The 57202-nt window shown below is 41.0% G+C and carries 58 protein-coding genes, 1 tRNA gene and 1 pseudogene (1 of these 60 running past the window's edge); 51 read left to right on the top strand and 9 right to left on the bottom strand.

The window, feature by feature from the left end:
- The 20 genes and pseudogenes from D2908_RS06655 to D2908_RS06560 form a co-directional block, all read left to right on the top strand.
- Positions 1–155, top strand: partial view of a TatD family hydrolase gene (locus D2908_RS06655; protein WP_117305827.1) — the end only. It extends 619 nt beyond the left edge of the window; the window shows 155 of its 774 coding nt (coding positions 620–774); the start codon falls outside the window, past its left edge; it ends in the stop codon at positions 153–155.
- Positions 155–715 carry a ribonuclease M5 gene (gene rnmV, locus D2908_RS06650; RefSeq protein WP_117305825.1) on the top strand — a complete coding sequence of 187 codons (561 nt, stop codon included), beginning with the start codon at positions 155–157 and terminating at the stop codon, positions 713–715. The genes D2908_RS06655 and rnmV overlap by 1 nt, the downstream gene beginning before the upstream one ends.
- A gap of 71 nt (positions 716–786) precedes the next feature.
- Entirely contained in the window at positions 787–1686 is a 900-nt protein-coding gene (locus D2908_RS06645) for a helix-turn-helix transcriptional regulator (protein ID WP_117305824.1), read from the top strand.
- A gap of 268 nt (positions 1687–1954) precedes the next feature.
- Positions 1955–3985: a bacteriocin-associated integral membrane family protein gene (locus D2908_RS06640; protein ID WP_165847456.1), complete on the top strand. Its 2031-nt coding sequence runs from the start codon at positions 1955–1957 to the stop codon at positions 3983–3985.
- A gap of 1 nt (position 3986) precedes the next feature.
- Positions 3987–4628 carry an ABC transporter ATP-binding protein gene (locus tag D2908_RS06635; protein ID WP_117305820.1) on the top strand — a complete coding sequence of 214 codons (642 nt, stop codon included), beginning with the start codon at positions 3987–3989 and terminating at the stop codon, positions 4626–4628.
- The gene (locus tag D2908_RS06630) at positions 4621–4929 is read left to right on the top strand and encodes a hypothetical protein (protein ID WP_117305818.1); all 309 of its coding nucleotides are present in this window, start codon (positions 4621–4623) and stop codon (positions 4927–4929) included. The genes D2908_RS06635 and D2908_RS06630 overlap by 8 nt, the downstream gene beginning before the upstream one ends.
- 130 nt (positions 4930–5059) lie before the next feature.
- Positions 5060–5932: a 16S rRNA (adenine(1518)-N(6)/adenine(1519)-N(6))-dimethyltransferase RsmA gene (gene rsmA, locus D2908_RS06625; RefSeq protein WP_117305816.1), complete on the top strand. Its 873-nt coding sequence runs from the start codon at positions 5060–5062 to the stop codon at positions 5930–5932.
- A 1-nt stretch (position 5933) separates the two neighbouring features.
- Positions 5934–6812, top strand: coding sequence for a ribosome small subunit-dependent GTPase A (rsgA, locus tag D2908_RS06620; protein WP_117305814.1), 879 nt, complete (start codon positions 5934–5936; stop codon positions 6810–6812).
- A gap of 10 nt (positions 6813–6822) precedes the next feature.
- On the top strand, positions 6823–7479 hold the full coding sequence (gene rpe, locus D2908_RS06615) for a ribulose-phosphate 3-epimerase (RefSeq protein ID WP_117305812.1): 657 nt from the start codon (positions 6823–6825) through the stop codon (positions 7477–7479).
- A complete protein-coding gene (locus D2908_RS06610) occupies positions 7442–8104 on the top strand; it encodes a thiamine diphosphokinase (RefSeq protein WP_117305810.1) in 663 nt (220 codons plus the stop codon). The genes rpe and D2908_RS06610 overlap by 38 nt, the downstream gene beginning before the upstream one ends.
- A 1-nt stretch (position 8105) precedes the next feature.
- Positions 8106–9362 carry a DNA recombination protein RmuC gene (locus tag D2908_RS06605; protein WP_117305808.1) on the top strand — a complete coding sequence of 419 codons (1257 nt, stop codon included), beginning with the start codon at positions 8106–8108 and terminating at the stop codon, positions 9360–9362.
- A complete protein-coding gene (locus D2908_RS06600) occupies positions 9352–10293 on the top strand; it encodes a 3'-5' exoribonuclease YhaM family protein (protein ID WP_117305807.1) in 942 nt (313 codons plus the stop codon). Before D2908_RS06605 ends, D2908_RS06600 begins: the two co-directional genes overlap by 11 nt.
- Before the next feature lie 105 nt (positions 10294–10398).
- The gene (gene purR / locus D2908_RS06595; RefSeq protein ID WP_117305805.1) at positions 10399–11226 is read left to right on the top strand and encodes a pur operon repressor; all 828 of its coding nucleotides are present in this window, start codon (positions 10399–10401) and stop codon (positions 11224–11226) included.
- A gap of 66 nt (positions 11227–11292) precedes the next feature.
- The gene (locus D2908_RS06590) at positions 11293–12543 is read left to right on the top strand and encodes a diaminopimelate decarboxylase (RefSeq protein ID WP_117305803.1); all 1251 of its coding nucleotides are present in this window, start codon (positions 11293–11295) and stop codon (positions 12541–12543) included.
- A 125-nt stretch (positions 12544–12668) separates the two neighbouring features.
- Positions 12669–13463 (top strand): annotated as a pseudogene (gene pflA, locus D2908_RS06585) (pyruvate formate-lyase-activating protein).
- A gap of 272 nt (positions 13464–13735) precedes the next feature.
- Complete coding sequence (locus tag D2908_RS06580; protein ID WP_049551412.1) at positions 13736–14446, top strand: ATP-binding cassette domain-containing protein; 711 nt, start codon at positions 13736–13738, stop codon at positions 14444–14446.
- A gap of 1 nt (position 14447) precedes the next feature.
- A complete protein-coding gene (locus D2908_RS06575) occupies positions 14448–15233 on the top strand; it encodes an ABC transporter permease (protein WP_117305801.1) in 786 nt (261 codons plus the stop codon).
- A 1-nt stretch (position 15234) separates the two neighbouring features.
- A complete protein-coding gene (locus D2908_RS06570) occupies positions 15235–15954 on the top strand; it encodes an ABC transporter permease (RefSeq protein WP_117305800.1) in 720 nt (239 codons plus the stop codon).
- Positions 15955–16015: 61 nt separating this feature from the next.
- Positions 16016–16702 (top strand): response regulator transcription factor, encoded by a 687-nt coding sequence (locus D2908_RS06565; RefSeq protein ID WP_117305797.1) that lies wholly within the window; start codon positions 16016–16018, stop codon positions 16700–16702.
- Positions 16672–17760, top strand: a complete 1089-nt coding sequence (locus tag D2908_RS06560; RefSeq protein ID WP_117305795.1) for a HAMP domain-containing sensor histidine kinase — start codon at positions 16672–16674, stop codon at positions 17758–17760. Before D2908_RS06565 ends, D2908_RS06560 begins: the two co-directional genes overlap by 31 nt.
- A gap of 144 nt (positions 17761–17904) precedes the next feature.
- On the opposite strand, the gene yidC is transcribed toward D2908_RS06560, so the two are convergent.
- Positions 17905–18831, bottom strand: a complete 927-nt coding sequence (gene yidC, locus D2908_RS06555; RefSeq protein WP_117305793.1) for a membrane protein insertase YidC — start codon at positions 18829–18831, stop codon at positions 17905–17907.
- A gap of 77 nt (positions 18832–18908) precedes the next feature.
- On the bottom strand, positions 18909–19187 hold the full coding sequence (locus D2908_RS06550) for an acylphosphatase (RefSeq protein WP_049496243.1): 279 nt from the start codon (positions 19185–19187) through the stop codon (positions 18909–18911).
- A 33-nt stretch (positions 19188–19220) separates the two neighbouring features.
- Here D2908_RS06550 and D2908_RS06545 point away from each other — a divergent pair, with 33 nt between their 5' ends.
- The 11 genes from D2908_RS06545 to D2908_RS06495 all read left to right on the top strand — a co-directional run bounded on the left by D2908_RS06545 (position 19221) and on the right by D2908_RS06495 (position 28142).
- Positions 19221–19961, top strand: a complete 741-nt coding sequence (locus D2908_RS06545) for an RNA methyltransferase (protein WP_117305791.1) — start codon at positions 19221–19223, stop codon at positions 19959–19961.
- Between the two features lie 54 nt (positions 19962–20015).
- The gene (locus tag D2908_RS06540; RefSeq protein ID WP_117305789.1) at positions 20016–20699 is read left to right on the top strand and encodes a Bax inhibitor-1/YccA family protein; all 684 of its coding nucleotides are present in this window, start codon (positions 20016–20018) and stop codon (positions 20697–20699) included.
- A gap of 110 nt (positions 20700–20809) precedes the next feature.
- Complete coding sequence (gene asnA, locus D2908_RS06535; RefSeq protein ID WP_117305787.1) at positions 20810–21802, top strand: aspartate--ammonia ligase; 993 nt, start codon at positions 20810–20812, stop codon at positions 21800–21802.
- Positions 21803–21866: 64 nt separating this feature from the next.
- Positions 21867–22406: a 16S rRNA (guanine(966)-N(2))-methyltransferase RsmD gene (gene rsmD, locus D2908_RS06530; RefSeq protein ID WP_117305785.1), complete on the top strand. Its 540-nt coding sequence runs from the start codon at positions 21867–21869 to the stop codon at positions 22404–22406.
- A complete protein-coding gene (gene coaD, locus D2908_RS06525; protein ID WP_117305783.1) occupies positions 22396–22884 on the top strand; it encodes a pantetheine-phosphate adenylyltransferase in 489 nt (162 codons plus the stop codon). The genes rsmD and coaD overlap by 11 nt, the downstream gene beginning before the upstream one ends.
- Entirely contained in the window at positions 22868–23905 is a 1038-nt protein-coding gene (locus tag D2908_RS06520) for a SepM family pheromone-processing serine protease (RefSeq protein WP_117305781.1), read from the top strand. The genes coaD and D2908_RS06520 overlap by 17 nt, the downstream gene beginning before the upstream one ends.
- A 57-nt stretch (positions 23906–23962) precedes the next feature.
- Positions 23963–24193: a DUF1146 family protein gene (locus D2908_RS06515; protein WP_117305779.1), complete on the top strand. Its 231-nt coding sequence runs from the start codon at positions 23963–23965 to the stop codon at positions 24191–24193.
- A gap of 23 nt (positions 24194–24216) precedes the next feature.
- Complete coding sequence (gene murA, locus D2908_RS06510) at positions 24217–25500, top strand: UDP-N-acetylglucosamine 1-carboxyvinyltransferase (RefSeq protein WP_117305777.1); 1284 nt, start codon at positions 24217–24219, stop codon at positions 25498–25500.
- A complete protein-coding gene (locus D2908_RS06505) occupies positions 25493–25681 on the top strand; it encodes a DNA-directed RNA polymerase subunit beta (RefSeq protein ID WP_004241151.1) in 189 nt (62 codons plus the stop codon). Before murA ends, D2908_RS06505 begins: the two co-directional genes overlap by 8 nt.
- A 38-nt stretch (positions 25682–25719) precedes the next feature.
- Complete coding sequence (gene endA, locus D2908_RS06500; RefSeq protein ID WP_117305775.1) at positions 25720–26544, top strand: DNA-entry nuclease EndA; 825 nt, start codon at positions 25720–25722, stop codon at positions 26542–26544.
- A gap of 266 nt (positions 26545–26810) precedes the next feature.
- Positions 26811–28142 (top strand): hemolysin family protein, encoded by a 1332-nt coding sequence (locus D2908_RS06495; RefSeq protein ID WP_117305773.1) that lies wholly within the window; start codon positions 26811–26813, stop codon positions 28140–28142.
- A gap of 243 nt (positions 28143–28385) precedes the next feature.
- Here the strand turns inward: D2908_RS06495 and D2908_RS06490 are convergent.
- Positions 28386–28456, bottom strand: a tRNA-Cys gene (locus D2908_RS06490).
- Between the two features lie 158 nt (positions 28457–28614).
- Between D2908_RS06490 and D2908_RS06485 the strand changes: the two genes are divergently transcribed.
- The 8 genes from D2908_RS06485 (at position 28615) to D2908_RS06445 (ending at position 38350) form a co-directional block, all read left to right on the top strand.
- Positions 28615–30603, top strand: a complete 1989-nt coding sequence (locus tag D2908_RS06485; protein ID WP_117305771.1) for a peptide ABC transporter substrate-binding protein — start codon at positions 28615–28617, stop codon at positions 30601–30603.
- A 66-nt stretch (positions 30604–30669) separates the two neighbouring features.
- Positions 30670–32166, top strand: coding sequence for an ABC transporter permease (locus D2908_RS06480; protein WP_117305769.1), 1497 nt, complete (start codon positions 30670–30672; stop codon positions 32164–32166).
- A complete protein-coding gene (gene oppC, locus D2908_RS06475; RefSeq protein WP_117305767.1) occupies positions 32166–33092 on the top strand; it encodes an oligopeptide ABC transporter permease OppC in 927 nt (308 codons plus the stop codon). Before D2908_RS06480 ends, oppC begins: the two co-directional genes overlap by 1 nt.
- An 8-nt stretch (positions 33093–33100) precedes the next feature.
- Positions 33101–34168, top strand: coding sequence for an ABC transporter ATP-binding protein (locus D2908_RS06470; RefSeq protein ID WP_117305765.1), 1068 nt, complete (start codon positions 33101–33103; stop codon positions 34166–34168).
- A gap of 10 nt (positions 34169–34178) precedes the next feature.
- Positions 34179–35105: an ATP-binding cassette domain-containing protein gene (locus tag D2908_RS06465; protein ID WP_117305763.1), complete on the top strand. Its 927-nt coding sequence runs from the start codon at positions 34179–34181 to the stop codon at positions 35103–35105.
- A gap of 546 nt (positions 35106–35651) precedes the next feature.
- Positions 35652–36629 (top strand): ABC transporter substrate-binding protein, encoded by a 978-nt coding sequence (locus tag D2908_RS06455; protein WP_117305761.1) that lies wholly within the window; start codon positions 35652–35654, stop codon positions 36627–36629.
- 11 nt (positions 36630–36640) lie between these two features.
- Entirely contained in the window at positions 36641–37534 is an 894-nt protein-coding gene (locus D2908_RS06450) for an ABC transporter permease (RefSeq protein ID WP_117305760.1), read from the top strand.
- Positions 37535–37546: 12 nt separating this feature from the next.
- A complete protein-coding gene (locus D2908_RS06445; protein ID WP_117305758.1) occupies positions 37547–38350 on the top strand; it encodes an ATP-binding cassette domain-containing protein in 804 nt (267 codons plus the stop codon).
- Between the two features lie 439 nt (positions 38351–38789).
- Here the strand turns inward: D2908_RS06445 and D2908_RS06435 are convergent, their stop codons facing one another.
- On the bottom strand, positions 38790–43937 hold the full coding sequence (locus tag D2908_RS06435; protein ID WP_117305756.1) for an SIALI-17 repeat-containing surface protein: 5148 nt from the start codon (positions 43935–43937) through the stop codon (positions 38790–38792).
- 332 nt (positions 43938–44269) lie between these two features.
- Between D2908_RS06435 and D2908_RS06430 the strand changes: the two genes are divergently transcribed.
- From D2908_RS06430 to yidD, 10 genes are all read left to right on the top strand, one after another.
- A complete protein-coding gene (locus tag D2908_RS06430; protein ID WP_117305754.1) occupies positions 44270–44518 on the top strand; it encodes a YneF family protein in 249 nt (82 codons plus the stop codon).
- Positions 44519–44735: 217 nt separating this feature from the next.
- A complete protein-coding gene (racE, locus tag D2908_RS06425) occupies positions 44736–45530 on the top strand; it encodes a glutamate racemase (protein ID WP_117305752.1) in 795 nt (264 codons plus the stop codon).
- The gene (locus tag D2908_RS06420) at positions 45527–46498 is read left to right on the top strand and encodes a nucleoside-triphosphate diphosphatase (protein ID WP_117305750.1); all 972 of its coding nucleotides are present in this window, start codon (positions 45527–45529) and stop codon (positions 46496–46498) included. The genes racE and D2908_RS06420 overlap by 4 nt, the downstream gene beginning before the upstream one ends.
- Positions 46474–46995 carry a metallophosphoesterase gene (locus D2908_RS06415; protein WP_117305748.1) on the top strand — a complete coding sequence of 174 codons (522 nt, stop codon included), beginning with the start codon at positions 46474–46476 and terminating at the stop codon, positions 46993–46995. Before D2908_RS06420 ends, D2908_RS06415 begins: the two co-directional genes overlap by 25 nt.
- Positions 46992–47453, top strand: a complete 462-nt coding sequence (gene cbpB, locus D2908_RS06410; RefSeq protein ID WP_117305746.1) for a cyclic-di-AMP-binding protein CbpB — start codon at positions 46992–46994, stop codon at positions 47451–47453. Before D2908_RS06415 ends, cbpB begins: the two co-directional genes overlap by 4 nt.
- Positions 47450–48184: a site-specific tyrosine recombinase XerD gene (gene xerD, locus D2908_RS06405; protein WP_346426296.1), complete on the top strand. Its 735-nt coding sequence runs from the start codon at positions 47450–47452 to the stop codon at positions 48182–48184. Before cbpB ends, xerD begins: the two co-directional genes overlap by 4 nt.
- The gene (locus D2908_RS06400) at positions 48184–48912 is read left to right on the top strand and encodes a segregation/condensation protein A (protein ID WP_117305742.1); all 729 of its coding nucleotides are present in this window, start codon (positions 48184–48186) and stop codon (positions 48910–48912) included. The genes xerD and D2908_RS06400 overlap by 1 nt, the downstream gene beginning before the upstream one ends.
- Positions 48913–48930: 18 nt before the next feature.
- A complete protein-coding gene (gene scpB, locus D2908_RS06395; protein ID WP_117305740.1) occupies positions 48931–49500 on the top strand; it encodes an SMC-Scp complex subunit ScpB in 570 nt (189 codons plus the stop codon).
- Complete coding sequence (locus D2908_RS06390) at positions 49487–50209, top strand: pseudouridine synthase (RefSeq protein ID WP_117305738.1); 723 nt, start codon at positions 49487–49489, stop codon at positions 50207–50209. The genes scpB and D2908_RS06390 overlap by 14 nt, the downstream gene beginning before the upstream one ends.
- Positions 50209–50451, top strand: coding sequence for a membrane protein insertion efficiency factor YidD (gene yidD / locus D2908_RS06385; RefSeq protein ID WP_000821624.1), 243 nt, complete (start codon positions 50209–50211; stop codon positions 50449–50451). Before D2908_RS06390 ends, yidD begins: the two co-directional genes overlap by 1 nt.
- Positions 50452–50558: 107 nt before the next feature.
- Here yidD and D2908_RS06380 read toward each other — a convergent pair whose 3' ends face one another.
- The 5 genes from D2908_RS06380 to galE all read right to left on the bottom strand — a co-directional run bounded on the left by D2908_RS06380 (position 50559) and on the right by galE (position 55422).
- Positions 50559–51530 (bottom strand): siderophore ABC transporter substrate-binding protein, encoded by a 972-nt coding sequence (locus D2908_RS06380; RefSeq protein WP_117305736.1) that lies wholly within the window; start codon positions 51528–51530, stop codon positions 50559–50561.
- A gap of 95 nt (positions 51531–51625) precedes the next feature.
- Positions 51626–52378: an ATP-binding cassette domain-containing protein gene (locus D2908_RS06375; RefSeq protein WP_117305734.1), complete on the bottom strand. Its 753-nt coding sequence runs from the start codon at positions 52376–52378 to the stop codon at positions 51626–51628.
- The gene (locus D2908_RS06370) at positions 52375–53331 is read right to left on the bottom strand and encodes an iron chelate uptake ABC transporter family permease subunit (RefSeq protein ID WP_117305733.1); all 957 of its coding nucleotides are present in this window, start codon (positions 53329–53331) and stop codon (positions 52375–52377) included. Before D2908_RS06370 ends, D2908_RS06375 begins: the two co-directional genes overlap by 4 nt.
- Positions 53321–54280 (bottom strand): ABC transporter permease, encoded by a 960-nt coding sequence (locus D2908_RS06365; RefSeq protein WP_165847455.1) that lies wholly within the window; start codon positions 54278–54280, stop codon positions 53321–53323. The genes D2908_RS06370 and D2908_RS06365 overlap by 11 nt, the downstream gene beginning before the upstream one ends.
- 143 nt (positions 54281–54423) lie before the next feature.
- Entirely contained in the window at positions 54424–55422 is a 999-nt protein-coding gene (gene galE / locus D2908_RS06360) for a UDP-glucose 4-epimerase GalE (protein ID WP_117305729.1), read from the bottom strand.
- 290 nt (positions 55423–55712) lie between these two features.
- On the opposite strand from galE, the gene pepA reads away from it, so the two are divergent.
- Both pepA and D2908_RS06350 read left to right on the top strand, forming a co-directional pair.
- Positions 55713–56777: a glutamyl aminopeptidase gene (gene pepA, locus D2908_RS06355; RefSeq protein WP_117305727.1), complete on the top strand. Its 1065-nt coding sequence runs from the start codon at positions 55713–55715 to the stop codon at positions 56775–56777.
- Between the two features lie 30 nt (positions 56778–56807).
- Positions 56808–57104, top strand: a complete 297-nt coding sequence (locus D2908_RS06350; protein ID WP_117305725.1) for a bacteriocin immunity protein — start codon at positions 56808–56810, stop codon at positions 57102–57104.
- Positions 57105–57202 lie beyond the last annotated feature (98 nt).

Raw genomic sequence — 57202 nt, 5'->3', positions numbered from 1 at the left:
TGGCTCCTGTTCCTAAACGGGGTCGTGAAAATAAAACAGCCTATACGCGCTATGTAGTGAACTTTATCGCGGATTTGCGTGAGATGACAACCGAGGAGTTAGCGGCAGCAACGACTGCAAATGCAGAAGGTATCTTTGGATTGGACGGCAAGTAATGAAAGAAAAAATTTCTCAAGTAATCGTGGTTGAAGGACGGGATGATACAGCCAATCTTAAACGTTATTTTGATGTGGAGACTTATGAGACACGAGGATCGGCAATCAATGATCAAGATATAGAGCGGATTCAGCGCCTGCATGAACTGCATGGAGTCATTGTCTTTACAGATCCTGACTTTAATGGGGAGCGGATTCGCCGCATGATTATGACAGCCATTCCAACAGTTCAGCATGCTTTCCTCAAACGAGATGAAGCTGTTCCCAAGTCCAAAACCAAGGGGCGTTCTCTGGGAATCGAACATGCTAGCTATGATGATTTGAAAACAGCTTTGACACAAGTTACTGAGCAGTTTGAAGCAGAAAGTGACTTTGATATTAGCCGTAGTGACTTGATTCGTCTGGGTTTTCTGGCAGGAGCGGATAGCCGAAAACGCAGAGAATATCTAGGAGAAAGCCTTCGCATCGGCTATTCCAACGGTAAGCAACTTCTCAAGCGCTTAGAGCTATTTGGGATCAGCTTGGCAGAAGTGGAAGAGGCCATGAAATCGTATGAGTAGGAAAGATGTAGCCGTTACACTTTTTTAAGTTTCACAGTATTTTTCGAAGCAGGTAGAAGAGGAGGCGTTTGATGTTAATTGGTCAAAAAATCAAAGAGATTCGGGTGGGGAAAGGCATTAGCCGTCCAGATTTTTGTGGAGATGAGCAAGAACTGACAGTTCGTCAACTGTCGCGAATTGAAAGTGGAACTTCGCAACCGAGTTTACCGAAGTTAGACTACATTGCACGCCGTTTAGGAGTTCCAGCTTATAGCCTTATGCCAGACTTTACAGCCCTTCCTTCTGGTTACTTAGAGCTGAAATACCAGGTTTTACGTGAACCAATCTATGGTAAAGAAGAGGAGTACGATAAGAAGGAAGCATGCTTGGAAGAGATTTATAAAACATATTTTGATAAGCTTCCTAAAGAAGAACAGCTGGCATGTGAAGTACTACAGGCAAGTTTGGATACCTCTAGAACTAGGAGACCTGAATATGCTGAATTGATACTTGAGGAAAATATGCATGAAATTACAGAAAAAGAGGCTTATTCAGTAAACGATATTTTATTGATTCGTTTGTTTTTCTATCAAATGCTTATTAGAAAAGATCTTGCTAACTTTGTGAATCAAATTGAAAAAATTATGTCACTTCTCGCAAAGCAAAAGGAAGTAACTCGATTGGAAAATTTTTTTATAATAAGAGATACCCTTATCGCAGGGATGTGTTGTCTTGAAAAGGTAGAGTTGACTGATTGTTTTAATGACTACTTGTCCTGCTTACAGGAAATAATGGATAGAACTCAAGATTATCAAAAGAAACCTCTTGTGTTTATGTTTTTGTGGAAACAAGCATTAAGAGAAAAAAGAGATTTTAGTTTAGCTGAGTCATTTTACCAGTCTTCTAAAACTTTTGCTCATTTAATTGCTAAGGATTTTTTGGTAAAAAAATTAACAGAAGAGTGGCAGGAAGATGTTAAAAAATATTTATAAACATGGTGAAACAATGACAAAAATGTCCTTGTCCTCGTATCAAAACAGTTCTAAAGTTCGTCTTTAGGGCTGTTTTTTTATATATAAGCTAAAAATGACACGAAATGGTTCTATTTTAAGGACGTTGATGTCCTTGCTAGTTCTTGAAAAAACGGATATAATATATTTGAAGATGTTGCTAGTAGAAAGAACTTAATAAGCTTCTTAACATCGCAGTGACTGTGGTCATTTTCTCTGTAAGTGACCAAGTAACTTTTTGGAGGAAATGATGAAACGTTTATTTATTTTGATTTCAATGGTATTGGTATCGCTTTATATGGCAATAACTTCCGTTGACCATCGAGAAGAGATTTTATTTGGAAACTATTCCTCTGTTGATGTGACAGGAAGGGTGATAAATCAACCAGTAGCTAGTCGCGAAGAGCTGACAGAGGCTTTGAGTCACTTGGCAGTAGAGCAAAATAGTCTCATCGCACGTCGGATCGTTGAGCCAAATGAAGCAGGAGAAACACGCTTTACCTATGCTACTTATGGTCAGGGAGAGCTTCCTGAAGGTCTGACCATGTCCTCCAAGGAGAGTGCAGAAACGAGTGATTTATTAGGTTCTTACTTGATTGTGTCAGGAAGTTTGGATGGAGTGAGCTTACAGACCACCTTGAAAGAACTTGGCTATCAAGGCTTTGTTTCGAATGGAGAAGATCCATTTTCGATAGTCTTACTATTGGTGGCTACCCCAATGGTGCTACTGAGTTTAGCTATTTTTCTGCTGACCTTTATGAGTCTGACCCTGATTTATCGGATCAAATCCCTTCGTCAGGCAGGGATTCGCTTAATTGCTGGTGAGAGCTTGTTTGGGGTTACTCTCAGACCGGTGTTAGAAGATGTAAGACAGCTTATCTTCTCGGTGCTGGTATCTAGTCTTTTGGGATTTGGGCTTCTCTGGTATCAAGGCGCCTTGTTTATGGCAACGGTGCAGCTTGTTATCATTGGTCTTCTGCTTTATGGATTGGCTTTGGTAGGGATTTCTACTTTACTAAGTGTCGTCTATCTACTTGGTTTACAAGAAAATAGTCTGATGGATCTATTAAAAGGGAAACTCCCTCTCAAACGTATGATGACATTGATGATGGTGGGGCAACTTCTAGCTGTATTGGTGGTCGGCTCGAGTGCGACTGCTCTCCTACCCCACTACCGTGAAATGCAGGAGATGGAGAAGGCAAGCGATAAATGGAGCCAGTCCTCAGACCGTTACCGCCTCTCCTTTGGCTGGTCTAGTGCATTTGCCGATGAAGAAGGAATGCGTAAGGACAATCGCGAGTGGCAGACATTTACTGAAGAACGATTAGCAAATACCGCCTCTTTTTACATTATGAGCAATGTTGACAATTTCTTAGATGGAGAAGAAGTGGACCTAGATGGCAATCGTCTAAATGATTACACACCGTCAGGGAATGTTATCTATGTCTCACCGCGTTATCTGATAGAAGAAAAGATTACTGTTTCTTCAGAGTTTATGGACAAGATGCAAAACTTGTCTGAGGGAGAGTTTGGGCTGATTTTGCCTGAGAGCTTGCGAGAGCAGGCTGCCTACTATCAAGGATTATTTACAGATCACCTGCAAAACTTTTCATCTGAAAGTGTAGAAGCGACGAGTCAGAAACACTACCTTCCACAGGTAACGCTAGCTTTCACAGAAACAGGACAGGAACGCTTCCTCTATAACGATGGGTACAAGACAACACGTCAATACCTAAAAGATCCGATAATTGTGGTTCTAACACCGCAAGCGACTGGAACAAGACCTGTTGCAGGGATGTTATGGGGGACGACAGCTAACAGTGCCTTGAAATTAGATCAATATCAAGACAGCATCACAGCTCTAAAAGAGCAAGGTCTGTATCATAAGGTCTCTTATTTGGTAAAAAGCCAGCTATTTTTTGCCAAGGTACTAAATGACAAACGGACGGAGTTTTACTCTCTCCTTATTGGGACGATTTTGACCCTGTCTACGGCTATTTTGTTATTTGATTCCATGAGCCTTATCTATTTTGAGCAGTTCAGACGGGAAATTATGATTAAACGTCTCTCTGGTATGACAATCTATGAGCTTCATGGTAAGTATTTACTGGGGCAAGGTGGAGTTCTATTGCTTGGGCTAATCCTATCTAGTGTTTTAACGGGAGATAGCTTGATTAGCGCTCTAGTTGTAGCTTTGTTTGCTCTTAATGCCCTCTTGATTTTAGTAAGACAGGATAAAAAAGAAGAGGCTGGAAGTATGGCAGTATTGAAAGGAAAATAAGATGATTGATATTCAAGGATTGGAAAAGAAGTTTAATGACCGAGCGATTTTTTCTGGTTTAAATCTCAAGCTGGAGAAGGGCAAGGTTTATGCCTTAATCGGAAAGAGTGGAAGTGGCAAGACGACTTTACTTAATATCTTAGGAAAGTTAGAAAAGATTGATGGAGGACGAGTTCTCTATCAAGGGAAGGATTTAAAAACCATTCCCACTCGGGAGTATTTTCGAGACCAGATGGGCTATCTCTTTCAAAATTTTGGCCTCTTAGAAAACCAATCCATCAAAGAAAACTTGGATTTGGGCTTTGTTGGTCAAAAAATTTCAAAAGCAGAACGATTGGAAAAACAAGCTGAGGCTTTAGAAAAGGTCAATCTAGGGTATTTGGATCTAGAACAAAAAATTTATACTTTATCTGGAGGAGAGGCCCAACGAGTTGCTCTTGCTAAGACTATTTTGAAAAATCCACCCTTGATTTTGGCAGATGAACCAACAGCAGCTCTTGATCCTGAAAATTCAGAGGAAGTTATGAATCTCTTGGTGGGCTTGAAAGATGAAAATCGAATGATCATCATTGCGACCCATAATCCCCTAGTCTGGAATAAGGCCGATGAAATCATTGATATGAGGGAGCTTACTCATGTGTGAGAAAATTCGTATTCGCAGGGTATCTGATTATCCGAGTGCCAGAGGTGGTTTAGAAGACATCCTCATCATGGAAAACATGACCAATCATCTTCTTTTAGTTCAAATCCGAGTAAATGGGTATTTGCTGGATTTTGCAAGTATTGAAGGGCAAAGGCAAAAGCATTATCCTTTGAAAAATTTACCTCAAACGGTTGAACTGACAGTGGATAATGTGGAGGATGATGTGGATTTGACTCTACCTGAAAATCGAAGTTATAAAGAAGCTGATTTTTTTGAACGTATGTTTCGAGAGAACCGCTAAGTCCCCCTTTAAAGATTTCCAAGACTATCTTTCTTCATGAGGAAAGATAGTTTTTTGGTATGATTTTCACCCCCAAAATACAAGGGGAATGTGTTACAATAGTAGTAACAGATAATAGAAAAGAGAATAGATGAGAATTGCAGATTATAGCGTGACCAAGGCAGTGCTGGAGCGTCACGGTTTTACCTTTAAAAAATCCTTTGGGCAAAATTTCCTGACGGATACCAATATCCTTCAAAAGATTGTAGATACGGCTGAGATTGATGATCAGGTCAATGTTATCGAAATCGGGCCTGGGATAGGTGCTTTGACGGAATTTTTGGCTGAGCGTGCAGCAGAGGTCATGGCTTTTGAGATCGATAACCGTTTGGTACCGATTTTAGCAGATACCCTGCGTGATTTTGACAATGTGACCGTAGTCAACGAGGATATTCTCAAAGTCGATTTGGCGCAACATATCCAGAATTTCAAAAATCCTGACCTGCCAATCAAGGTAGTGGCTAATTTGCCTTATTACATCACGACGCCTATTCTCATGCACTTGATTGAAAGTGGCATTCCTTTTAGTGAGTTTGTGGTCATGATGCAAAAAGAGGTGGCGGATCGCATCTCAGCGCAGCCGAATACTAAGGCTTATGGTAGCTTGTCGATTGCGGTTCAGTACTACATGACTGCCAAGGTTGCCTTTATCGTACCTCGTACGGTCTTTGTGCCAGCGCCAAACGTGGACTCGGCTATCTTGAAAATGGTGCGCCGTCCAGAGCCAGCTGTAGCAGTAGAAGACGAGAGCTTCTTCTTTAAGGTTTCCAAGGCTAGTTTCACCCATCGCCGCAAGACATTGTGGAATAACTTGACAGGTTATTTTGGCAAGACTGAAGAGGTCAAGGACAAGCTGACCAAGGCTTTGGACCAAGCAGGCTTGTCACCAAGTGTACGTGGAGAAGCTCTCAGCTTGGCAGAATTTGCTAGCCTAGCAGATGCGCTCAAAGGACAAGGACTCTAAGATGCAGGGACAAATCATTAAGGCCTTGGCAGGCTTCTACTATGTAGAGAGTGAAGGTCGGGTTTATCAAACACGCGCGCGTGGGAATTTTCGTAAAAAAGGCCATACCCCTTACGTTGGGGACTGGGTAGATTTCTCTGCCGAGGAAAATTCAGAGGGTTACATTCTCAAAATTCATGAACGGAAAAACAGTCTGGTCCGTCCCCCTATTGTCAATATTGACCAAGCTGTAGTAATCATGTCTGTCAAGGAACCGGACTTCAACAGCAATTTGCTGGATCGCTTCTTGATTCTTTTAGAGCACAAGGGTATTCATCCCATCGTCTATATTTCCAAAATGGACTTGCTGGAAGATAGGTCAGAACTGGATTTTTATGAACAGACTTATCGTGATATTGGTTACGACTTTGTGACCCGTAAGGAGGAACTTTTGCCCTTGTTAACAGGCAAGGTTACAGTCTTTATGGGCCAGACAGGTGTCGGGAAATCAACTCTTCTCAATAAAATCGCACCTGATCTCAATCTTGAAACAGGAGAAATCTCAGACAGTCTGGGTCGTGGGCGCCATACCACTCGAGCTGTTAGTTTTTACAACCTCAATGGGGGTAAAATCGCAGACACACCAGGCTTTTCATCACTGGATTATGAAGTAACAACGGCTGAAGACCTCAATCAGGCCTTTCCCGAGATTGCTAGTGTCAGTCGAGACTGCAAATTCCGCACTTGTACCCATACCCATGAGCCGTCTTGTGCTGTCAAGCCAGCTGTAGAAGAAGGAATTATTGCCACCTTCCGTTTTGACAACTACCTGCAATTTCTCAGTGAGATTGAAAATCGCAGAGAAACCTATAAAAAAGTCAGCAAAAAAATACCAAAATAAGGAGAAACCTATGTCTCAATACAAGATTGCTCCGTCAATTCTGGCAGCAGATTATGCCAACTTTGAACGTGAAATCAAACGCCTAGAAGCAACTGGGGCAGAATATGCCCATATCGATATCATGGATGGTCATTTTGTACCGCAAATCAGTTTTGGTGCGGGTGTGGTCGAGAGTCTGCGCCCTCATAGCAAAATGGTCTTTGACTGCCACTTGATGGTGTCAAACCCTGAACACCACTTAGAAGACTTTGCGCGTGCAGGTGCGGATATCATCAGCATCCATGTGGAAGCAACGCCCCATATTCATGGAGCCCTCCAAAAAATTCGTTCACTCGGTGTCAAACCATCGGTTGTTATCAATCCTGGCACACCAGTTGAGGCCATCAAGCACGTCCTTCATCTAGTTGACCAAGTTTTAGTCATGACAGTTAACCCAGGCTTTGGTGGGCAAGCCTTTCTACCAGAGACCATGGATAAGGTCCGTGAGTTGGTCGCCCTTCGTCAGGAAAAAGGTTTGAAATTTGAGATCGAAGTCGATGGTGGGATTGATAACCAAACGATTGCTCAAGCCAAAGAAGCTGGTGCGACAGTTTTTGTAGCAGGTTCCTATGTCTTTAAGGGAGATGTTAATGAGCGAGTACAAACTCTCAGAAAACAACTGGACTAGGGTTGCCGTTTTTGCGGGCGGAGACCGCGGTCATTATCGGACAGATTTTGATTGCTTTGTCGGTGTAGATCGAGGCTCTCTCTGGGTCTTGGAAGAAGATTTGCCTCTTGCTCTAGCAGTTGGCGATTTTGATTCTGTGACGCAAGAAGAGAGAAAGATGATTCAAAAATGTGCCCAGTATTTTGTAAAAGCTCAGCCAGAAAAGGATGATACCGATTTGGAATTGGCCCTCTTAACCATCTTTGAGCAAAATCCTCAGGCTGAGGTTACTATTTTCGGTGCTTTGGGTGGTCGTATTGACCATATGCTGGCTAATGTCTTTCTACCTAGTAATCCCAAGTTGGCGCCCTATATGCGCCAGATAGAGATTGAGGATGGGCAAAATTTGATTGCCTATTGCCCAGAAGGGACCAGCCAGCTAGAACCCCGCTCGGACTACGACTATCTAGCCTTTATGCCGGTTAGGGATAGTCAGTTGACCATTCTTGGTGCCAAGTATGAGTTGACAGAGGAAAATTTTTTCTTTAAAAAAGTCTACGCTTCTAACGAATATATAGATAGGGAAGTGTCGGTGACTTGCCCAGATGGCTATGTAGTCGTGCTGCATAGCAAGGACAGGAGGTAGGATGGAAAGTTTACTTGTTCTATTATTGATTGCCAACCTAGCTGGCCTCTTTCTAATCTGGCAAAGGCAGGACAAGCAGGAGAAATATCTGACCAAGAGTTTAGAAGACCAGGCAGATCATCTGTCAGATCAGCTGGATTACCGCTTCGAACAAGCCAGACAAGCCAGCCAGTTAGACCAAAAAGATTTGGAAGTGGCTGTTAGTGACCGTTTGCAAGAAGTACGAATCGAATTGCACCAAGGCTTGACTCAAGTTCGTCAAGAAATGACAGATAATCTCTTGCAAACTAGGGATAAAACTGACCAACGTCTTCAGGCCTTGCAGGAATCAAACGAGCAACGCTTGGAACAGATGCGACAAACGGTTGAGGAAAAGTTAGAAAAGACCTTACAAACACGCTTGCAGGCCTCTTTTGAGACAGTTTCCAAGCAATTGGAGTCTGTTAATCGTGGTCTTGGAGAAATGCAGACAGTTGCCCGCGATGTCGGAGCCCTCAACAAGGTTCTCTCGGGGACTAAAACGCGAGGAATTCTGGGCGAATTACAACTGGGGCAAATCATCGAAGATATCATGACACCTGCCCAGTACGAACGAGAATACGCAACGGTTGAAAACTCTAGTGAACGAGTGGAGTATGCCATCAAGTTACCTGGACAAGGCGACCAAGAATACGTCTATCTACCAATTGACTCCAAGTTTCCGCTGACTGATTATTATCGCCTAGAAGAAGCCTATGAAGTGGGTGACAAGGACGAAATCGAACGCTGCCGTAAGTCGCTCCTAGCCAGCGTCAAGCGCTTTGCCAAGGATATCAAGAGCAAGTACATAGCGCCGCCTAGGACGACCAATTTTGGAATTTTGTTTGTTCCGACAGAAGGTCTCTATTCAGAAATCGTCCGCAATCCTGTCTTCTTTGATGATTTGAGAAGGGAGGAGCAGATTATTGTTGCAGGTCCAAGTACCCTATCAGCCCTTCTCAATTCTCTATCAGTTGGTTTCAAAACCCTCAATATTCAAAAGAGTGCCGACCATATCAGTAAGACCCTTGCTAGCGTTAAGACAGAGTTTGGCAAGTTTGGTGGTATTCTGGTCAAGGCACAAAAACATCTCCAACATGCCTCTGGCAATATTGATGAATTATTAAACCGTCGTACCACAGCTATCGAGCGGACGCTCCGTCACATTGAGTTATCAGAAGGTGAGCCTGCGCTTGATCTGCTGCAATTCCAAGAAAATGAGGAAGAATATGAAGATTAGTCACATGAAAAAAGATGAGCTATTTGAAGGCTTTTACCTAATCAAATCAGCTGACCTGAGGCAGACACGAGCTGGAAAAAACTACCTAGCCTTTACCTTTCAAGATGATAGTGGCGAGATTGAGGGGAAGCTATGGGATGCCCAACCTCATAACATTGAGGCCTTTACTGCAGGTAAGGTTGTCCACATGAAAGGACGCCGAGAAGTGTATAACAACACCCCTCAAGTCAACCAAATTACTCTCCGTCTGCCTCAACCTAGCGAACCCAATGACCCAGCTGATTTCAAGGTCAAGTCGCCAGTTGATGTCAAGGAAATTCGTGACTACATGTCGCAAATGATTTTTAAAATTGAAAATCCTGTCTGGCAACGGATCGTCCGAAATCTCTACACTAAATACGACAAGGAGTTTTACTCCTATCCAGCTGCCAAGACTAACCACCACGCCTTTGAAACAGGTTTGGCCTATCATACGGCAACCATGGTGCGTTTGGCAGATGCCATTAGTGAAATCTATCCTCAGCTCAATAAGAGTCTGCTCTATGCTGGGATTATGCTACATGACTTAGCTAAGGTTATTGAGTTGACAGGACCAGACCAGACTGAGTACACAGTACGAGGCAATCTACTTGGACATATCGCTCTCATTGATAGTGAAATTACTAAGACAGTGATGGAGCTCGGCATTGATGATAACAAGGAAGAAGTCGTTTTGCTTCGTCATGTCATCCTCAGTCACCACGGTTTACTTGAGTATGGAAGTCCAGTCCGTCCTCGTGTAATGGAAGCAGAGATTATCCATATGATTGACAATCTGGATGCTAGCATGATGATGATGACAACAGCTCTGGCTTTGGTAGATAAAGGAGAGATGACCAATAAAATCTTCGCTATGGACAATCGTTCCTTCTATAAACCAGATTTAGATTAATAATTTAAGAAAAACGAGCATTTTTTAGGATAAGAATGTTCGTTTTTTTATGTAAATATGGTATAATAGATAAAATATCAAAATTAAATGAAATGGGAAATAGAAATGAAATTAAGAAGAAGTGATCGGATGGTTGTCATTTCCAACTATTTGATTAATAATCCTTATAAACTAACTAGTCTCAATACTTTTGCTGAAAAGTATGAATCTGCTAAATCATCCATCTCAGAGGATATCGTTATTATCAAACGTGCCTTTGAGGAAATTGAGATCGGCCATATTCAGACAGTAACTGGTGCTGGTGGTGGTGTCATTTTCACACCATCAATCTCAAGCCATGATGCCAAGGAAATGGTTGAGGACTTGCGTGCCAAGTTGTCAGAAAGTGATCGTATCTTGCCAGGTGGCTACATCTACCTATCTGATTTGCTTAGTACACCAGCCATTTTGAAAAATATTGGTCGCATTATTGCCAAGAGCTTTATGGACCAAAAAATTGATGCGGTTATGACCGTAGCGACCAAAGGTGTTCCACTTGCAAATGCAGTTGCCAATGTTCTCAATGTTCCTTTTGTTATTGTTCGTCGTGATTTGAAAATTACTGAAGGTTCAACTGTTAGCGTCAACTATGTTTCAGGTTCAAGTGGTGATCGTATTGAGAAAATGTTCCTTTCAAAACGTAGTCTCAAGGCTGGTAGCCGCGTCTTGATTGTGGATGATTTCTTGAAGGGTGGCGGAACTGTCAATGGGATGATCAGTCTCTTGCGCGAGTTCGATTCAGAACTGGCAGGTGTGGCGGTCTTTGCGGATAACGCCCAAGAAGAACGTGAAAAGCAGTTTGACTACAAGTCACTCTTGAAGGTAACCAATATTGATGTCAAGAATCAAACTATCGATGTTGAGGTTGGTAATATCTTTGACGAAGAAAAATAAAAGATAGAATTAAAGGTTGGAACGATTGTCCCAGCCTTTCTTTGCAAATAGAATAGAAGGAAGCGTATGAAAATACCATTTATCGAAAGAGAAGACTTAGAAGCGATTGTTTCCGAGTTTCCGACTCCCTTTCACTTATATGACGAGAAGGGGATCCGCGAGAAGGCAAGGGCCGTCAATCAAGCCTTTTCGTGGAACAAGGGCTTTAAAGAATACTTTGCAGTTAAGGCTACTCCAACACCAGCCATTTTAAAAATTCTCCAAGAGGAAGGCTGCGGTGTGGACTGCTCTAGTTATGTAGAGCTCTTGATGAGTCATAAGCTTGAGTTTTCAGGGGCGGATATGATGTTCTCATCTAACAATACTCCAGATAGAGAGTATGCTTATGCGCGTGAATTGGGTGCGACTATTAACTTGGATGCCTTTGAAGATATTGAACATCTAGAACGTGCAGCAGGCATTCCAGAAATCATCTCATGTCGTTACAATCCTGGAGGCGTTTTTGAGCTAGGAACAGATATTATGGACAATCCTGGAGAAGCCAAGTTTGGCATGACCAAGGACCAGCTCTTTGAAGCTTTTGCCATCTTGAAGGAAAAAGGATCCAAGACTTTTGGGATTCACTCCTTCCTAGCATCCAATACCGTGACCCATCTCTATTATCCAGAGTTGGCTCGTCAGCTTTTTGAATTGGCTGTTGAAATCAAGGAAAAGTTGGGCATTTGGCTAGACTTTATCAATCTTTCTGGCGGTATTGGTGTCAATTATCGTCCAGACCAGGAACCAAATGATATTGCCTTGATTGGTGAAGGAGTTCGTAAGGTGTATGAAGAGGTCCTTACGCCAGCAGGTCTTGGTCAGGTTAAGATTTTCACCGAATTGGGTCGTTTTATGTTGGCACCTCACGGTGCTTTGGTCACAAGAGTCACTCATAAGAAGGAAACCTACCGTACCTATCTAGGTGTGGATGCATCAGCAGTCAACCTTATGCGTCCAGCTATGTACGGAGCTTATCATCATATTACTAACGTGACCCATCCAGATGGACCAACTGAAGTGGTAGATGTGGTTGGTTCACTCTGTGAAAACAATGATAAATTTGCAGTGAATCGCGAACTGCCTCATACAGAAATCGGTGATTTGCTGGTAATTCATGATACAGGTGCCCACGGTTTTTCAATGGGCTACCAGTACAACGCCAAACTTCGTTCTGCAGAAATCCTCTATACCAAAGAAGGTAAAGCCCGTCAAATCCGCCGTGCAGAGCGCCCTGAGGACTACTTTGCAACCTTGTATGGCTTTGATTTTGAAGAATAAAATGATAAGTAATTGAAAATGAAATTGAAAAACAGATTGCTTTCTAAAAAATAGGCAAAAATCTTGTTTTTCTTTCAAGTCGTGATATAATAAAACTATAAAACGTTTTCAAGGAAGGTAACGATATGTCTGAAGAAACAATTGATTATGGACAAGTGACAGGAATGGTGCATTCGACAGAAAGCTTTGGGTCAGTAGATGGGCCTGGCATTCGTTTTATTGTCTTTTTGCAGGGCTGTCACATGCGTTGCCAGTATTGCCACAACCCGGACACTTGGGCTATGGAGTCTAATAAATCACGTGAACGGACGGTAGATGATGTCTTGACAGAGGCTCTTCGCTACCGCGGTTTCTGGGGAAATAAGGGTGGGATTACAGTCAGTGGAGGAGAAGCCCTCTTGCAGATTGATTTCCTAATCGCCCTCTTTACCAAGGCCAAGGAAAAAGGAATCCACTGTACCTTGGATACCTGTGCCCTTCCATTCCGTAATAAACCACGTTACCTTGAGAAATTTGACAAACTCATGGCTGTCACTGACTTGGTCCTCTTGGATATCAAGGAAATAAACGAAGAACAGCACAAGATTGTCACTAGCCAAACCAATAAAAATATCTTGGCTTGTGCTAAGTATCTATCAGATATTGGAAAACCTGTCTAGATTCGCCACGTGCTAGTTCCAGGATTGACAGATAGAGATGATGACTTGATTGAACTTGGGAAGTTCGTCAAGACCCTCAAAAATGTGGATAAGTTTGAGATTCTACCTTATCACACCATGGGTGAGTTCAAATGGCGTGAATTGGGAATTCCTTATTCGCTCGAAGGGGTCAAACCACCAACAGCAGACCGCGTGAAAAACGCTAAAAAACTCATGGATACCGAAAGTTATCAAGACTATATGAAACGTGTACATGGATAAAAAGAAGCCTGATGGAAACATCGGGCTTTTAAGTTTATACAAATATATATAATTAAATAAAACAAAATTTTATACTCTTCGAAAATCTCTTCAAACCACGTCAGCGTCGCCTTACCGTACTCAAGTACAGCTTGCGGCTAGCTTCCTAGTTTGCTCTTTGATTTTCATTGAGTATTAAATCTTTTGACTCTTGAAATTCTGAAAAAAATCCGAAAATGAATATGTAAGATATAGTTACTTTTAGAAATATTAAATAGAATAGGAGAACATCTATGGAACAAAGTATTACTATTAAAAATTTATGTAAGTCATATGGGCAAACTCAAATTTTAAAAGATATTTCTTTTGAAGCAAAAGCAGGTAGAGTGACTGCTTTCCTAGGTCCAAATGGAGCTGGAAAAAGTTCAACCTTACGTATTTTATTAGGATTAGACAAAGCAACATCTGGTCTTACCAAAATTGGAGATCAGACTTATAAGGAATTAAAATTTCCTCTAAAGACTGTAGGAGCTTCATTTGACAGTGTAGGAGCTCCTGACGATAGGACTGTTTATCAACATTTGAAAATTGTTGCTGCTAGTAATGGGATATCCAGTCAGCGAATTGAACAAGTCTTGGATATGGTGGATATTAGCCATAAGAAAAAATCTAAAATTGGGAAATTATCATTAGGAGAAGGACAACGATTAGGAATTGCAACAGCTCTATTAGGAAATCCTCAATATCTGATATTGGATGAACCGACTAATGGGTTGGATCCAAGAGGAATTCGGTGGTTTAGAGAGTTTATAAAAAAACAAGCTCAAGAAGGGAAGACTGTCTTGCTATCATCTCATATATTATCGGAAGTGGAGGCAGTAACAGATGATGTAGTTATCATAAATAAAGGAAAAGTTCTTATAAAAGGGACTTTACAAGAAGTGATGAAAAATCTTTCCTCACTAGAAGAAGTCTTCTTTAATTTAACAGAGGGAGGAAAGTGACATGGCACTTATTTACTCTCTTCATTCTGAAATATTGAAATTACTTTATAGGAGAGCTACTCATGTTGTATTATTCTTGATACTGGTATTTCAAACGTTTTTAGCAAATATTGGTGCTTCTCAAATTGTTTCAGTTGGTATTCATGCTACACCAGAGACAAATCCAGAATTAGCAGAAGCTATACCTCCTATTGAATTTTTAGGTTTTGATGTCACTTTATTTGGTGTTTTTATTATGATTATCCTAGGCTCAATTTACGGAGCCGAGGAGTATAAATGCTCTGCTATTCGTACAAGCCTCCTCTCTATTACAAATCGAATTACTTTCCTAGTTTCAAAAACATTAGTTTGGCTTGTATTTTCTTTTTTCATTTCCTTTCTATCAATATTCCTTACGATTAACATGACACATTATGTTTTAGAACAAGATGGCTTATTGCTTTTTTCACTAAATGGAACAGTTTGGTTCTATATATTTTTAGCCAGTATAGCTTGGACTTTGTTGGGACTTCTAGCCTATATTATGGCTTTGACATTTAAAACAGCCATTGTTCCTCTATTATTTTTGCTTCCCCAAGTCTACAATTTAGGAACATTCTTAGCAAACTATATATCAGTTGCAAAATTTCTTCCAGTTGCATTGGGGCAAGGATTGATTGCTACATCTCCTCAAATTTTAGAACATAATAGTTTACAAAATATTTTATTGTTACTTTGTTGGAACTTCTCATTCTTGGCTTTAGCAATTTACCGCTTACTTAAGTCAGATATTGGAGGAGGTGAATAAGTTGAAAGAGCAACTTAAAAGTGAGTATCTCAAGTTTACTATGAATCCTTGGCACTGGTTGATTATAGGTGCTCTATTACTGTGTGTTCCGGCGATGGTTGTTTTTTTAAATAGTAAGCCAGACCAGTTGACTCTACAGTTTGTTTTGGAACAGCTACTGCAAAGTCTCTATTTAGGACAGGCAGGTTTCGTTAGTCTAGCGGTTCTATTTATAGGTCAAGAATTTACAGGTTCTAGCCTTCGTACCAGTTTTCTTACATGTCCAAATCGTTTGAAATTTATAATCTGTAAACTAGCTATTTTATTATGTATGGAAATTGTATTATTGGTCGCTGTAATATCATTATGTATACTAATCGCCCAAGGATACTACAATATTAATCTTTTGAGCAATATTAAACATGTTCTAACAATTCTATTTCCAGCTTGTATTTCTATTCTAACCTTCGCTCTTTTAAGTGGTATTTTTGTATTTATTTCCCAGTCTTTTATCTTAATTTTGGGAATAAGTTTATCCCTTTTGTTGGGGTTAGGACAAATGTTACTACAATTCAGTTCTTTGTTTAGAAATTTACCATTACTAGCTAGTATGAATTGTTTTTATACCTATCCATTGTCTCTTTATTATCCAGTGTGGCAAGGCTTAGGGATACAAATAGTTTGGTTATTAATTGTTTTTCTATTTGCTACATTGATACTTATAGGAAAAAATGTACGCTAAAGACAGGGGTTATCCTGTCTTTTTCTCAGTTAGTGCTATAATATATTCAGGAGGGTGAGTTATGGCTTATAAAATTTTGGTGGTAGATGATGATCTTGCTATTCTTCGCCTAATAAAAAAAGTACTAGAATATGAAAAATATGAAGTAGTCATACGAAATAAGATAGAAGAGATTGATCTTTGTGATTTTACAGGCTTTGACTTGATTTTATTAGATATTATGATGCCTGTTAGTGGTTTAGAAATCTGTCAGATGATTCGCGAGCAGATAACTGTTCCTATCTGTTTTATAACTGCTAAGGATATGGATGAAGATTTAGTAGCTGGAATTAATGCAGGTGCTGATGATTATATTATGAAGCCCTTTAGTATGCAAGAATTGTTAGCACGTGTTAAAATGCACTTACGTCGTGAAGAACGGATTAAAGGATATGTTCATCAAATAAAGATTGGGAAGCTTATACTATATACGGATAGTAAGGAACTATTTGTAAACGATGATAAGATTGCTCTGACAAGGAGGGAATTTGACATAGTGAATCTTTTGGCAAGCAACCCAAGTAAAATGTATTCTATTGAGGAAATTTATAATTATCTATATCCACAAAGTTCAGAAGCGCTTTTACGTTCGGTTTCAGAGTACATTTATCAAATTCGTCAAAAGCTGAAACCTTATCAATTAAATCCAATTAAAACCTTGTACGGTGGAGGATATCAATGGGTAGAATCAAAAGTTTTAGACAATTAATTCGAGAAACCTGTTGGAGAATTATTTGGCAGTTTAGTCTTGGCTTACTAATGGCCTATCTTATTCCCTTAGCTTCAGTATCTATACAAATAAATGAAGATGGGAAACCTCTAAACAATAGTGGTGTTCTATCAATCTTTTTTAATGTGTCATCATGGATATATATTTGCGTTTTATTGATTATTCTAATAAGTTATCACATTGGAAAATTGTTGAAAAAACTGAGTTATGAAATGACTTTGATTTATGAAAATAGTATATGGTTGGAGAGGGAATGTACAGACAGTTTAACGGTTAAAGAATTTCGCGAGACAGGAAATCGGATTATTGTGATGCAAGATAGAATTCGACAATTAATAGTTGATGAGAAACAGCAGAAGGAAGATTTAATATTTCAGGTTTCAGCAGCTTCTCATGATTTAAAGACTCCCTTAACCATTATTAGGGGAAATGTGGAATTTTTACAGGCGATAACTGAAAACGATCAATCTCAAGAATGCTTAGCAGATATAGGAAGAGCTAGTCAACAGTTACTAGATTATTTCAATCAATTGATTCACTACTCTAAAACCTATTATGATGATGAGACAGGTTGGACGGAGTATTCCTCTTCAGATTTTATCAATGAATTAGAGAAAGAAGTCTCTTTTTTGATAAAAGATCAGATGAAGTTTTCTTTTGAACAAAATGTGAAAGGAACTGGGAACTATTATATAAATCCATCTCTTCTGATTCGTGCAATACAAAATATTTTAACAAATGCTCTGGAGTATGCAGATAAACAGAATCCTAAAATTAAAATTAGGGTAGAGCAAGAGGAGAAAGAATTGAAAATAGGTATATGGAATAATGGCTCTGAATTTCCAGATGAAGTTTTAACTAATTTTGGGAAGCTCTTTTATCGTACGGATAAAGCTAGATCGGTTAAAGAGCAACATTATGGTATTGGACTTAGTTTTGTATGTAGAGTTGCAAAACTACACAAAGGCCGAGTTGAGCTTAGAAATAGAGACGAGGGAGCAGAAGTTTTAATAGCTGTGAATTGTATTAAATCATAGTGATTTACTTACTAATTTGTTATCATAGGATTTAAATAAATTTAAGATGTGAAAGTAGATAATAAAAAAGAATGAATGATATCTAGTTGATGAAAACTATTTATCATTCATTCTTTTTTTAATTATTGGATAATTTACATAGCTTTATCTCGAACGTTGTTTTCCAGCGTTGCGATTTTTGTGTTTTTTCTTGCTTGTGATAGCAGTTGGTTGCTCAGGTGTAACGTCTTTTCGTCCGCTTGGTGTAGAGAAAGCACGTGCTTTTGGTGGGTTCTTTGCCAATTCTTCACGGACTTTTTTGCGAAGTTTTGGACGAACGATATAGTTGACGATAAACTGTTGGAGAATCATCATGAAACCACCGACAACCCAGTAAAGTGTGACACTAGCTGGTGAGAAGAGGGAGAAGACGACGATCATGAGTGGGCTCATGTAAATCATTTTCTTGATTTGTTCTCTTTGCATTTCATCTTCTACTCCGTGAAGTGAAAGGAGCGATTGAAGATAGTAAAGAATACCAGCGCAGGCAACCAAAATCATACTTGGAGAACCTAGAGGAATGCCTAGGTAGCTTGCTTGAGCAACACCTTCAGTATGTTGGGCAGCAAAGTAGATGGCTGAGAAGAAAGGCATTTGAATGAGGATAGGGAAACATCCTACACCACCAAACATGCTGATGCCGTGCTCTTTTTGAGCAGCAAAGAGAGCTTGTTGGGCTTCGAGTTTTTCTTCTTGAGTAGTCGCTTCCTTGAGACGTGTTTGGTGTGGTTCAAGGACGTGCTTGAGGGCGTTCATCTTTTCAGAGTGAAGTGTCGCCTTCCATGATTGGTAGATACCAAGTGGCAGAATAATCAAGCGCACGATAATGGTTACGATGATAATAGCGACACCAAAGCCTAGACCTTTATCAGTAGCGAAGTACTTGATAGCTTCAGCCATAGGCGCTCCAATCGTATTCCAAATAAATCCTGTTGGCTGGCCTGTCGCTTTGTCTACTTGGACACAGCCTGTCAATACGAGCAACATAGCCACTCCCATAGCTGAGAGTGCAAAACGTTTAATAGATTTCACTGTTTTTATTCCTTCTTTAAAAATTATACCTTTCTATTCTACTGTTTTTTTGTAAAATATACAATAGTTCTAGAGACCTAATTTGCGATTTTAAAGTCAGGGTAAGGAGGAAAGTTGCTTAGTTCGACATCTAAGTAGCTGACTTTTGAAAAAGGTGTCGGCCCTTTTCGGATTTCTTGGATAAATTTTGCCATGGTAGCAGATGAGTCTGCTTGGGCTAATATTTCCACTGTGCCATCGTCGTTATTCCATACTCGGCCAGTGATGCCACCAATTTCAAGCGCTAAGCTATAGACACCCCAACGAAAGCCGACTCCCTGCACCCTACCTTGGGCAATCATTCTAACCTTTTGCATACCAAACCTCCTTGATTGTGTTATAATGTTTCTATGACTATTATAACCTCAAAAGCCAATTCTGTGGTAAAAAATGCCAAGAAATTACACCAAAAAAAATACCGCAAGTCTGCTTATTTGATTGAAGGATGGCACTTGTTTGAAGAAGCTGTTCAAGCTGGGATGACGATTGAGAAAATCTTTGCCTTAGAAAATTACCGAGATCAGTTAGCCGCTTTTCCGCAAACTGTCTGGGTTTCAGAGGATATTTTGCTAGATTTGGCAGATTCTCAGACTCCACAGGGAATTGTTGCGCTGGTTCAAAAAGAAGAAGTAGGACAAGTTGATTTTAGTCAGGGAAAGTTCTTATTTTTGGAAGATGTGCAAGATCCTGGTAATGTAGGAACCATCATTCGGACTGCGGATGCAGCAGGTTTTACTGGAGTAATTGTTTCAGATAAGTCGGCAGATATCTATAGTCTCAAGACCCTACGTTCCATGCAAGGCAGTCATTTTCATCTGCCTATTTATAGGATGTCTAGTCAAGCGCTTCTTAAGGAAGCCAAAGAGGCAGCTATCCCTGTGCTGGCAACAACTCTATCTAAAGATTCTGTTGATTACAGAGAACTGCCTCCTATAGAAAATTTTGTACTAGTCATGGGAAATGAGGGTCAAGGAATTAGTCCTCTCATGGCTGAAAGTGCAGACCAGTTGGTCCACATTAGTATGAAGGGGCAGGCGGAGAGTTTGAATGTTGCCGTTGCAGCCGGCATTTTAATTTTTCATTTAAGCTAATTTTAACTTTCTTTGTTATAATCAAGGAAAGATATTCATAGAAAAGGAGAAAATATGAATCACACTATTATTCACGACCGCGCAGGTCTCAATCAATTTTATGCTAAGGTTTATGCCTTTGTTGGTCTTGGAATCGGGCTATCCGCTTTAGTATCAGGCCTTATGTTGACGGTCTTTCAGTCTCAGTTAGTTTATTTTTTGATGCAGGGGCGTCTCTGGCTGACCATTGCTACTTTTGCAGAGCTAGCTCTGGTTTTCGTTGCCAGCAGTATGGCTTCAAAGAATAGTCCAGCGGCTCTTCCAGTATTTTTACTTTACTCAGTATTAAACGGCTTTACCCTTAGTTTTGTGGTGGCCTTCTATACTCCAGGGACAGTTTTATCTGCCTTTGTATCGAGTGCCCTTCTCTTTTTTGTCATGGCGGCAGTCGGTATGTTCACTAAGAAAGATTTGAGTGGGATTGGTCGAGCGATGATGGCAGCCCTCATCGGTTTGATTATTGCTATGATAGTCAATATTTTCTTGGCTAGCGGTTTCTTTGATTATATGATTAGTGTAGCCATGGTCTTGGTCTTCTCTGGGTTGATTGCTTGGGATAACCAAAAAATTCGCTATGTCTATGAACAATCACAAGGCCGCGTAGCGACAGGTTGGGTTGTGTCAATGGCTCTCAGTATCTATCTTGATTTTATCAATCTTTTCCTAAGTATTCTACGTATCTTTGGTCGCAATGACTAGAAAGTCCCTAACATCAGTGTTCGAAGGAGCACTGGTTTTTTCGTATTCGCTCTTTCCTTTTCTTGGAAATAGGTGTATAATGCTTTTAACTAATTTTTGAGGAGTAGTTTATGAAGAAAAGTTTTATTCATCAACAAGAAGAGATTTCCTTTGTCAAAAACACTTTTACCCAGTATTTGAAAGATAAGTTAGAAGTTGTCGAAGTTCAAGGTCCCATCTTGAGCAGGGTCGGCGACGGGATGCAGGATAACTTATCAGGTGTGGAGAATGCCGTATCGGTCAAGGTTCTCCAAATCCCTGATGCTACTTATGAAGTTGTGCACTCCCTTGCCAAATGGAAACGCCATACCTTGGCTCGTTTTGGTTTCGGTGAAGGTGAAGGGCTTTTTGTCCACATGAAGGCCCTTCGTCCAGACGAAGATTCGCTGGATGCGACTCACTCTGTTTATGTTGACCAGTGGGACTGGGAGAAAGTTATCCCAAATGGTAAACGGAATATCGCTTATCTAAAAGAAACAGTCGAGAAGATTTACAAGGCTATTCGTCTTACTGAGCTAGCTGTTGAAGCCCGTTATGACATCGAATCGATCTTGCCAAAACAAATCACCTTTATCCACACAGAAGAGTTGGTAGAACGCTACCCAGACTTGACACCAAAAGAGCGTGAAAATGCTATCTGTAAAGAATTTGGTGCTGTTTTTTTGATTGGTATCGGTGGGGAATTACCAGACGGTAAACCACATGATGGACGGGCACCAGATTATGATGACTGGACAAGCGAATCTGAAAATGGCTACAAGGGTCTAAATGGCGATATTCTTGTCTGGAATGAGTCTCTGGGTGGAGCCTTTGAGTTGTCTTCTATGGGAATCCGTGTTGATGAAGAAACGCTTCGCCGTCAGGTTGCCATCACAGGTGATGAAGACCGCTTGGAATTGGAATGGCACAAGGCTCTATTGAATGGCCTATTCCCATTTACAATCGGTGGAGGAATTGGACAATCTCGGATGGCTATGTTCCTACTTCGCAAGAAACACATCGGAGAAGTACAAACAAGTGTTTGGCCTCAAGAAGTGAGAAATACTTACGAAAATATTTTGTAAAGAATCGAACCGCAAGGTTCGGTTTTCTTTCTCTTTTCGCTCATAATTTGGTATAATAAACGGTATGAAAATCGTATCAGGAATCTATGGGGGACGTCCCCTCAAGACACTAGAAGGCAAGACGACAAGACCTACTTCGGATAAGGTTAGGGGAGCTATCTTTAACATGATAGGTCCCTACTTTGAAGGTGGAAGAGTCTTGGACCTGTATGCAGGTAGTGGTGGTTTATCTATCGAGGCAGTCTCACGTGGCATGTCCAGCGCTGTTTTGGTGGAGCGAGACCGTAAGGCTCAGACCATCGTGGCTGAAAATATTCAGATGACCAAGGAAGTTGGAAAATTTCAACTTCTCAAAATGGATGCAGAGAGAGCATTGGAACAAATATCTGGGAAATTTGACCTCATTTTCTTAGACCCTCCTTATGCCAAGGAACAAATCGTAGCAGATATTGAAAAAATGGCTGAGAGAGAGCTTTTTTCTGAAGATGTCATGGTCGTGTGTGAGACGGATAAGACGGTTGAACTTCCAGAAGAAATTGCCTGTCTGGGTATCTGGAAGGAAAAGAGTTATGGAATTAGTAAGGTGACAGTCTATGTCAGATAAGATTGGATTATTCACAGGCTCATTTGATCCGATGACAAATGGGCATCTGGATATGATTGAGCGGGCGAGCAGACTTTTTGATAAGCTTTATGTGGGTATTTTTTTTAATCCTCACAAACAAGGGTTTCTCCCTATCGAAAATCGTAAACGGGGGGTAGAAAAAGCTGTGAAACATTTGGAAAATGTTGAAGTTGTGTCTTCTCATGATGAATTGGTAGTTGATGTTGCAAAAAGACTGGGGGTTGCTTTCCTAGTGCGAGGCTTGAGAAATGCGTCAGATTTGCAATATGAAGCCAGTTTTGATTACTACAACCATCAGCTGTCTCCTGGTATAGAAACCATTTATTTACATAGCAGACCGGAGCATCTCTATATCAGTTCATCAGGCGTGAGAGAGCTTTTGAAGTTTGGTCAGGATGTTGCCTGCTATGTTCCTGAGAGTATTTTGGAGGAAATAAGAAATGAAAAAAAAGATTAGATGGCCCTTATATGTTATTGCGGCCTTGATTGTGACTTTCTTGGCGTTTGTAGTGCCCTTGCCCTACTACATAGAGGTTCCAGGTGGTTCGGAAGATATTCGCCAAGTCCTTAAAGTCAATGACACAGAAGATAAGGAAGCAGGTGCCTATCAATTCGTTACAGTTGGTGTCCAACACGCTACTTTAGCCCATATGATTTATGCTTGGTTGACGCCTTTTACAGATATTCGTAGTGCCCAGGAGACTACAGGTGGTTCTTCTGATGTAGAATTTATGCGGATCAATCAATTTTACATGCAAACATCACAAAACATGGCTAAGTATCAAGGGCTAAAAACAGCTGGTAAGGATATTGAACTCAAATACCTTGGGGTTTATGTCTTGACTGTGACGGATAATTCGACCTTTAAAGGGATTCTTAACATCTCTGATACCGTCACAGCAGTCAATGATCAGACCTTTGATAGTTCCAAAGACTTGATTGATTACGTCAATTCTCAAAAGCTAGGAGACTCAGTTAAAGTGACCTATGAAGAGGATGGGCAAACCAAGTCTGCAGAAGGAAAGATTATCACCTTGGAAAATGGCAAAAATGGAATTGGAATCGGTTTGATTGACCGTACGGAAGTGACCAGTGATGTCCCAATTCGCTTTTCAACAGCTGGTATCGGCGGTCCAAGTGCAGGTCTCATGTTTAGTCTGGCCATCTATACCCAAATAGCTGACCCTGGCCTTCGTAATGGTCGTATCGTTGCTGGTACAGGTACCATTGACCGTGATGGGAATGTGGGGGACATTGGAGGTATTGATAAGAAAGTTGTAGCTTCGGCTAGAGAAGGTGTCGCGATTTTCTTTGCCCCGGATAACCCTGTTAGCGAAGAAGAACAAAAAGCACATCCTGATGCGAAAAACAACTACCAAACAGCCCTGGAAGCAGCTAAAACAATCAAGACAGATATGAAAATCGTGCCCGTTAAAACCCTACAAGATGCAATTGATTACTTGAAAAACAATCCCTAGATTTTGAGGGGAATTTCCAAACTAGCGCGTAAACAGAGAAGATGGTATAATAGTCAAATGGTTCAATTATTATTCACTCTAAGCAGTCATATACTCTTTATTTATGTGAGTTTTTACCTTTTAAAGGATCTTGTTAGATGGGAAAAGGTTTTAAAAGTGACAACTGAGAATACAGGAAAAGTTCGTTTACTAGTAGCCTTTTTCAGCATTGTAATGGGCTACATCATGAGTTCTTTCTTTATCAGCCTGTATCAGTTGTGGCAAGAAGCACTTAGAGGACTATTATAAAATCAAGAGTAAAGGAAATAAGTATGGAAAAAATTGTGGTTCAAGGTGGCGATAATCGTCTGGTAGGAAGTGTTACGATCGAGGGGGCAAAGAATGCAGTCTTGCCCTTGTTAGCAGCGACTATTCTAGCAAGTGAAGGAAAGACTGTTTTGCAGAACGTTCCTATCTTGTCAGATGTTTTCACTATGAATCAGGTGGTTCGTGGTTTGAATGCCAAGGTGGATTTTAATGAAGAAGCTCATCTTGTTGAGGTGGACGCGACTGGCGATATCACTGAGGAAGCTCCTTATAAGTATGTCAGCAAGATGCGTGCATCCATCGTTGTCTTGGGGCCAATCCTTGCTCGTGTAGGTCATGCTAAGGTATCCATGCCAGGCGGTTGTACGATTGGTAGCCGTCCTATTGATCTGCATTTGAAAGGTCTAGAAGCTATGGGAGCTAAGATTAGCCAGACAGCTGGTTATATCGAAGCCAAGGCTGACCGCTTGCAAGGCGCTCTTATATATATGGATTTCCCAAGTGTTGGTGCTACACAAAACTTAATGATGGCGGCGACTCTGGCTGATGGTGTGACAGTGATTGAGAATGCTGCGCGTGAGCCTGAGATTGTTGACCTAGCCATTCTTCTCAATGAAATGGGAGCTAAGGTTAAGGGTGCTGGTACAGAGACTATTACCATTACCGGTGTTGAGAAACTTCATGGTACGACTCACAATGTAGTCCAAGACCGTATCGAAGCAGGAACCTTTATGGTAGCTGCTGCCATGACTGGTGGTGATGTCTTGATTAAAGACGCTGTCTGGGAGCACAACCGTCCCTTGATTGCCAAATTGCTTGAAATGGGAGTGGAAGTGACAGAGGAGACTGAAGGGATTCGAGTTCGCTCTCAACTAGAAAATCTAAAAGCCGTCCATGTGAAAACCTTGCCCCACCCAGGATTTCCAACAGATATGCAGGCTCAATTTACAGCCTTGATGACCGTTGCAAAAGGGGAATCAACTATGGTGGAGACAGTTTTCGAGAATCGTTTCCAACATCTAGAAGAAATGCGCCGCATGGGCTTGCATTCTGAGATTATCCGTGATACAGCTCGTATTGTTGGTGGACAGCCTCTCCAGGGAGCAGAAGTTCTTTCAACTGACCTTCGTGCCAGCGCAGCTTTGATTTTGACAGGTTTGGTAGCACAGGGAGAAACTGTGGTCGGTAAATTGATTCACTTGGATAGAGGTTACTACCGATTCCATGAGAAGTTAGCACAGTTAGGTGCTAAGATTCAGCGGATTGAGGTAAGTGATGAAGATGAATAAGAAATCAAGCTACGTAATCAAGCGTTTACTTCTAGTCATTTTGGTACTGTTTTTAGGTGCTCTAGCTCTAGGAATTGGCTTAATGGTGGGTTATGGAATCTTGGGCAAGGGGCAAGATCCATGGGCTATCTTGTCTCCAGCAAAATGGCAGGAATTAATCCATAAATTTACAGGAAATTAGGCTGGCTTTCCAGCCTTTTTCTAAAGGAAGGGAGAAATATGGATAAAAAAACAAGACAGGCACTGATCGGACTGCTAGTGTTATTACTTTTATCTGCGGGGAGCTACTATATCCAGCAGATGCAGTTGATACCAAATAGTCCCCAAACCAAAGTTAGTCAGAAAAAACAGGCTTCTGAAGCTCCAAGTCAAGCATTGGCAGAAAGTGTCTTAACAGACGCAGTCAAAAGCCAAATAAAAGGGAGTCTTGAGTGGAATGGATCAGGTGCTTTTATCGTCAATGGCAATAAAACAAATCTAGATGCCAAGGTTTCAAGTAAGCCCTACGCTGATAATAAAACAAAGACAGTCGGCAAAGAAATAGTGCCAACTGTAGCAAATGCCCTCTTGTCTAAGTCTACTCGCCAGTACAAGAATCGTGAAGAAACTGGGAATGGTTCGACTTCTTGGACTCCTCCAGGCTGGCATCAGGTCAAGAATCTAAAGGGATCTTATACCCATGCGGTTGATAGAGGTCACTTGTTAGGATATGCCTTAATCGGTGGCTTGGATGGTTTTGATGCCTCGACAAGCAATCCTAAAAATATTGCTGTTCAGACAGCCTGGGCAAATCAGGCACAGGCAGAGGATTCGACTGGTCAAAACTACTATGAAAGCATGGTGCGTAAAGCCTTGGACCAAAACAAGCGTGTCCGCTACCGTGTAACCCTCTATTACGCTTCAAAAGAGGACTTAGTTCCTTCAGCTTCACAGATTGAAGCCAAGTCTTCAGACGGGGAATTGGAATTTAATGTCCTAGTTCCCAATGTTCAAAAGGGGCTTCAACTGGATTACCGAACTGGAGAAGTGACTGTTACTCAGTAAAATACAAAAACAACTCCTATATCACTTGTGGATATAGGAGTTGTTTTTACTAGTTTAAGTAGGGCTACAATAGACACTAATACTCATTGAAAATCAAAGTGCAAACTAGGAAGTTAGCCGCAGGTTGCTCAAAGCACAGCTTTGAGGTTGCAGATAAAGCTGACGTGGTTTAAAGAGATTTTCGAAGAGTATGAGAAAAAATAATATGTACTGGACTATATTTTGTGATATAATAAAGGATAAGATACTATTTTAGGAGAAGAACTATGGAAGACCCAAGTAGTCAGAATTTGTTGCTACAATTTGTTTTATTGTTTATCTTGACAGTGTTAAATGCTTTTTTCTCAGCCACAGAAATGGCTATGGTTTCTCTTAACCGTTCGCGAGTTGAACAAAAGGCAGAAGAGGGAGATAGACGCTATATCCGTCTGCAGAAAGTACTAGAAAATCCTAACCATTTTTTATCAACCATTCAAGTAGGAATTACCCTGATTACGATCTTATCAGGGGCAAGTTTAGCTGATACTCTAGGACGTATGATTGCATCTTGGCTTGGAAATGGCGAAACAGCTAATGCTGTCGCAAGTTTCCTATCTTTAGCATTTTTGACTTATATTTCCATCGTTTTTGGGGAATTGTATCCTAAGAGAATCGCTCTTAACCTAAAGGATGCCTTGGCGATTCGAACAGCACCGATTATCATTGGGTTAGGAAAACTAGTGAGTCCCTTTGTTTGGTTTTTGTCTGCTTCAACCAATTTCTTAAGCCATTTGACACCTATGTCATTCGATGATGTGGACGAAAAAATGACCCGTGATGAAATTGCCTATATGTTGACCAATAGTGAGGAAACCCTAGATGCTGATGAAATTGAGATGTTACAGGGAATCTTTTCACTGGACGAATTAATGGCCAGAGAAGTCATGGTTCCTCGAACGGATGCCTTTATGGTAGATATTCAGGATGATAGTCAAACCATTATCCAAAGTATCTTGAAACAGAACTTTTCTCGTATTCCTGTTTATGATGGTGACAAGGACAATGTCATTGGTTTGGTTCACACCAAGAGTCTTCTCCAGGCAGCCTTTGTAGATGGTTTTGATAACATCGTATGGAAAAAAATTTTACAAGATCCACTTTTTGTTCCTGAAACTATTTTTGTGGATGACTTGTTAAAAGAATTGCGCAATACCCAAAGACAAATGGCAATTTTGCTAGATGAATACGGTGGGATGGCTGGTTTGGTGACCTTAGAAGACCTCTTAGAGGAGATTGTCGGAGAGATTGACGACGAAACCGACCGTGCTGAAGTTTATGTTCATACTATTGGTGAGAATACCTACATCGTTCAAGGTACCATGAATCTCAATGACTTTAATGACTACTTTAATGTTGAACTGGAAAGTGATGACGTTGATACCATCGCTGGTTATTATTTGACAGGAGTTGGAACTATTCCAACGACTGAGAAACTTAGCTATGAATTGGAAAGTGCAAACAAACACATTACATTAATCAATGATAAAGTTAAAAATGGGCGTGTGACTAAAGTCAAGGTTCAAATTACAGAAATTGAATTAGAAGAAGAAACAGAGTAAACAAAAGACTTTTGTCACCATGCGTGACAAAAGTCTTTTTCAGCTTCAAAAGTTCTTTAAGGACTTTATAACAACGAATACGAGAAACTAGAGCTTATTTTAGTTACCTTCATATAGAAATCGTATTCTGGGAAAAAGTCTGTCCCAATTCATTCACCAAAGTTTTTATTTATCGGAAGAAAAACAAAAAGCCCGTAAACTAGAGCTTTCTTTTCGTTGAATTCCTATAAACTAGGTAAAATAAGGCGGTAGACGGATTTGAACCGACGATCAAGCTTTTGCAGAGCCGTGCCTTACCACTTGGCTATACCGCCTTAACGTTTATTATTATACCTTGAAAATGATTTTCAGTCAATAGCTTTTTCAGATTTTTTGTATCAATAAGCCTAAATATTCTGAAAATTCGTTTACTTTTCTTGAAATCTATGATATAATTGATGATAACCTATACTTTATAAAGAGGAGTAAATAAATGAAAAAAAGTCAAGTGCTTGCTGTAGCGGGGGCTACCTTATTAGCGTCAGGAGTTCTAGCTGCGTGTTCAAACACTAGTTCAAATAATGCTAAACTAGCAAAAGATTACCAATATGTTTATCAAACAGACCCAGAAACTTTGGATTATATCGTTAGCAATATCGATTCAACATCTTTTATCACAACGAATGCTGTAGATGGTTTGTTGGCTAACGATAAATATGGTAATCTGGTTCCTTCTATCGCTGAATCATGGACAGTTTCAAAAGATGGTTTGACTTATACCTATAAAATCCGTCAGGATGCTAAATGGGTGACAGCAGAGGGAGAAGAATACGCTCCTGTAACTGCTAAAGACTTCGTTACTGGTTTGAAACATGCTGTAGATGGAAAATCAAAAGGACTTTCAATTGTTAGCTCTTCTATTAAGGGATTAGAAAGCTACATCAAGGGTGAAACAAGCGATTTTTCAACCGTTGGTGTAAAAGCACTTGATGACCAAACACTAGAATATACCTTGAACCAGCCAGAAACTTTCTGGAATGACAAGACAACTAGTGGTGTTTTGATGCCAGTTAATGAAGAGTTCTTAACTTCAAAAGGGGAAGGTTTTGGTGCCCCAACAGATGCTAACTCTATTCTTTATAACGGTCCATTTGTCTTGAAGGCTGTAACTCCAAAATCATCTATCGAGATGGCTAAAAATGACGCTTACTGGGACAAAGAAAATGTAAAAATTGAGAACGTTAAGTTCACTTTCTGGGATGGTAAGGACCAGGATGTGATTGCTAAAGGTTTTTCTGATGGTCAATATAGCAAGGCTCGTATCTTCCCTACAAGTTCTACATATGAAAAATATGCAGCTGACTTCAAAGATAATATTTACTTTAACGAACCAGGTGCGGGTGTTGCAACTGTCAGCTTGAATTATGGTCGTACAACCTATAACCACACTGCCAAAACAAGTGATGCTCAAAAGACATCTACTCAGAAAGCATTGCTAAACAAGGAATTCCGTCAAGCCTTGAACTTTGCAGTCGATCGTAATTCTTATTCTGCTCAAACAAATGGTACTGATGGAGCCGCAGTAGCCATCCGCAATACGTTTGCACCTTATAATCTTCAAGTTGGTAAGAAAACATTTGGTGAGTTGGTACAAGAAAGCTTGGCTAAGACAAATTCTTCTACTTGGTCAAACGTGTCTCTAGCAGATTCTCAAAATGGACTTTACAATGAAGAAAAAGCTAAAGAAGTCTTTGCTAAAGCTAAATCAAGCCTACAAGCTGAGGGTGTTGAATTTCCAATTCACTTGGATGCTTTGGTTATCCAAGAATCAACAGCGGTTGTAAACCGTGTTCAATCATTGAAACAATCAATTGAAAAAGTATTGGGTTCAGATAATGTTGTTGTAGACTTACAACAAATGACTCAAGCAGAAGCTTTACCAATTTCATTTAGCGCTCCAACAGCTAAAGAGCAAGACTGGGATATCCATACCTTGCTAGGATGGAACCCTGACTATCAAGATCCTTCTACTTTCTTGGATCAGTTCGTCCTTAAGGGAGGAAGTACTCGTCTTTACCTTGGTATTGACCAAAATACAGATGCATCAGTAGTGGGCAAACTTGCTTTAGCTGATTATGGAAAATTACTTGATGACGCAAACAGTGAAAACCAAGATGTTCAAAAACGTTATGAAAAATACGCAGTAGCACAAGCTTGGTTGACTGACAACGCTTTGACAATTCCAGTAATGGCAGGGCCTAAAGAAACGGCTGTTTCATATGTTTCAAAAGTTCTACCATTTAGCTCTTCATATTCTGTAGCCGGCCTTAAAGGTGAAACTTCAGGATACTTGAAGTACACTGAAGTTGGTGAAAAAGCAATCACCAAAGAAGAGTATGAAAAAGCTCGTGAAAAATGGTTGAAAGAAAAGACTGAATCAAACGAGAAAGCTCAAAAAGAATTGGCAAGTCATGTGAAGTAAATAATTTTCAATAGAACTTTCTCTCCATGAGGAGAAGGTTCTTTTGGGATTTTTAAAAGAAATGATATGAAAAAATATATTTTTATGCGTGTTTTACGGTCATTGGTTTCTATCTTCTTAGTAACAACCTTGACTTACACGATTATCTATACAATGGTTCCTCGAAAATTGATTTTCAAACAGGATACCAACTATAACAAAATTGCGACAACTGCTGATAAACGTGATAACTATGAAAATACTGTTTATGAGCGTATGGGCTATATCGAGTACTACGATACCAAAGAGTTGCAAGAAAAAGCTAGTCAGATGGATGCTTCTGTAACCGTTGAAGCCAATGATACCAACAAGGCTATCTACGAAAAATACATCAAACAGATCGGTCATGGTTGGACCTTGGGAGAATTTACTGAAAGTGGGCAATTCTACGCTACTCGTGAAATCCCAATTTTCGAACGTGTTTTCAAATTTTATGCTAACTTGATTGATATTGACCATACAAATAAAATCAAAGACCCTGAAAACCCAGACTTGAAACGTTACCTTCGTTTCGAAAATGATCCAGCTATCGGATGGTCCTTGGTCGGTTCAGGAACCAAACACAAATATCTCTTGTACTTCAACAGTCAGTTCCCATTTGTGCATCAAAACTTTGTGAACATTAATTTAGGTGACTCTTATCCAACCTATGCTAATAGCCCAGTTTTACAGGTTATTACTCAGGGACAAGGACAAACAAAAACATCTCAAGTTCAGTTCCCAACAGGTAAGAAAACTTCTTCTGTAAATATTTACTCAAGAACCTACAAATCACCTAGTCAGGCTGACTCTCGTGAGGTAGCCAACTACGGAAAAGATGATCCTTATACAGCTACGGAAAGCAACTACCAATATCCTTCCATGATTGTTAGTTCTGCAGTCGTGGGATTGATTGGTTTGGTAATTTCTTATGCGATTGCTGTACCGCTTGGTTCAGCCATGGCTCGCTTCAAGAACACGTGGATTGATAGCTTCTCAACAGGTGTTTTGACCTTCTTGATGGCTCTTCCAACCATTGCCTTGGTTTATATTATCCGTTTAGCTGGTTCTTCAATCGGCTTGCCAGATTCATTCCCTATCTTGGGTGCTGGAGATTGGCGTTCGTATGTTTTACCAGCAGTTATCCTTGGTTTGTTGGGTGCTCCTGGTACAGCTATTTGGATTCGTCGTTACATGATTGACTTACAATCACATGACTTTGTTCGTTTTGCTCGTGCCAAAGGTTTGTCTGAAAAAGAAATTTCAAACAAACACATATTTAAAAATGCTATGGTTCCGTTGGTTTCAGGAATTCCGGGTGCGGTTATCGGGGTTATTGGTGGTGCAACCCTTACTGAAACAGTCTTCGCCTTCCCAGGTATGGGTAAAATGTTGATTGACTCTGTAAAAGCATCTAATAATTCTATGGTCGTTGGTCTTGTTTTCATCTTTACATGTATTTCTATCTTCTCACTTCTTTTGGGAGATATTTGGATGACAATTATTGACCCACGTATTAAATTGACTGAGAAAGGAGGCAAATAATGTCTACAATCGATAAAGAAAAATTTCAGTTCGTAAAACGTGACGATTTTGCCTCTGAGACCATTGATGCTCCAGCCTATTCATACTGGAGATCAGTGTTTAGACAATTTATGAAGAAAAAATCAACTGTAGTCATGTTGGGGATCTTGATAGCTATCATTTTGATGAGTTTCATCTACCCAATGTTTTCTAAGTTTGATTTCAATGATGTCAGCAAGGTAAACGACTTTAGTGCTCGTTATATCAAGCCAAATGCTGAGCATTGGTTCGGTACCGACAGTAATGGTAAATCGCTCTTTGACGGTGTTTGGTTCGGAGCGCGTAACTCTATCCTCATTTCTGTGATTGCGACAATGATTAACTTGGTTATCGGTGTCTTTGTCGGTGGTATTTGGGGAATTTCAAAATCAGTCGACCGTGTGATGATGGAAGTTTACAACGTCATCTCAAATATCCCATCTCTTTTGATTGTCATTGTCTTGACTTACTCAATCGGAGCTGGGTTCTGGAACCTGATTTTTGCCATGAGTGTAACGACTTGGATTGGGATAGCCTTCATGATTCGTGTGCAAATCTTGCGCTATCGTGACTTGGAGTACAACTTGGCTTCACGTACTTTGGGAACACCGACCTTGAAGATTGTTGCTAAAAATATCATGCCGCAATTGGTATCTGTTATTGTGACAACGATGACTCAAATGCTTCCAAGCTTTATCTCATACGAAGCCTTTCTATCTTTCTTTGGTCTTGGGCTACCAATTACGGTACCAAGTTTGGGTCGTTTGATTTCGGATTATTCACAAAATGTAACAACCAATGCTTACTTGTTCTGGATTCCATTGACAACCCTTGTCTTGGTATCCTTGTCCCTTTTCGTAGTTGGTCAAAACTTAGCGGATGCTAGTGATCCACGTACACATAGATAGGAGTAGAAATGACAAAAGAAAAAAATGTAATTTTGACTGCTCGCGATATTGTCGTGGAATTTGACGTTCGTGACAAAGTCTTGACAGCCATTCGTGGCGTTTCCCTTGAACTAGTTGAAGGGGAAGTGTTAGCCTTGGTAGGGGAGTCAGGATCAGGTAAATCTGTTTTGACAAAGACCTTCACAGGTATGCTTGAAGAAAATGGTCGCATTTCCCAAGGAAGTATTGACTACCGTGGTCAAGATTTGACTGTCTTGTCTTCTCACAAGGATTGGGAACAAATTCGTGGTGCTAAGATTGCGACTATCTTCCAGGACCCAATGACTAGTTTGGACCCAATTAAAACAATTGGTAGTCAGATTACAGAAGTTATTGTAAAACACCAAGGAAAAACAGCCAAAGAAGCAAAAGAATTGGCCATTGACTATATGAATAAGGTTGGGATTCCAGACGCAGGTAGACGTTTTGATGAATACCCCTTCCAATATTCTGGAGGAATGCGTCAACGTATCGTTATTGCGATTGCCCTTGCCTGCCGACCAGATGTCTTGATCTGCGATGAGCCAACGACTGCCCTTGATGTAACCATTCAAGCTCAGATTATTGATTTGCTGAAGTCCTTGCAAAATGAGTACAATTTCACAACCATCTTTATCACCCACGACCTTGGTGTGGTAGCAAGTATTGCGGATAAGGTAGCAGTTATGTATGCAGGAGAAATCGTTGAGTATGGAACTGTTGAGGAAGTCTTCTATGACCCTCGCCATCCATATACATGGAGTCTCTTGTCTAGCTTGCCTCAGCTTGCTGATGATAAAGGGGATCTTTACTCAATCCCAGGAACACCTCCGTCACTTTATACTGACCTGAAAGGGGATGCTTTTGCCTTGCGTTCTGACTATGCAATGCAGATTGACTTCGAACAAAAAGCCCCTCAATTCTCAGTATCAGAGACGCATTGGGCTAAAACTTGGCTTCTTCATGAGGATGCTCCAAAAGTAGAAAAACCAGCTGTGATTGCAAATCTCCACGATAAAATCCGTGAAAAAATGGGATTTGCCCATCTGGCAGACTAGGAGGAAGGAAATGTCTGAAAAATTAGTAGAAATCAAAGATTTAGAAATTTCCTTCGGTGAAGGAAGTAAGAAGTTTGTCGCGGTTAAAAATGCTAACTTCTTTATCAACAAGGGAGAAACTTTCTCGCTTGTAGGTGAGTCAGGTAGTGGGAAAACAACTATTGGTCGTGCGATTATTGGGTTAAATGATACGAGTAATGGTGATATCATTTTTGATGGTCAAAAGATTAATGGTAAGAAGTCGCGTGAACAAGCTGCGGAATTAATTCGTCGTATCCAGATGATTTTCCAAGATCCTGCCGCAAGTTTGAATGAGCGTGCGACTGTCAATTATATTATTTCTGAAGGTCTTTACAATCACCATTTATTTAAGGATGAAGAAGAACGTAAGGAGAAAGTTCAAAATATTATCCGTGAAGTAGGTCTGCTTGCTGAGCACTTGACTCGTTACCCTCATGAATTCTCAGGTGGTCAACGTCAACGTATCGGTATTGCCCGTGCCTTAGTCATGCAACCAGACTTTGTTATTGCGGATGAGCCTATTTCAGCCTTGGACGTTTCTGTACGTGCCCAAATCTTGAACTTGCTCAAAAAATTCCAAAAAGAACTTGGTTTGACCTATCTCTTTATCGCCCATGACTTGTCGGTTGTTCGTTTTATTTCAGATCGTATCGCGGTTATTTACAAGGGTGTTATTGTAGAGGTTGCAGAAACAGAAGAATTGTTTAACAATCCAATTCATCCATATACTCAGGCCTTGCTTTCTGCGGTACCAATTCCAGATCCAATATTGGAACGAAAGAAGGTCCTGAAGGTTTATGACCCAAGTCAACACGACTATGAGACTGATAAACCTTCTATGGTTGAAATTCGTCCAGGTCACTATGTTTGGGCTAACCAAGCCGAATTGGCACGTTACCAACAAGGATTAAACTAATAATGGTTTTATAATTTCCATGTCAACTTTTATGGAAATTATAAACCTTTTTTGTTGGACTGATTTGAAAAACTTTGAAAGAATTTTCGAAAAATTTTAAAAAATTCTGAAATATTCTTGACAGGTGATGAAAAAGGTGGTAAGATAGGAAACATCAAAAAAGAAAGCAGAAAAAGAAATGAATAAGAAACAAGCTGTAACGATGAATCAAAACTTTTACTTTAGCTACTTTAGATAGTGTTTGTAGACATGTCACCATGGATGCAAACAGTTCAAGCAATTTGTTTGTATCTATGTGGCTAAGATTTTTGATTGTAGTCCATATAGATGAATATCTAAATGGACTAGCAAAGTTATAACTTGTTAGATTATTTCAAGCATCCGTTTAGGTATTATCTAGGCGGTTTTTTGTTTTATACTCTTCGAAAATCAAATTCAAACCACGTCAACGTCGCCTTGCCGTACTCAAGTACAGCCTGCGGCTAGTTTCCTAGTTTGCTCTTTGATTTTCATTGAGTATTATCTTTTCTGAGAAGGAGTTTCCTTATGAAAGTTGTTCGAAAATTACTAGCCCCTCTCTTGGTAGTGGGTATCCTCTTGACCTCTCTAATTAGTCTGCATCAGTTGAAGGCAGATAAGAAAAAAGATGTTTTTCGTATCGGTATTTCGCAGTTTATTACTCATCAATCTTTGGACGCTACTAGAGAAGGTTTTGTGCATGAGCTGGCTAAGCAAGGCTATGTTGAAGGGAAAAATATCGAGATTGATTTGCAAAATGCACAGGGAGAACAACGAAATCTAAAAACCATTTCCCAGCAACTAGCAGAATCTAGTGATGTCGTTCTAGCCATCGCAACGCCTTCTGCTCAGAGCTTGGCCAATACAACACAAACGACACCGGTTATCTTTTCAGCGGTAACAGATCCTGTCAGTGCCAAGTTGGTTGAGTCAAGAGAGCATCCTGGGGGCAATGTAACTGGTACAAGTGACCAGTCATCAGATGCCATTTTAACCCAAATCAATTTGATAAAGAAAGTGTTGCCAAAGGCTAAAACGATTGGAATTCTCTATACTCAGAGCGAGCCAAACTCAGTTGTCCAAAAGGATGAAGCTAAGCGCCTTCTGGAAGAAAAAGGCTTTACTGTTGTTGAAAAAACAATCTTGGACAGTAACAACGTCAAGGCGGCAGCAGAAAGCTTGATGGCAGAGGTGGATATGGTTTTTGTACCAACGGATAATATCATTTCATCAACCATGGAAACAGTCAAGCAGGTTTCAATTAAACATAAGGTTCCAGTATTTGGTGGTTCAACAGAAATGGTTGCTGTTGGTGGCTTGTATAACTACGGTACCAATTATGAAGAATTGGGAAGACAGACAGCACGCATGTTGATTCGTATTTTAAAAGGTGAGAAGCCAGAAAATATAGCAGTTGAGTTGCCTGAAAAACTGGAATTGCATACTAATCAAGAAATGGCAGATGCATTGGGAATTGATATTAGTAAGTTAGAAGGCAAGGAATAAGGAGATTTAAGATGAATTTTGTATTATCTAGTTTATCAGAAGGTTTACTATGGTCGATTATGGCCATTGGGGTCTACTTGACTTTCCGTATTTTGGACATTGCGGATATGACTGCTGAAGGAGCTTTTCCAATGGGAGCGGCTGTTGTCGTATCTCAGATACAGGCAGGGACAAATCCTTGGATTGCGACCTTACTTGCTTTGCTGGCGGGTATGGTAGCAGGTCTTGTATCAGGAATGCTCCATACCAAGATGAAAATCCCAGCTCTCTTGACAGGGATTGTGACCTTGACAGGACTTTATTCCATCAACATTAAAATCATGGGAAGCGTGCCCAATCTTTCCTTGGGAGATTCTGCAACCGTCTTTAAACAATTGGCGAGTTTGGGGCTAACAAATGAAGAAGCTGTTTTCTCATTCAGTTTAGCCTGTCTCTTACTTGTTTGTTTGGTCTTGACTCTTTTGATGAAAACAGAGATTGGCTTGGTCTTGCGTTCGACTGGGGACAATATTCCGATGAGTGAGGCCAATGGGGTCAATGTAGACACCATGAAGATTGTTGGTTACATGATTTCAAACGGCTTGATTGCCCTATGTGGTTCCTTGTTTGCCCAAAATGATGGATTTTCAGATGTGACTTCTGGGACAGGAACCATTGTTGTTGGTTTGAGTGCAGTGATTATTGCGGAAGTCTTGATACATGACTTGACCATTGGAGGCCGCTTGTTATCCATCGGAATCGGTGCTATTGTTTACCGTTTGATTATTTTAAATATTTATGAAATTCCAAATTTAGATCAAAATCTGGTTCGTCTCTTTAATGCAATCTTGCTCGCTTTGGTTTTATTTGCACCAGAATTGCAAAAGAGATTAAAGATTCGTGGTCTGAAATTGAGAAATGAATAGGAGGAGAAAGTTATGGCAAGTTTGTTAACGCTTGAAAATATTCACAAAACATTTGAAGCAGGGACGGTCAATGAGAACCATGTCCTCAAAGGATTAGATTTAGAGGTTGAAGAGGGAGATTTTATCTCTGTGATTGGTGGAAATGGAGCAGGGAAATCCACTTTGATGAATATCTTGGCTGGCAATCTATCGGTGGACGAAGGTGACCTTTTATTGGCAGGCAAATCCATTAAAAATCTGAGTGTAAGAATGAGAGCCAAGGAGATCGCCCGTGTTTTTCAAGATCCGAAGATGGGGACAGCTTCTCGTTTGACGATTGAGGAGAATATGGCTATTGCCTTGAGACGCGGACAGAAGAGAGGGCTTGGTTGGGGCGTGAAGGAGAAAGATAGAATCCGGTTCCAAGAGGCCCTGAGAGAGTTGAATATTGGTCTTGAAAATCGCTTGAAAGTGGATACTCAATACCTGTCAGGAGGACAAAGACAGGCCTTGACTCTAGTCATGGCAGCTCTGGTGAAACCTAAACTTTTGCTTTTGGATGAACATACTGCGGCACTTGACCCGAAAACGAGTCAAATGGTGATGGATTTGACGCAAAAGATTGTGGAAGACCATCAGTTGACGACGTTGATGATTACCCATGATATGAACCATGCGATTGAGTACGGAAATCGTCTCATTATGCTCTATCAAGGCAAGATAGTGGTAGATGTCAAGGGAGAGGAGAAAAAGCATCTGACAGTTGAAGATCTCATGCATCTCTTCCAGAAAAATAGCGGTCAAAATCTAGTCAGTGATGAATTGGTTTTGGGATAAAGAAAAAGGCTGAGATCTAGTGTCTCAGTCTTTTATTAGTACAAATAGATAGGAAGAAATATGAAATTGATACTCTTCTAAAATCTATTCAAACCACGTAAGCTTTATCTGCAACCTCAAAGCGGTATTTTGAGCAACCTGCGGCTAGCTTCCTAGTTCGCTCTTTGATTGTCATTGAGAATGAATTTGTATAGTTGTGTGATTATTTATGACTAGAAATTCCTCAAAGGATAGACACTAGGTTTAACTGTAATCTATCAGATGGTAACTAGATATACGATATTAAAACCAGTCCTCAAGACAAAAAGGACTGGTTTGTAGTTTAGAATATTATCTTAAAAGATATCAGTTAAATGGTAAATGAAATGCTACTACATACCAAACTTGTGTCACTCTCGGGTGAGATAGCTCTCTGATTCACTCTTAAAAGTTTGTAGTTTTAATCCTTCTTATTTTTTAATAAGAAGATTGATGTTAAGACTAAACTAAGTCCTGCTAAGAAGAGGAGTGGATTTGAGGATTCACCAGTTTCTGGAAGTTGTTCTTTGTGATGAGTATTTTCCAGCTGAGTTGGACTATCGGTAGTTGAAGCCTGTTCAAGGTTTATTGAAGTTGGTTCTGAATGGGTTTCTATTGTCTTGTCGGGTGTAGTTTCTTGAGAATGGCTAGATTGATAGACTACCGCGTAGGTGCTAAAATGGCTAGTGGTAAATTCTGCCATACCATCTCGAACTGTAAAATCAAGTGCTTCCAATTCCTTAGTTGGACTTAGGTAGTAGACATTTTCTACTTGAGATGAAATTGGTAAGCGAACCAAGACAGGGCCTTTTGGTTGCATATTGCTATTTGATTGGTTTTTGAGTTGAATATCATAAGCATCATATGTTTTACCAAATAGTTCTTGAGCTAGTACTTTTTTGCTAGAGACATATGAAATTCCCTCTAAGTTATTGCTATCACCGATAATTTCAACTCCAGTTTTTTCATCTTTTAAGACACGTGTCTGGATTTTAGGGACACTGAGAGTTGAAGGAGATTGATCGTTATTGATTCCGATAGGTTGATTAGGTTTAGGTATGTTGACTTCAGATGGTTTGACGTGTTCAGTAGTGCCGATAGGTTGAGTGTACTCAGGGACGTTTACTACAGGCGGTTGTTCCTGTCCAGCCGTTCCGATAGGTTTAGTGTATTCAGGAATGTTTACTGCAGGTGGTTGTTCCTGTCCTACTGTGCCGATAGGCTCAGTGTACTCAGGAATATTTACTACAGGTGGTTGTTCCTGTCCAGCTGTAGCAATAGGATTTGTGTACTCAGGAATTTCAACCGTAGGAGCTGGCTCATTTCCTTTGCTTGTCGTTGGTTGCTCTGTATCATCATCGATATTAGGAGTGAAGACACCAACAACTGGGCTACTTGTTGTATTTCCTTTGATAGAATAAGCCTCTATCACATTTCCAACCTTCCGATTAGTTTTATCAGGAATAGGGATTTGTACCTGATTTTCTTGGACTGATAGCACAGTCTGATCTCCAGTTGTAAGCAGGTGATGATCATCAACTTTTCGAAAAACGAGTGGATCTTTGACACCTGGGAAATTGATTGCAATTGCTTCCCAATCTCCAGTTGGTAGAGTTAAGGAGACCGTTTTATCATTTGTCTTAAGAGGAGCAATACTTGGAAGGTCTAAACCAATAGCTGGAGATTTTATAATATCAAATGAGTCGAGGGAAATTTTCTTGCGTCCTTCTGGTGAGTTAGGATCAACTCTCAGCGTCAAGGTATGTGGACCATCAGCCAAATTTGTGAATTCTCCAATAAAGGCTCTCTTTTCAGTTGCTTCTGAAGTATAGAAATCTAAACTAGGCATCTCTTTTCCATCTAGTGTCACCAGTGCTTTGCCCAATTCAGAGGTTTTTAAACCATAAATACGAATTCCTGTACCTGTGAAGGAAATAGTTGCTTGAGATTCTGAAGCTGCACTTGATGAATTGTTATTGATATCAGCATATTTCTCTGTAGCTTCGTAGAGCTCAGGGTCGCTCCAGTTTTTAAATTGAGAACCGTATTGGATTCGAGGGTCTCTGTCATCCATTTTTTCAATAGTACGACCCTTTCCAGATAGAATTTTGAAGTAGTCAAGAATGATTCTTGATCCTTCATTATCTCGTCCTTTATTAGTTCGTTTCACACTGATAGTGAGTGTATGAGGCTTTTCTGATAATCCGGTGAAGCGACCGATTAAGCCGCTTTTTTCTGTTTCTCCAGCGGTATGGAAATCAAGTTCACCGACTTCTTTACCATCGATTTTTGCAGTTGCAAGGCCTAAATCAGATGATTTTTGCCCATAAACTTCAATTCCAACCCCAGTGAAAGGAATTGTGGCAGTGATATCTTCATCAGAATAATCATAGTATGAAAGATCAGCATATTTTTCAGTTCCTCTATATAACTCTGAATCTGTCCAGCTTCCAAATCCGGCACCGTATTGAATTCGACTATCTCGATCGTCCATCACTTCACTATAGGTTTCTGCATTTGCTTTTTCGGAAACTTGTGTCGAGACATCTCCGAACATCGCTTTAACAGTATAGGTATAAGCAAGCTTAGGATCTAGTGAGCTGTCGATAAAGTGAGTTTGATTGGTAACAAATTCTTTAATTACAGGAGCTTGACCTGAATCATTCTTTACTTCTCTTCGGATGATATAATTTGTCGCTCCATCTACTTGATTGAAGTTGAGTTCAGCAGCTAAGCCATTTTGTCTAGCGGCAGTTAAAAGTGTCACTCGGCCAGGGACCTGTTCGAAAGAAACAACATCGCCTTTTTGAGTAGCAAGTTGGATACGATTGTTTTTTAGAACAGTTGCTTTGACAGGTTTGCCATTAACCTTGATTTGGCTAGCTTCGATATTTGGATAGTCTACGACGAGGTCTCCACCAACATTTGAAAGGAAGGACAAATTTTGAAGATTTTTATCTTTCCACTTCATATTGACTTCAAAGTTACCACGGGCAATTAAACCGGATACTTGTCCATCTTTCCATACATCCGGTAGGGCAGGCAATGGTGCGATATAGCCAGTATGAGATTGAAGAAGCATTTCTGAAATACCACTGGTTGCACCAAAGTTTCCATCGATTTGGAAAGGCGCGTGTGTATCCCAAAGGTTTTCAAGAGTTGAGTACTTGAGCTGTTCAGCAAGCAGGCGATGGGCACGGTTACCGTCTAGCAGACGAGCCCATAGGTTGACTTTATTGGCCTTAGACCAACCAGTACCACCATCCCCACGGTGATTTAAGGTAGCACGCGCAGCCTCCAGGTATTCAGCTTGGTCTTTGTTAAAGAGAGTGCCTGGGAAGAGACCAACTAGATTGGAAACATGACGGTGATGCTTTTCTATCCCTTCATTGGTGAATTGCGGACCGTCCTCCTCGTACCATTCCTTAATCCGGCCATCTTTGTTAATGTGTAATGGTTTTAATTTATCAAATTTATTTTTAACTTCAGTGACCAAGTCTTGATCGACTTGGAGATGATTGGCAGCTTCCATATAATCGTGGAATAATTGCCAAACAAGTGATTGGTCAAAGGTATTTCCAATGGTAATAGTACCGTGTTCTGGTGAGTAGGATGGAGAAGATACCCAACGATCACTAGATTTGTCATAATGTAAGAAGGAATTCCAAAACTTAGCTGTTTCCTTGAGCATTGGATAAATCTTTTCTTTGAGATAAGTTTCGTCCTTGGTGAATTTATAGTAGTCATAGACGTTCTGCATCATCCAAGCATTAGCAGCTGGCGACCAACCCCAATAGTAATTCCAACCAGGAGTAGTCCAGCCAAAGGGTGTAGCTTGAGTGTGGACCAGCCAACCATTTTCTTGTCCATCTTTGGATTCGATACCAGCGTATTCCTTAGCAGCAATACGGCCATAGTAACGCATGTCATCAATGTAATTGATCATTGGCTTGGCGGTTTCAGCAAGGTTGCTCATGTAGGCTGGCCAATAGTTCATTTGCAAATTGACATTGAGGTGGTAGTCAGCATTCCAAGGTGGATTGTCTACAGCATTCCAAACTCCTTGTAGGTTTGCAGGAAGGGCATCTGTGCGATCACGAGATGAACTAATCAATAAATAACGTCCGTATTGGAAGAAGAGTTCTTCCAGTTTTTGCCCTTTGGTAGGCGTATAAGTTCGAAGTGCCTCTTTTGTAGTCAGGTTAGAGTTATTTCCGCCTAGATTTAATTTAACACGGTTGAAGAGGCTTTGATAGTCTTTGATATGGTCTTGCTTTAATGCTTCGTAGTCCTTTGCTTTAGCAACCTCTACGATATGTTTAACAGTTTTTTCTAAATCAATTTCTTTTCGATAGTTGGTTTTTGGATTTTGAGCAAAGTTGGTTTTGGCACTGAGATACAAGGTGGCGTAATTCGCCCCTGTGACCGTTAAACTATCATCATGGACAGTAACTTTTCCGTCCGTTTTAATTCCTAGATAGGATGCAAACTGGAGGCCATTATCTTTGACCGTACCTTTTAGTAGGATACCATTCGGGTCTGTCGTAACATGGCCACTCTTGTAGTTAGAATACTCCGCTGAGTAGTCTCCGTTAGCAATCAAATCTTCTGTTAAGCTATTCCAAACTGTAAAATCAAGTTTTTTGTCCCCTTTTTGAGTCAAGTGGGTAACTGTAACATCATCAGGGTAGCTTGAGAAGGTTTCTCTTTTAAAAGTAGTTCCATCTTGAGTGTAAGAAGTTGTAGTAGTAGCTTTTGTTATATCCAAACTACGATGATAGTCTGTGACGTTCTCTAATCCTTTCTTTTGGTTGGTGAATACCATAGAGATATCACCAAAAGCTAGATAGCGTCCATACTGGGGATTGTTTGGTCCAACTAGATTTTGTTCAGCGAGTTGTTTTGCTTTTTGACGATCTCCGTCTTCAAGAGCCTTACGAATTTCTGCTAAAATTTTATACCGCTCCTGGTAGTTTCCTCCATTATAGTCGGTACTGTCGGTACTGTCGGGACGTGGTCCGCCCGACCAAAGAGTTTTTTCGTTGTATTGGATTCTCTCCTCACCGATGAGACCAAAAACCTTAGCACCCATCTCACCATTCCCAACTGGAAGGGCTTGTTTTTCCCATCCATCATAGGAAGGAGCTGTTGGCTGATCGTAGTTGAGTTGATAGTTGTTTTGTTTTGTCACAGGTAGTTCTTGTTTTTCGGTTTCCTTATTTTCGTTAGGTTTGACAATAGCTTCGGTACTTGCTTGGTTAGCTGTAGAAGAAGTAATATCAGCCTCAGCGGGTTTGCTTTCAGAAGCACTATTATCGGCTAGAACTGGTTTTGTATGATCAATTGGTTCGTTTGGCTGTGTGTGCTCAGTTGATTCACTTGCTTTCGTTACAGTGTCTGTCTTAACTGTAGTTTTCTCTAATGCAGGTTCGTTTTGCTTTACTTCGATAGTATCAGCAGAGACGGTATGACTAGCTAGAAAAACCGCTCCAAGCAAAACAGAGGCTGTGCCGACCGTTAGCTTCCGAATACTGTAGCGACAGGATTTCTCCCTCCATATTTTTTCCATAGAAACCTCCTTCATTAATTAAAAGCGCTTTCATTTTTTAAAAAGCGAACTTTCTTGTTTCTATATTGTGTTCTTACTCTAATTTTACGAGCTAACGAGGTATTGTCAAGGGGATTTAAGGAGGATATATATTTGATATTGTTTTGTATTAAAAAAGTGGAGGAAATGAATGGTAAGGGAGTGTATTTTTTTATATTATTTCTAGTTTTAACTAGAAAGATAAGCCAACTTTAATTACAGCCTACCCCTCCCTGAAAGCGTAAAACAAACTGGTCAGGGTGGCTAGTTTATGGTATAATGAAAGAGACTCAAAAAGAAACAGGAGAAATATGATGGATTTACTATTAGCAATTATCTTGATTGTGCTAGCTTTTCTAGGAGGAGCTCTTGGAGGAATGTACTTGGTTCGTAAGCAAATTGAAAAAGAATTTGCTGATAACCCACGTTTGAATGCTGAAGCAGTTCGTACTCTTTTGAGTGCAAATGGTCAAAAACCAAGCGAAGCCAAGGTGCAACAAGTCTACCACCAAATCATTCGCCAACAAAAAGCAGCCCTCGCTAACAGCAAAAAGAAAAAATAAAAGCTCTTTTGAACTATAAATAGGAAAAGTCTGGGATGAAAGTTCCAGACTTCTCACTATGTTGGTTATGCTTTAGGGATGAGACTTTTTCCTTGCATTCTATTGATATTTGATTATGATTAAGAGAGATAGTTGTTGATGAGGCTGCTATTCAGTTCTTAAAGATAAGTAATCATAATGAACTATCAATCAGAAAAAAGACTAGAAAGAAGACTGTATGGATAATCGACCAATTGGTTTTTTGGATTCGGGTGTCGGGGGCTTGACCGTTGTGCGCGAGCTCATGCGCCAGCTTCCCCATGAAGAAATCGTCTATATTGGAGATTCGGCACGGGCGCCTTACGGGCCCCGTCCTGCTGAGCAAATACGGGAATATACTTGGCAGTTGGTCAACTTTCTTTTGACCAAGGATGTCAAAATGATTGTCATTGCTTGTAATACTGCGACTGCGGTCGTCTGGGAAGAAATCAAGGCTCAACTAGATATTCCTGTCTTGGGTGTAATTTTGCCAGGAGCTTCGGCAGCTATCAAGTCCAGTAAAGGTGGGAAAATCGGGGTGATTGGAACGCCCATGACGGTCCAATCAGACATCTACCGTCAGAAAATCCATGATCTGGATCCGGACTTACAGGTGGAGAGTTTGGCCTGTCCCAAGTTTGCTCCCTTGGTGGAGTCGGGTGCCCTGTCAACCAGTGTCACCAAGAAAGTGGTCTATGAAACCCTGCGTCCCTTGGTCGGCAAGGTGGATAGCTTGATTTTGGGCTGTACCCATTATCCGCTTCTCAGACCCATTATTCAAAATGTCATGGGGCCAAAAGTTCAGTTGATCGATAGTGGGGCAGAGTGTGTACGGGACATCTCAGTCTTACTCAATTATTTTGAAATCAATCGTGGTCGCGATGCCGGACCACTTCATCACCGTTTTTACACAACAGCCAGTAGCCAAAGTTTTGCACAAATTGGTGAAGAATGGCTGGAAAAAGAGATTCATGTGGAGCATGTAGAATTATGACAAATAAAATTTATGAATACAAGGATGATCAGGACTGGTATGTTGGAAACTATAGTATTTTTGGTGGTATCCGGACTTTGAATGGTGATGACTTAGATTTTCCTCTATTTGAGTTTGCCCAAAGATTTCGAGATGAGGAGCGAGGCTTTCCACTTTCAGTCACCGTTTTACGCTACGGTTCTTCCTATCGTTTATTGTCTTTTGTGGTAGATATTCTCAACCAAGAAGCAGGACGAAATTTGGAAGTCATTCAACGTCAGGGAGCTTTGCTCTTAGTTGAAAATGGGCAACTCCTGCATGTCGAATTACCTAAAGAAGGTGTTGATGTTGAAGCTTTCTTTGAAACTAGCAAAGTCAGAGAAACCTTGTTGATAGCGACTCGTAATGAAGGGAAGACCAAGGAATTTCGTGCTATCTTTGACAAACTTGGATATGATGTGGAGAATCTCAATGATTACCCAGATCTTCCTGAAGTAGCTGAAACTGGTATGACCTTTGAAGAAAATGCTCGCCTTAAGGCAGAAACGATCTCCAAATTGACAGGCAAGATGGTTCTAGCAGATGATTCTGGTCTTAAAGTCGATGTCCTGGGCGGTTTGCCAGGTGTCTGGTCAGCTCGATTTGCAGGAGTTGGAGCTACTGACCGTGAAAATAATGCCAAACTCTTGCACGAATTGGCCATGGTCTTTGAACTCAAGGACCGCTCGGCTCAATTCCACACAACCTTGGTCGTAGCTAGTCCAGGTAAGGAAAGCTTGGTTGTCGAAGCTGACTGGCCAGGCTATATTAACTTTGAACCTAAGGGTGAAAATGGCTTTGGTTATGATCCTCTTTTCCTAGTAGGAGAAACTGGCAAATCCTCAGCTGAATTAACCCTTGAAGAAAAAAATAGTCAATCCCACCGTGCCTTAGCCGTTAAGAAACTTTTGGAGGTATTTCCATCATGGCAAAGCAAACCATCATTGTAATGAGTGATTCCCATGGCGATAGCTTGATTGTCGAAGAAATCCGTGACCGCTATCTGGGTAAAGTTGATGCCATTTTTCACGATGGTGACTCAGAACTCCGTCCTGATTCTCCCCTTTGGGAGGGCATCCATGTTGTCAAAGGAAACATGGACTTTTATGCTGGCTACCCAGAACGTTTGGTGACTCAACTTGGTCCTACAAAGATCATCCAGACTCATGGACATTTATTTGATATCAATTTCAACTTTCAAAAGTTGGACTACTGGGCTCAGGAAGAAGATGCCGATATTTGTCTCTATGGTCACTTGCATGTGCCAAGTGCTTGGATGGAAGGCAAGACCCTTTTTCTAAATCCAGGCTCCATCAGCCAACCACGAGGGACTATCAGAGAATGCCTTTATGCGCGTGTGGAGATTGATGATAGTTATTTCAAAGTGGACTTTTTGACACGAGACCACGAGGTATATCCGGGCTTGTCTAAGGAGTTCAGCCGATGATTGCCAAGGAGTTTGAGGCTTTCTTGTTGGGGCAGGAGGAAACTTTTTTGACCCCTGCTGAAAATCTAGCTGTGTTGATTGATACCCACAATGCAGATCATGCAACCCTCTTGCTCAGTCAGATGACCTATACCCGTGTTCCTGTTGTAACAGATGAAAAACACTTTGTTGGGACGATTGGGCTCAGAGATATTATAGCTTATCAGATGGAGCATGACCTGAGCCAAGAAATTATGGCAGATACGGATATTGTTCATATGACGAGGACGGACGTAGCAGTTGTTTCGCCTGATTTTACCATCACGGAGGTCTTGCACAAGCTGGTAGATGAGTCTTTCTTACCGGTTGTGGATACGTCAGGGATTTTCCAAGGGATTATCACGCGCAAGTCTGTCCTCAAAGCAGTCAATGCCCTCTTGCATGACTTTAGTAAGGAATATGAGATTCGATGCAAATGAGAGATAGAATTTCAGATTTCTTAGAGGAAAAGCAGAGTTTGTCTGCCAATTCCAAGCAGTCCTACAAGTATGATTTGGAGCAATTTTTAGACGTCGTGGGCGAGCGGATTTCTGAGACCAGTCTCAAGATTTACCAAGTCCAGCTAGCCAATCTAAAAATCAGCGCCCAGAAACGGAAGATTTCGGCCTGTAACCAATTTCTCTACTTTCTCTATCAAAAAGGAGAGGTGGATAGCTTTTATCGCTTGGAATTAGCTAAACAAGCTGAAAAGAAGGCCGCTAAGCCAGAACTCTTAGACCTAGACTCTTTTTGGCAGGAAAGCGACTATCCAGAGGGTCGCTTGCTAGCACTCTTAATCCTAGAAATGGGGCTCTTGCCCAGTGAGATTTTAGCTCTCAAGGTTGCAGATATCAATTTGGATTTTCAGGTGTTGCGAATCAAGAAGGCTTCCCAACAGAGGATTGTCAGCATTCCCACGCCCTTACTTTCAGAATTGGAACCCTTGATGGGGCAGACCTACCTCTTTGAAAGGGGAGGGAAAGCCTATTCTCGTCAGTGGGCCTTTCGTCAGTTAGAAGCTTTTGTAAAGGAGAAAGATTTTCCATTCTTATCAGCCCAAGCCTTGAGGGAACAGTTCATTCTAAGACAAATAGAAAACAAGGTCGATTTGTACGAAATTGCAAAAAAATTAGGATTAAAAACAGTCCTGACCTTAGAAAAATATAGATAATGGATATTAAATTAAAAGATTTTGAAGGGCCTCTGGATCTTCTTTTGCACCTGGTTTCTAAGTACCAGATGGATATCTACGATGTGCCCATTACGGAAGTCATCGAACAGTATCTAGCCTATGTCTCGACCCTGCAGGCTATGCGGCTGGAAGTGACGGGGGAGTATATGGTCATGGCTAGTCAGCTCATGCTGATCAAGAGCCGTAAACTCCTCCCCAAGGTAGCGGAAGTAACAGATTTGGAAGATGACCTGGAGCAGGATCTTCTTTCCCAAATTGAAGAATACCGCAAGTTCAAGCTCTTGGGGGAACACTTGGAAGCCAAGCACCAAGAACGGGCCCAGCACTATTCCAAAGCGCCGACAGAGTTGATTTATGAGGATGCGGAGCTTGTGCATGACAAGACGACCATTGACCTCTTTTTGGCTTTTTCAAATATCCTAGCCAAGAAAAAAGAGGAGTTTGCACAAAATCACACGACCATCTTGCGGGATGAGTATAAGATTGAGGACATGATGGTTATCGTAAAAGAGTCCTTGACTGGACGAGATCAATTGCGCTTACAGGATTTGTTTAAGGAAGCCCAGAATGTCCAGGAGGTCATCACCCTCTTTTTGGCAACCCTAGAGTTAATCAAAACTCAGGAACTGATCCTCGTGCAAGAGGAGAGTTTCGGAGATATCTATCTTATGGAAAAGAAGGAAGAGAGTCAAGTGCCCCAAAACTAGACGTGATAGAGAGGAAAGATGAGTACTTTAGCAAAAATAGAAGCGCTCTTGTTTGTAGCGGGTGAAGATGGGATTAGAGTCCGCCAATTAGCTGAACTCCTCTCTCTGCCACCGACAGGCATCCAACAGAGTTTAGAAAAAATAGCCCAGAAGTATGAAAAGGACCCAGATTCCAGTTTAGCTCTGATTGAGACAGGGGGGGCTTATAAATTGGTGACCAAACCTCAATTTGCAGCCATTTTGAAGGAATACTCCAAGGCGCCCATCAACCAGAGTTTGTCTCGGGCTGCCCTTGAGACCTTGTCCATCATTGCCTACAAACAGCCGATTACGCGGATAGAAATTGATGCCATCCGTGGGGTCAACTCGAGTGGAGCCTTAGCAAAGTTGCAGGCTTTTGACCTAATCAAGGAAGACGGGAAAAAAGAAGTGTTGGGACGCCCCAATCTCTATGTGACTACAGATTATTTCCTAGATTATATGGGGATAAACCATTTAGAAGAATTACCAGTGATTGATGAGCTTGAGATTCAAGCCCAAGAAAGCCAATTATTTGGTGAAAGGATAGAAGAAGATGAGAATCAATAAGTATATTGCCCACGCAGGTGTGGCCAGTAGGAGAAAAGCAGAAGAGCTGATCAAGCAAGGTTTGGTGACGGTTAACGGCCAGGTGGTACGTGAACTAGCAACCACTATCAAGTCAGGCGACAAGGTTGAAGTTGAAGGTCAACCCATCTACAACGAAGAAAAGGTCTATTATCTGCTTAACAAACCACGTGGTGTCATTTCCAGTGTGACAGATGACAAGGGTCGTAAGACGGTTGTCGACCTCTTGCCCAACGTGAAAGAGCGCATCTACCCTGTAGGTCGTTTGGACTGGGATACATCAGGTGTTTTGATATTGACCAATGATGGAGATTTTACGGATGAGATGATTCACCCTCGTAATGAGATTGACAAGGTTTATGTCGCGCGTGTTAAAGGTGTGGCCAATAAGGAAAACCTTCGCCCCTTGACCCGTGGACTTGAGATTGATGGTAAGAAAACCAAGCCAGCTATCTATGAGATTCTCAAAGTGGATCCAGTCAAAAACCGCTCTGTGGTGCAGTTGACTATCCATGAAGGGCGTAACCATCAGGTTAAAAAGATGTTTGAAGCTGTCGGTCTTCAAGTGGACAAGTTGTCACGGACTCGTTTCGGACACCTAGACTTGACAGGTCTTCGTCCGGGTGAATCCCGTCGTCTCAACAAAAAAGAAATCAGCCAATTACACACCATGGCTGTAACCAAGAAATAATGAAACGAATTTTAATAGCGCCTGTGCGCTTTTACCAACGGTTTATCTCGCCAGCCTTTCCACCCTCTTGTCGCTTTGAGCCGACTTGTTCCAACTACATGATTCAGGCTATTGAAAAACATGGCTTCAAGGGTGTTTTGATGGGCTTGGCTCGGATTTTACGTTGCCATCCTTGGTCTAAAACAGGGAAGGACCCCGTCCCAGACCACTTTTCCCTTAAACGGAATCAAGAAGAAAAATGAGGCTGGGCAAACAGATTTCAAAATGATAAAAACGCATCCTATCAGGTTTGAGTGAGTCTGATAGGATGCGTTTTATCATGTAAAGATGTGATTGAGTTTAAAGTAGCTTATTTCAAGGCTTTTTGTGCGTCTTCAATCATGAGTTTGGTTGATTCAAGTCCGCCTCCGCTTAGATACCAGAGGTCTGGTGTTAGTTGGATAATCTTGCCATTTTTAGCAGCAGGAGTTTCAGCGATAAGGGCGTTTTCTAGGACACCGTCGTTGCTAGAGTTGTCCCCACCGATGGCAAGGGTACGGTTGATGACAAAGAGGATGTCAGGATTGATTTCTTTGACACTTTCAAAGCTGACTTCTTGTCCGTGGCGTGAGTCTTCAAATTTTGTATCAGTTGGTTTGAATTTCAAGGTTTGATACAAGAAAGAAAAACGAGATTGGGCACCAAAGGCTGCCATTTTTCCTTCATTAAGGAGAATAGCAAGCGCTTTTTTGTCAGAGCTTTCATTTTTAGTAGCGACTTCTTGGATGCTCTTGTCTAACTTGGCCAATTCTTCCTTGGCTTTCTGTGTACCAGTTTCACCAAAGGCGCTTGCTAGGGATTCGATATTAGTCTTGGTAGAAGTCCAGTAGTCATCTTTGCCTGCTTCAAAGAGAACAGTCGGAGCGATTTCGTTGAACTTATCTACGAATTTTTGGGTACGTGGTGAAGCGATAATTAGGTCTGGTTCAAGAGCAGCAAGGGCTTCTAGGTCTGGCTCAACCATAGAACCAACATTTTTAACTTTTCCAGCTAGGTCTTTGAGATAATTCGGAACAGTTTTTGTAGGCATTCCAACGATATTCTTTTCAAATCCTAGAGCACGAATAGTATCTGCAGCGCCGAGGTCAAAGGTCACAATCTTCTCAGGAATCTTTGAAAGTTTGACTTCATCTAGTGAACTTTTAATAGTTATCTCTGTTGGAGCAGAGCTGCTTGTTTCCGACTGGTTAGTGCTTGTGTTTGAGTTTGTACTACATGCACCAAGTAGAAGCAAGAAGCTGGCTGTTAGAGCAGTGAAATAAAGTTTAAGGGATGTTTTCATGATTTCTCCTTTTTAAAATGTGATAACGATTTAGGGAGTCTCTAGGTTTTATTGACTAAGAGACTGAAGGTTCTATAACTTGAGTTTCTATGTTACTAGCTATAGATACAGATCTTTTTGCCATTGATATCAGCTAGCGTGATGGGAATCTCATAAAGTTGACTGAGCAGGTCAGCCTGCATGATTTGATTGGTTGTTCCCTTGCTAAAGACTTTGCCATCTTTGAAGGCGACAATTTCATCTGCATACTGGCTGGCCATGTTGATATCGTGAAGGACGATGATAATGGTCTTTCCGAGCTCTTCCACTAGTCGCTTGAGAATCTGCATCATGCTGACGCTTTGTTTGATATCGAGATTGTTGAGTGGTTCGTCCAGCAAGATAAAGTCCGTATCCTGGGCCAGTACCATAGCGATAAAGACTCGCTGGAGTTGTCCTCCAGACAAACTATCGATGTAGCGGTCTTTTAGGTTGGTCAGTTCCAGATAGTCCAGAGTTTCTCGGATTTTTTCCCAATCTTCTGGTCTCAGTCTCCCCCGGCTGTAGGGAAAACGTCCAAAACTGACCAGTTCTTCAACAGTCAATTTGGCTTGGTAATTGATTTTCTGCTTTAGGATGGTCAGTTCTTGGGCTAGTTCTTGCGAATTCCAACTCTCGATTTCACGACCTTTGATACTGAGAATTCCCTGATCCTTCTTGGTCAATCTGCTCATGATGGAGAGGAGAGTTGATTTTCCAGCACCATTTGGACCAATAAAGGTAGTCAGTTTCTGAGGGCTGACTTCAAGTGTAATACCTTGTAAAATATCCTGTTTTTGAATGGATTTGTCAATGTTTTCCAGTTTCACTGACGCGCCCTCCTGTAGAGTAAGATAAAGAATAAAAAGCCACCTACGCTCTCGATGATCATGCTGATGCGAATTTCTAGTGCAAAGACTCGTTCAATCAGGGCCTGCCCCAAGGTCAAACTGATAAATCCAACCAGAATGGCTACGATAAAGAGTAACTTGTGCCGATAGTCTTTGACAATCAGGTAGGTGAGGTTAGCCAGCATAAAGCCGAAGAAGGCCATAGGTCCTACTAAAGCTGTGGCCGTTGAGGTTAAAAGCACGATACCCCAGAGAAGCTCTTTCTGTTCTTTTTCAACATCGAGTCCCAATATCTGAGCCGTTTCTCTTTGTAGGTGCAAGACATCCAAAATGACTGCTTTTCGAAAGAAAAAGACTGTCAAAGCAAGGATAATCAGAGAACCAATGGCTAGGATGGAAGTGTTGAGATGTTGAAAGGAGGCAAAAAGACTGTTTTGCAGTTTATCGTATTCGTTTGGATCCATCAGAACCTGAAGGAAGGTACTGCTATTTCGAAAGAGACTTCCAAGGGCTAGACAGATTAGCAGAATGAAGACCAAATCTTGTTTCATCAGTTTCTTCAAGTAGCCTTGCAAGGCGAGAAAGAAGAGGGATTGGACGAGAAGTAAGATTAGGAATTCTAAGATAGGAGACTTGCCAAGTTGAAGAAACTTGCTTTCAAAAACCAGTAGTAGAGTTTGCAGTAGGATATAGAAGGATTCGATTCCTAAAATACTAGGCGTCAGGAAGCGATTTTCCGTCAGGGTTTGAAAACTAATGGTTGAAATCCCAGTTGCGATAGCTACCAAGAGATAAACGACAATCTTTTGAGAACGAAGTTTCCAAGCAAAGACAGATAGGTGACTAATAGGCCAAAAGTAGAGGAGACAAGCTCCGATGGCCAGAATGATGAGAAACCAGAAGAGCTTGGTATGTTTGCCTTTAAACGGCATCTTTTCGTCCCCCTCTCCAGAGAAGTAGGATAAAGACGAGGCTACCGATGATTCCTAGCAAGAGACTGACAGACAGCTCATAGGGTCGGATCAAGACTCGGGATAGGATATCGCAGGCCAGAACTAAATTGGCACCGACCAGTGCGACCATGAGTTTGGTCTGACTTAGATTATCTCCATAGCGCTTGCGGACCAGATTAGGAACGATAACCCCGAGAAATGGTAAGGCACCTACGGTAATCATAGTGACACTTGTCGTTAGCGCCACTAGAAAGAGGGCCAGTTTTTCAAGTAGGGAGTAAGAAATCCCCAAACTTTCACTGGTTTCTTTTCCTAGATTCATGATGGTAAAGGTTTGAGATAATTTCCAAACGGTCATCAGGATAATGAGACCTAAGAAGAGCCATTCATACTGATGGGTCTGAATCATGGAGAAGGAGCCCTGGGTCCAAGCTGTCATACTCTGAACCAGATTGAAACGGTAGGCGATAACTTCTGTTATAGAACCGATAATCCCACTATAGATGATCCCGATCAGAGGCAACATCCACCTTTCCTTTACGGTAAAAATAGTCATAAAGGCTAGGAAGAAGAGGGTAAACACAATCGATGAAACAAAAGCAAAGAGCATCTTTTGGGTCAGACTAGCCGATGGAAAGACAAAGAGGCTCAATACCATTCCTAGTTTGGCGGCTTCAGTAGTTCCAACCGTACTCGGTGCAGCAAACTGATTTTGAGTGATGGTCTGCATGAGGAGTCCTGCCATGCTCATACTAGAGGCGGCCAGGAGAATACTGATAGTTCTCGGGAGACGCGACTCTTGAAAGAGAAGCCAGGTCTGCTGGTCAAAAGCAAAGAATTTTGCCCAAGAAAAATCACTGGTTCCAATGGTGATGGAGAGAAAGACCAGGAGTAGAAGTAAACCTGTTAAAAGTTGAGAGAGTTTCATACCCCGTCCTTTCATGTAGATTTGGTACCGAAAGATACCTGCGGATATAAATGTAACATGATTTCTTTAATCTGTCAATAAATTTTCTGACAATTTAATAAATAAAACAAGGAGAGAGCAACAAGACTTTCTCCTTTGTTAACCTATTCTAAAATATTTTTACCTTCTTTAACACGCCAACGATAATCTGATAAAATAATATCTTCGAGAGAGTAGCTAGCTTGCCAATCAAGATATTGTTTAGCTTTTGATGCGTCTGCTAGGACGCTAGCTGGGTCACCAGCACGGCGAGCAACAATTTCGTGTGGGATTTCTTGATTTAGTAATTCTTCAGCAGTTTTAAAGATTTCTTTGACGGTATAGCCTTTTTCAGTTCCTAGGTTAAAGATTTGAGAAGAACTGTCTTCTTGAAAGAGGTAGTTCATTCCTTTAACATGAGCCTGTGCAAGATCCAAGACATGAATGTAGTCTCGAATACATGAACCGTCACGTGTATCGTAGTCATCTCCAAATATTTTGAGACTATCATTTTGTCCCAATGCGGTCTTGTTGATATTGGGAATGATGTGAGTTGGATTTTTCACACGCAGACCGTTTGAAGCATCCATTTCAGCCCCAGCTACATTAAAGTAACGGAAAATAACATATTTCCAGTCGTAGCGATTGGCCATCCAGTAAATCATTCGTTCGCCCATCAGTTTTGTCTCTGCATAAGGATTGACAGGGTCGAGCAGGGTATCTTCAGTCGCGGGCTTGTCAATACAGTTATTACCATAGAGAGAAGCAGTCGAAGAGAACATGATTTTTTGAATGCCAACTTCAGATAAGACTTTGAGAACTTGGTTCATACCAGCAACATTGGCAGTGAAGTATTTACTTGGATTTGCAATACTTTCGCTCACAACAATTTCACCTGCACAATGGAGAACAGCATCAATCTTGTTTTCTTCCAAGTAAGCCTTTAAGGCACTAGCATCATAAACATCCAGTTGTTTAAAGCTAGCACGACTATCTACAGCTGCTCGATTTCCTGTAGAGAGATTATCTAGGACATGCACCTGGTAGCCAGCATTTAAAAGAGCTTTAACGGTATGGGAGCCAATGTAGCCAGCTCCACCTGTAACAAGAATTGTTTTGGTCATGATTTTTCCCTTTTCTAGTTTTGTACTATTTTAAAGAAAGAAGAAAGGAAAGTCAACTATTTTCTGCAAATTTCATGAAAAACTGAACAAATATAGCATGGAATTTTTTTGGTTGGAAATTAATAGTTTGGTTGGTCTTGAAATAGTTCTTAGAATTCACCTCATATGCAAGAAAATACAAGCTTTTTCTAAGATACAGTAAGACTAAGATACTAATTTAGAAATCCACCTTCCCGCTACCCTTCTCCTATAAAAAGTGGTAAAATGGATGAAAGAAAGAAGGAACTGAAATGACAACATTATTTTCAAAAATCAAAGAAGTAACAGAACTTGCTGCGATCTCAGGTCATGAAGCGCCTGTCCGTACCTATCTTCGTGAGAAGTTGACTCCGCACGTGGATGAAGTGGTGACAGATGGCTTGGGTGGTATTTTTGGTATCAAACATTCAGAAGCTGCAGATGCACCACGCGTCTTGGTCGCTTCTCACATGGATGAAGTTGGTTTTATGGTCAGCGAGATTAAGCCAGATGGTACCTTCCGTGTGGTAGAAATCGGTGGTTGGAATCCTATGGTGGTTAGCAGCCAACGTTTCAAACTCTTGACTCGTGACGGTCGTGAAATTCCTGTGATTTCGGGTTCTGTCCCTCCACATTTGACTCGTGGTAAGGGCGGATCAACTATGCCTGCTATTTCAGATATCGTCTTTGATGGCGGTTTTGCGGATAAGGCTGAGGCAGAAAGCTTTGGTATTCGTCCTGGCGACACCGTCGTACCTGATAGTTCTGCAATCTTGACAGCCAATGAAAAAAATATCATTTCAAAAGCTTGGGACAATCGCTACGGAGTTCTCATGGTGAGCGAGTTGGCAGAAGCTCTGTCAGGTCAAAAACTGGGAAATGAACTCTATCTTGGCTCTAATGTCCAAGAAGAAGTTGGCCTTCGTGGTGCTCATACTTCTACAACTAAGTTTGCCCCAGAAGTCTTTCTGGCAGTTGACTGCTCACCAGCAGGTGATGTCTACGGTGGTCAAGGCAAGATTGGGGATGGAACCTTGATTCGCTTCTACGATCCAGGTCACTTACTCCTCCCTGGTATGAAGGATTTCCTTTTGACAACGGCCGAAGAAGCTGGCATCAAGTACCAATACTACTGTGGAAAAGGCGGAACAGACGCTGGCGCAGCTCATCTGAAAAATGGCGGTGTCCCATCTACAACTATCGGTGTCTGCGCTCGTTATATCCACTCTCACCAAACCCTCTACGCTATGGATGACTTCCTAGAAGCTCAAGCTTTCTTACAAGCCTTGGTGAAAAAATTGGATCGTTCAACGGTTGACTTGATTAAAAATTATTAAACATTATTAAAAATAAGGGAGGTGGTAGGAATGGGAAAACCAAACCTAGAAAGCCTTATAAAAGATCTTTACAATCATGCTCGACATGATTTGAGTGAGGATTTAGTTGCTGCTCTCCTAGAGACTGCTAAAAAACTGCCTTCTACAAATGAGCAATTGCTGGCAGTTCGTCTCTCAGACCTGGTCAATCGTGAATTGTTCCTTAATCCCAAACATCCGGCACCTGAGTTGCTCAACTTGGCTCGCTTTATCAAAAGAGAAGAAGCCAAGTACAAAGGAACCGCAGCTTCTGCGCTTATGTATGGGGAGCTCTTTAAAATGCTTTGATTCCATTGTGAATCAAAGTATTTTTTATATGGTAGACAAAAGCAATTCTTTATAAGGAGAAGAAAAAGCCATCCTATTTAGGATAGCTTCTTATACTC

It is taken from the genome of Streptococcus sp. LQJ-218 (genome assembly GCF_003428885.1).
Classification (GTDB): Bacteria; Bacillota; Bacilli; order Lactobacillales; family Streptococcaceae; genus Streptococcus.
Note: the sequence above shows the minus strand (reverse complement) of the source record. Positions and strands in the feature narration are given on the sequence as shown.

What these genes read in the sequence shown, in the direction of transcription:
- D2908_RS06505 (WP_004241151.1), top strand. Translation starts at nt 25,493, where the DNA reads ATGAATAAGAAATCAAGCTACGTAATCAAGCGTTTACTTCTAGTCATT.
- rnmV (WP_117305825.1), top strand. Translation starts at nt 155, where the DNA reads ATGAAAGAAAAAATTTCTCAAGTAATCGTGGTTGAAGGACGGGATGAT.
- D2908_RS06455 (WP_117305761.1), top strand. Translation starts at nt 35,652, where the DNA reads ATGAAAGTTGTTCGAAAATTACTAGCCCCTCTCTTGGTAGTGGGTATC.
- racE (WP_117305752.1), top strand. Translation starts at nt 44,736, where the DNA reads ATGGATAATCGACCAATTGGTTTTTTGGATTCGGGTGTCGGGGGCTTG.
- D2908_RS06465 (WP_117305763.1), top strand. Translation starts at nt 34,179, where the DNA reads ATGTCTGAAAAATTAGTAGAAATCAAAGATTTAGAAATTTCCTTCGGT.
- D2908_RS06400 (WP_117305742.1), top strand. Translation starts at nt 48,184, where the DNA reads ATGGATATTAAATTAAAAGATTTTGAAGGGCCTCTGGATCTTCTTTTG.
- D2908_RS06575 (WP_117305801.1), top strand. Translation starts at nt 14,448, where the DNA reads ATGGCACTTATTTACTCTCTTCATTCTGAAATATTGAAATTACTTTAT.
- D2908_RS06365 (WP_165847455.1), bottom strand. Translation starts at nt 54,280, where the DNA reads ATGAAACTCTCTCAACTTTTAACAGGTTTACTTCTACTCCTGGTCTTT.
- D2908_RS06590 (WP_117305803.1), top strand. Translation starts at nt 11,293, where the DNA reads ATGAAAATACCATTTATCGAAAGAGAAGACTTAGAAGCGATTGTTTCC.
- yidD (WP_000821624.1), top strand. Translation starts at nt 50,209, where the DNA reads ATGAAACGAATTTTAATAGCGCCTGTGCGCTTTTACCAACGGTTTATC.
- rpe (WP_117305812.1), top strand. Translation starts at nt 6,823, where the DNA reads ATGTCTCAATACAAGATTGCTCCGTCAATTCTGGCAGCAGATTATGCC.
- purR (WP_117305805.1), top strand. Translation starts at nt 10,399, where the DNA reads ATGAAATTAAGAAGAAGTGATCGGATGGTTGTCATTTCCAACTATTTG.
- D2908_RS06610 (WP_117305810.1), top strand. Translation starts at nt 7,442, where the DNA reads ATGAGCGAGTACAAACTCTCAGAAAACAACTGGACTAGGGTTGCCGTT.
- D2908_RS06560 (WP_117305795.1), top strand. Translation starts at nt 16,672, where the DNA reads ATGGGTAGAATCAAAAGTTTTAGACAATTAATTCGAGAAACCTGTTGG.
- cbpB (WP_117305746.1), top strand. Translation starts at nt 46,992, where the DNA reads ATGATTGCCAAGGAGTTTGAGGCTTTCTTGTTGGGGCAGGAGGAAACT.
- D2908_RS06580 (WP_049551412.1), top strand. Translation starts at nt 13,736, where the DNA reads ATGGAACAAAGTATTACTATTAAAAATTTATGTAAGTCATATGGGCAA.
- galE (WP_117305729.1), bottom strand. Translation starts at nt 55,422, where the DNA reads ATGACCAAAACAATTCTTGTTACAGGTGGAGCTGGCTACATTGGCTCC.
- D2908_RS06600 (WP_117305807.1), top strand. Translation starts at nt 9,352, where the DNA reads ATGAAGATTAGTCACATGAAAAAAGATGAGCTATTTGAAGGCTTTTAC.
- rsmA (WP_117305816.1), top strand. Translation starts at nt 5,060, where the DNA reads ATGAGAATTGCAGATTATAGCGTGACCAAGGCAGTGCTGGAGCGTCAC.
- D2908_RS06605 (WP_117305808.1), top strand. Translation starts at nt 8,106, where the DNA reads ATGGAAAGTTTACTTGTTCTATTATTGATTGCCAACCTAGCTGGCCTC.
- D2908_RS06520 (WP_117305781.1), top strand. Translation starts at nt 22,868, where the DNA reads ATGAAAAAAAAGATTAGATGGCCCTTATATGTTATTGCGGCCTTGATT.
- D2908_RS06480 (WP_117305769.1), top strand. Translation starts at nt 30,670, where the DNA reads ATGAAAAAATATATTTTTATGCGTGTTTTACGGTCATTGGTTTCTATC.
- oppC (WP_117305767.1), top strand. Translation starts at nt 32,166, where the DNA reads ATGTCTACAATCGATAAAGAAAAATTTCAGTTCGTAAAACGTGACGAT.
- D2908_RS06545 (WP_117305791.1), top strand. Translation starts at nt 19,221, where the DNA reads ATGACTATTATAACCTCAAAAGCCAATTCTGTGGTAAAAAATGCCAAG.
- D2908_RS06445 (WP_117305758.1), top strand. Translation starts at nt 37,547, where the DNA reads ATGGCAAGTTTGTTAACGCTTGAAAATATTCACAAAACATTTGAAGCA.
- D2908_RS06645 (WP_117305824.1), top strand. Translation starts at nt 787, where the DNA reads ATGTTAATTGGTCAAAAAATCAAAGAGATTCGGGTGGGGAAAGGCATT.
- D2908_RS06485 (WP_117305771.1), top strand. Translation starts at nt 28,615, where the DNA reads ATGAAAAAAAGTCAAGTGCTTGCTGTAGCGGGGGCTACCTTATTAGCG.
- rsmD (WP_117305785.1), top strand. Translation starts at nt 21,867, where the DNA reads ATGAAAATCGTATCAGGAATCTATGGGGGACGTCCCCTCAAGACACTA.
- D2908_RS06565 (WP_117305797.1), top strand. Translation starts at nt 16,016, where the DNA reads ATGGCTTATAAAATTTTGGTGGTAGATGATGATCTTGCTATTCTTCGC.
- D2908_RS06635 (WP_117305820.1), top strand. Translation starts at nt 3,987, where the DNA reads ATGATTGATATTCAAGGATTGGAAAAGAAGTTTAATGACCGAGCGATT.
- D2908_RS06540 (WP_117305789.1), top strand. Translation starts at nt 20,016, where the DNA reads ATGAATCACACTATTATTCACGACCGCGCAGGTCTCAATCAATTTTAT.
- D2908_RS06430 (WP_117305754.1), top strand. Translation starts at nt 44,270, where the DNA reads ATGGATTTACTATTAGCAATTATCTTGATTGTGCTAGCTTTTCTAGGA.
- D2908_RS06630 (WP_117305818.1), top strand. Translation starts at nt 4,621, where the DNA reads ATGTGTGAGAAAATTCGTATTCGCAGGGTATCTGATTATCCGAGTGCC.
- D2908_RS06515 (WP_117305779.1), top strand. Translation starts at nt 23,963, where the DNA reads ATGGTTCAATTATTATTCACTCTAAGCAGTCATATACTCTTTATTTAT.
- D2908_RS06370 (WP_117305733.1), bottom strand. Translation starts at nt 53,331, where the DNA reads ATGCCGTTTAAAGGCAAACATACCAAGCTCTTCTGGTTTCTCATCATT.
- D2908_RS06380 (WP_117305736.1), bottom strand. Translation starts at nt 51,530, where the DNA reads ATGAAAACATCCCTTAAACTTTATTTCACTGCTCTAACAGCCAGCTTC.
- D2908_RS06390 (WP_117305738.1), top strand. Translation starts at nt 49,487, where the DNA reads ATGAGAATCAATAAGTATATTGCCCACGCAGGTGTGGCCAGTAGGAGA.
- D2908_RS06550 (WP_049496243.1), bottom strand. Translation starts at nt 19,187, where the DNA reads ATGCAAAAGGTTAGAATGATTGCCCAAGGTAGGGTGCAGGGAGTCGGC.
- coaD (WP_117305783.1), top strand. Translation starts at nt 22,396, where the DNA reads ATGTCAGATAAGATTGGATTATTCACAGGCTCATTTGATCCGATGACA.
- D2908_RS06415 (WP_117305748.1), top strand. Translation starts at nt 46,474, where the DNA reads ATGGCAAAGCAAACCATCATTGTAATGAGTGATTCCCATGGCGATAGC.
- D2908_RS06450 (WP_117305760.1), top strand. Translation starts at nt 36,641, where the DNA reads ATGAATTTTGTATTATCTAGTTTATCAGAAGGTTTACTATGGTCGATT.
- endA (WP_117305775.1), top strand. Translation starts at nt 25,720, where the DNA reads ATGGATAAAAAAACAAGACAGGCACTGATCGGACTGCTAGTGTTATTA.
- D2908_RS06420 (WP_117305750.1), top strand. Translation starts at nt 45,527, where the DNA reads ATGACAAATAAAATTTATGAATACAAGGATGATCAGGACTGGTATGTT.
- asnA (WP_117305787.1), top strand. Translation starts at nt 20,810, where the DNA reads ATGAAGAAAAGTTTTATTCATCAACAAGAAGAGATTTCCTTTGTCAAA.
- D2908_RS06435 (WP_117305756.1), bottom strand. Translation starts at nt 43,937, where the DNA reads ATGGAAAAAATATGGAGGGAGAAATCCTGTCGCTACAGTATTCGGAAG.
- scpB (WP_117305740.1), top strand. Translation starts at nt 48,931, where the DNA reads ATGAGTACTTTAGCAAAAATAGAAGCGCTCTTGTTTGTAGCGGGTGAA.
- D2908_RS06495 (WP_117305773.1), top strand. Translation starts at nt 26,811, where the DNA reads ATGGAAGACCCAAGTAGTCAGAATTTGTTGCTACAATTTGTTTTATTG.
- rsgA (WP_117305814.1), top strand. Translation starts at nt 5,934, where the DNA reads ATGCAGGGACAAATCATTAAGGCCTTGGCAGGCTTCTACTATGTAGAG.
- D2908_RS06470 (WP_117305765.1), top strand. Translation starts at nt 33,101, where the DNA reads ATGACAAAAGAAAAAAATGTAATTTTGACTGCTCGCGATATTGTCGTG.
- xerD (WP_346426296.1), top strand. Translation starts at nt 47,450, where the DNA reads ATGAGAGATAGAATTTCAGATTTCTTAGAGGAAAAGCAGAGTTTGTCT.
- D2908_RS06350 (WP_117305725.1), top strand. Translation starts at nt 56,808, where the DNA reads ATGGGAAAACCAAACCTAGAAAGCCTTATAAAAGATCTTTACAATCAT.
- pepA (WP_117305727.1), top strand. Translation starts at nt 55,713, where the DNA reads ATGACAACATTATTTTCAAAAATCAAAGAAGTAACAGAACTTGCTGCG.
- D2908_RS06640 (WP_165847456.1), top strand. Translation starts at nt 1,955, where the DNA reads ATGAAACGTTTATTTATTTTGATTTCAATGGTATTGGTATCGCTTTAT.
- murA (WP_117305777.1), top strand. Translation starts at nt 24,217, where the DNA reads ATGGAAAAAATTGTGGTTCAAGGTGGCGATAATCGTCTGGTAGGAAGT.